The following is a 49,981-nucleotide window of genomic DNA, read 5'->3' on the forward strand; positions in this document are numbered from 1 at the left end:
AAAGTCTGCCCGTACGCCTCGAACCACAACATGAAGCCGCCGAGGAAGCCGACCATGAAGATCCAGTGTGCCCAGCCCACGGTGCGGAACTTGACCATTCGCGTGTGCGCGATGAACTCCACCAGCATGGTTCTGAAGCGGGGGAGGAAGGGTCGCCAACGATCAGGGGCCGACTGGCCGACCATGATGGTGCGAACGACTCGGGACACGCCGCCGAAGAACGACGCCCAGCACACAAGGCTGAGCACCGCTCCAATCGTGCCCAGTGTCACGGTCAGGGCATTCATGTTGCGACCTTTCTTTCGAGGCAACACGAGCGAAGGCGGCTATAGCACCGCCTGGGTTGGCTCGTATCCTAACCGACAGTAAGTTACTCGTCGGTAATAAGGCTGTCTATCGTCGGGCTCCCACTTTGCCTGGGCTGTTGTGCGCCGGAGGTCGACTCGACGTCTATTTGTGGTGAATATCACAACAGTGCGATGGGTGACCCGAACTCGGCCGACTACCACCGTAAACGCCGAGGTGTCCAACCCTATTGCTAAGGTTTGGCTTAGTTTCTGTGTTCAGTGGGGAATCTCGCCTATGTCGCGGCGTCCTATTACACTCACAGCGTTCTCTATAGCTGTGCTTGCCTCCGTATTGCTCGGGGAGGGTCCGTGGGTGACACCAGGATCTGATGCAGAAAGCTCTCGCGTTCTGGAGGTCGGCCGGTGGAGAAGGCATGACCACGGATTGGAAACTGAATGAAACTCCGCAGAATCGCCACGGCGTCCGCGATGGTCATCGGGGCGATGACCATCGGTCTCGGGACCGCGTATGCCGAGCCGGTCTCGTCGCCTGAGCAGGACATACGGTACTCGGTCAAACTGGTGGACAAGACCGTTGTGACGACGTTAGAGGGGGGTACGTTCGAACTGGCGAAATCCTCCGAGGACGTCGAGCAGAACGATATCTACCAGGTCAAGGACTCAGCAGGGGAGACGGTGATGTCGTTGCCGATCGCCTTCCAGCTCGGCGAGATCACCGTGCCAGTCAAAGCCGCGGTCAAGGATGACAAAGCGGTGCTGGAACTGACCCCAGAGCAGGGCATCGCGCCTACGGACGAATCGGTTCGATCGGTCAATGTCGTCGCGCAGCCGATCGCTTCGCCGATAGAGAACCAGCGCGCGCAGAACAACTTCTCCAGCCAGTTCGGACTGGCTACCACGATCGGTGGTTTCATCGGCACTGCTGTCGGCGCTGCGGTCGGCTGCATCGCCACTCTCCCCGCTTGCATTCCGGGTGTGGTGAGTGGCGCGGGTGTCGGTGGCATTCTGGGCACCGTGGCGGTCGGTGGCCCCACGCTGGTTGTGGCGGGACTCGACCTGCTCAATACGCTGCAGGCGCCCGCAGGCACCACACAGTGGGCGAAGTAATTCGTCCGGCGGGACGTCTCACATTCCATTCCTGGCCCCCGCGCTCTTCGTAGTGCGGGTGGCCAGGCGTTTACCGGGGTAGATCCAGCATCCCACGGACGGCGATCTCGCCCATCGCCTGGCCCAGTTCGCCGAAAGAGCGCTCGACCATGTCGAAGGTCCCGTTCTCGCGCACGAGCAGCACGGTGCAGGCTCTGGTTCCGTGTACCTTGTCCGCGATGAATCTGGCCGATCGCGCCCGCTCCAGATCCAGCGGCACCCCGGTGCGGGGCAACCACTCGTCCGGAGCCACGGCACGATCGGCGAGTACCGCGAAATAGCGATCGATCGCACTGGGATCGTTCTGCACCACTGCGCGCAGTTCAGCCACGCCTGCCCGCACTTTGGGCCAGACGGGCTGTGTCGTGCTCAGCTCCTGCTCCCCCTCGGTCATACCCCAGGAAGCGACAGATATACCGTTGGAGAGCCCGTGGAAACCAGGAGTCATTTCTTGTGGTTCCACGGTCGCGCGGTTGGAATGCCACCATAGCGTCCGCAGATCGGAAACCACCAGGTTGTAGCCGTTGTACTCGTCGGGGGCGGCGGCGAGGTCGCGCACGTATTTCTCCGGGCCGGGAATTTCATCTACCAGTTGGCGGCCTGCGATTCCGCGTAGGAAATCGATCAGCAGTGCCCCACGGGAACGGGCCTCTAGGCGCTGGTCGCTGAGATCGTGCACATTCGTGACCGCCGCGAAGCGATTGTTCCCCGAAGGTTGAGCGATGAGCCCTAGCCAGGTGCCGGGAAGTTCATGCGCGGCTCGGCCCGCGGCGCCGGTATCACGTCCGGCGATCAGGCTGGGCAATTCCGGCCACCATTTCATGGGCTCGGTCGGCCGGGTATAGAACTCGTCCCGGTTGGCGGCGACGATCAGCCGGTATTCCGGATGTGCGCGCCAGCCGATCAATATCAGACACATGTAGTTCAGAATGCCGGACTCGGCGGGCTGTCCACGCGGTGCTTTCACAGTTGGGCCACATAAGGGCGACGGAAAAGAGATGAGCCGACAGCGCACCGCTGCCGACTCATCCGCGTCCTAGGTCAGTTAGTGCGCACGCGGAGCCCTGGATTATCGGAGAGCACGACATGCACCGGCTGTGCGAACAGCTGGGGTACGTTACCGGTGAGGGCACCGAGCAGGTTCGGAATCGCGCACAGTGGATACTGTGCAACCGACGACGCACTGGAGATGCCGAGCGCCAGCTGGCCGGTCACGACCGGGCCACCGCTGTCGCCGGGCAGTGCGCAGATGTTGGCCGAGAAACTCTGGGTGAGCTTCCGCTCGCCTACCTGCACAACTTGGTCGACAGCGTTGATCACGCCGCAGCTGAAACCGGTGCGTGCGCCGGATTTGCACACCGGCGCTCCGATAACCGGAATCGCCACGCCTTTGATCGCGAGTGCGGACACGCCAGGAATCCGGACGGCGTTGTTGGCGAAGCGGTCCTCGGCCTGGTTGTCGATTCGTACGATCGAGTAGTCCTGTGCGCCGAGCACCGATTTCTGGAACACACCCAGCCGCGCGCCGAGATCGTTACCGTGCAGCTCGTAGATGGCCGCGGCCTCGGCACTGCCCGCCGATGGAATATCTGGGTTGCAGTGGCCCGCGGTGATATTCACCGTATTGCCGTTCCGGTCGATGCCATTGAAGCCGAGCGAGCAGCGCAGTGAGCTTCTTCCAGAGCTTGCCGCGTAGCCGTCGCCTCCGGCGAGGGCACCTCGCGTTCCGGCGATCTCGCCAACACGCAGAGTGGCCTTCTCGCCGGCCACCGGTGGGGCTGTCACCAGTACGCGCGCCGGATCGATGAAGCTCGGCATGGGCAGGCCCGCCTGGTCCACACGCACCGCTATGGTGTTGTTCACGGTATCGACCACCGCGCCGCGTATCTGTGATCGCACTGCCTCGGGCTGGCCCTCCAGCCAGCGTTCGAACGCGCTTTTCTCGCCACGCAGGACGGCCTCGCTCTTGCTGACGTTCCTGACCTCGAAGCCAGCCGATTTCGCGGCGTTCTCCGCATCGTCCGCGCGGGGACCCTTGGCTATCGCGATAACCGGCTTGCCAGCGTCGTCCAACCAGGAACCAGCGAATACGGCCGGATACCGTCGCTGTGCTGTGGTGGCGAACGACGCGACTTCCTGCGCGAGCTCGGCACGGCGCAGATACTCCGCAGGTGTGATATTCAAATCGCGGGCCAGCGCGGTGACCAGCTCAGCGGGCAGGGCGGAGGGCTGGTCAGGTGCGGCGGTCGCCACTGCCGTAGTCGGGCCGGAAAGCAGGATTGCCGCCGAGGCGGCAATCAGTGCTCTTCGGATCCCGATCTTTCGCACAGCTGATCGGGTCGGACCTATACGTGGCAGGAGCATGACCAGACTATATGGGGTTTGGCACAGTATGCCCACCCGTCTCATGCTTCTGCTTGTACGGTAGTCAATCGGCTGGCAACATGCCTGGTGCCACGTGCGGACAAACGTTCAGCTGGCGTTCGGCGCGGTACGTACCCGAATGCCGTGACCGATCCCACCACCGGAGTGGGCATCGATATCAGCCAGGATCGGTCGAATCGGAATGCCCAGTGATGCGGTGCCGCCATACTGCGCGAGAGCGACGTTGGCCTCATCGCAGTTCGGTGCGTCCGCGGAGTTGGACCCGCTGGTGATGCCGAGTGCCAGTGTGCCGGATACGATCGCACCACCGCTGTCTCCGCCGAGCGTGCACGCCGAGCTGGCGAACCCGCGAACAGTCTTCGCCTTACCCGTTGCGGTGTAGAGCTGGGTTTCCACCCGGTCGGCCAGGACGAAGCCACATGTGAAAGTGGACGACTGGCCCGACTTGCAGACCGGGGCGCCGATGATCGGGTCGGCGGTGCCTGTGATCGACAGTGTGGTGCCGCCCGAGCCACGTACCGAAGGTCGGTCCATACCTGCCCGTACCGCGCGCTCGTTCAGCTTGATTACCGAGTAATCCAGCGCCGACGTGCCGCCGAGCGAGGCCCGAACGAAGGTGCCCAGTTCCGGGCTGGCGGGAATGTCGTGGACATTGGGCAGGTAGACGCCGGCCTCCTGATTTGCTTTGTCCAGGTTCGGATTGCAGTGGCCGGCACTTATGTTCAGTGCGTTCCCCGCTGCGTCGACGCTGTTGAACCCGAACGAGCAGACATCGACGGCGCGTAGCGACTCGTCTTTCAGTGAGCCAGGGGCGCTGATGTAAGTGTCGCCGCCCATCGGCCTTTGCTCGACCGGACCTCCGCTGTCCTGCGACAGGATGACGGTGATGTTCGCAAGTAGGGTGGGCAGATTGAGCAGATGCCCTACGGGAGTGTTGGCTACGTTGAGTACCAGCCTGCTGTTGAGGAAATCGATGGCCACCGAGTTGATCGCCTGCGAAACCTCGCGTGGCAGGCTGGTGATCCACTGGTTGAGCTTTACCAGAGTGTTCTCCAGGCTGTCTGCCGATACCGGGGCCAGCTGGGTGTGATAACCGTCGGCCGCGGCGATTTTGGCGGCATCAAGCGAGGTGACCGCGATGACTGGCTTGCCATCGGGGCCGAGCCAAGCGCCTGCGTAGGAATCCGGTCGCTCCGCGCGGAACTCGCGCGAGTAGTCGCGCAGCCGTTGTGCGCGTGCGGCGCGGTCCAGGTATTCCGTGGGGGTCATCTTCAGATCGCGGGCGACCGCCTTCACCAGTTCCGGCGGTAGATTGTCCGCGCTGAGCTGTGCGGGGGTATCCGGTAATGCCGAAGCGGTCGTTGCGCCGAACAAAGGAACCAGGAGAACGGTCGAAGCGATAGCGGCAGCCTTGACCGCGGCGCGACGTGCCATCAACTTGCGCATGAAGTCCCTTCGTCGGCACACAGGTGCCAGCTAAATCCGTTGCTATGGGCAGGATCCATGAACCCATAGTCTTCGTCCAGCGACAGACCGCTGTGTAGAAGTTCATCCGACAATACGGTCAGCGCAACACTTTAAGCCAAAATCCCCGTAAGGACGCTACCAACTACTGGATCCTGGGTATTGCCAGCCCTGGGTCGGAATCGGCGGTAGTTGCGGGAAGGGGAAGGGAGCGGACGTGGTGCCCCTAGCTGTCGACCGATCAGTGGTGGTCGGCGGTATGGTCGTCGTGCTGGTTGTCGGCATGGTCGTGCTGGTTGTCGGCATGGTCGTTGTGCTGGTCGGCGGAACAGTCGTCGTGGTGGTCGTGGTGGTCGGCAGCACAGTAGTCGTGGTGGTCGTGGTGGTCGGCAGCACAGTAGTCGCTATGGGCGGCGGAGGTGATGTTCGCGGCATCGTACTCGCGAGGGGCGGCACTGGGTCATCGCTGGTGGGCTCAGTAGATGACGTGATCGAAGGCGGGGGTGTGCTTACCTGCGACATGTGTTCGGACTTGGCATCAGGCAGCGGCGGTACTGGTGTCTTTCCGTTGTCCTGGAACAACAGCGCCATGACCACGCCGCCGAGCATCAGACCGAATAGTGCGGCCGCGACGATGAGCAGCGGCGTGCGCTGTGGTTTTTTTCCGGGGACAGTGTGCGGCGTGCCAGTGTCAGTGGGAACTGGTGTGGTGGCCGCAATCGGCTCGGCGATCGGCAGGGCCGCCGAGTACGCCTGTGGTTGTGGGTCGGGGGCCGGCACAGCTGGGATGACGGTGGTGTCCAGCGCCGAGTTCTCCGCAGTCGTGGAGTCTGGCGGGGTGGCCCCGGCAGGGGTGGCCAGCACAGCTGTCAACGCCGCGCGAGCCGCCTCATAGGCGAACGAGTTGCCCTGCGCGCCGGTCTCGTTGCCTGGTAGCTCGCTCTCGCTGATCAGCACCACCGAACGCAGGCCGAGATAGTCCAGCGCTTCGCGCAAAGAACGTACCTGTTCGGCAGGCCAGTTCGATGGATGTGCCGCATAGAACTCGGCTGGACCGCGGAGATGTTCGGAGGCCAGGTCGATCAGGCAGAACAGTGCGGTCGCGACCAGGTCTTCGGCACGATATGCCTCGCCATCGTCGACCGAGATGCCCGCAGGGTCGCCGACGGCGGACACGAATCCGGTGATCGAATGGGAGTACCCGGCGGGTGCGGGGCCACCTAATTCGGCATCGCCGTCGTCGGACATATGCAGGACCGGTTCACGGACAATGTAACGCGGTTCCTCATCACCATCGGTGACAAGGACTGCTGTGCACTCGTCCTCGGCGACGAGCAGGCCGACCCCAGTGGCCATCCTCAGTACCTCGCTTCGACGTTCCGCTGACGGAATCGCGCCCCGGTTACACCAACAGCGAGTTGTGTCCCATAGCGCGGAGCATCGACAATAACTCCGAACGAGAGCGGGCACCGACTCGGCGTCGAATGCGGGCAACGTGATGTTCGACTGTCTTGGCGGAAATGTACAGGCGCGCGCCGATCTCCCGATAGGTGAGCCCGAGTAGGACGAGTTCGGCCACTTCGTGTTCGCGTTCGCTGAGGATCGTGGTCTGCGGCTTGGCAGGGTGTACCTGGGTGATTTGATCGCCGGTGCGCGCCGCTGGTCCGACCGGCTGGGGCGGGTGCTGGGGACAGGCGTCGGCGCGGAGCGTACGGGCCAGTTCGAGCAGCTCTTCGGCCACCGGGGTACCGGGCACAGTAAGCGCGGCGTCGGTGGCTACCCTGGCTCCGTCCCATGCCATGCCGATCCCGGCGAGTGCCGCGACGGTCCCCTTGACCGGTGCGGTGTCGACCTGACCGCGCAGTACGAGCATCCAGATGCGGCTGGCGTCGGCGAGTACGGTGGCGTGCCGGTCATCGGTTTCGGCCGCGATCCGCAGTGCTCGCGCGTGGGGCAGCAGCTCCTCAGGACTCCGATGTGCGATCGCGGCCTGTACGCCGTACCAGTGGAAGGTATTGGACCAGGTGGGCGGCTCTTTCATGCGTCGGAGCAGTGCGAGCCCGGCATCCACCAAGGGAGCGATCCGGCGTTCGTCACGCATCCGGATTCCCGCCAGCCACAGCTCGCCGATCGGCAGCAGCGTCAGCAGATCGGCCTGGACGCCATCGAACATCGGATACGCCGCTTGCCATGCGCGAGCCAGCGCGATGTGATCGCCACTGCGCCGGGCGAGGCCGACCGCGACGCCGTGTGCGAGCAGCCGGTCGCGTACATCCAGTTCGCTGTGGTTCAGCGCGGCCACCGTATCCGCGGCGGCGCTTTCGTCACCGCGGAGCATTGCTGTCCATGCGGTGAGCACCTCGAGGTGTGGGTAGTTCAGCCCGCTCGCGGTGGCCCGGCCGAGTACATCCGCAGCGTGCTGCGGCTCATTACTGCTGAGCGCGATCATCGTGGCGATCACTACTGCGATGCCAGGAAGGAAATGATCGGTGTCCGCCTCCGGATGCGCTGCTTGCATCAGTGCGGGCAGCGCCGTAGCAGCGTTATTACCGGACTTGATGGTGTCGGTCAGTGTGGTGGCGATCAGTCCAGCACGCGCGTTCGTGTCGGTGGGTGGCCACTGCGCAGCCGAGGCGGACAACTGCCTGGCGCCGTTCAGGTCACCGGCCAGGCACAGCACAGTGGCGCCGACTGCCCAATCCGAACCGACTCGATCCGCGCCGAGCCAGGTGTACAGCTGTGCAGCCCGACTGACCAAGCCACGGCGGGTCAGCACCGTAGCGCAGATCCGCACAGCGGCCGCGAGCTCCGTGTCGGTGCTGTCAGGACGTGCCAACATCGGCTCGGCCAGTCGCATAGCCGTATCGTCGTCGCCAGTGCGCGCGGCCGCTTCGGCCCAGCGCAGTGCGATCGGATCGAGCTCAGCGCCCGCGGCCGCAGCGGCAGCATAGTAGCCGCCTGCGTCGCCACCGGCTTTTTCCGCCGCGGTGATGAGGAACCTGGCCAGGCGTGGATCTCGGACGCCGGACTCGGCGAGTTGCAGGGCGGTGTGATCGCGCAGTAGGCCGGCCTCCAACCTGGCGTTGAGCAGCCTGCGTTCGATTGCGACGAATTTGCGTTCGCCCAGAAGCGTGCGCAGCGGAGTGACGGCGGGCGCGAGTAACAGGTCGGCGTCGGTCACCAGTGCACTGGCTCTGGCCTGGTCGGTGAGTTCTTGGGCAGTGGAGGAGTCCACGCCGAGAACCTCACTGAGCTCGCCTGGGTCCAGCCCAGTTCCGGTAGTAGCGACTACCAGGGTCGCCATCAGGTTGGGTTCCAAGTCTTCCAGTAGTCCCCGCGCCCATGCGGTGACGGCGGTGTCGACGGCGGCTACGCCCGCATTCAGACGTGCCGCACAGGCGGCGGACAGTGCGGTGACCACGCCTCCTCGGATTCCCGCGGTCTGCGCGTGGATATGCTGGGCGATCCGGCGCGGCACCATCAGGCCCATCTCCCTGGCGAACGGCGCCATATCGGAAACACCGAGCGGACGCAGATCGACGATGCGTCCGCGTCGGGCGATCGCTTCGGTGAGCCGTCGCAGCCGCAGGTCATGCGGGCGTGGCTGCATGGCGACGATCACAGCTCTGGCCTCCGCGGTGATAGCGGCGCAGAGATATTCGAGGTCGAACGGGCTGAGCAGGTGGGCGTTGTCGACGACAAGGACGGGACGTGCGGTGCTGGTCGCCACGTTTGCCCTACCCGCGTCGATCGCATTCGCGGCCCGCAGCATTGGATGTGCGCCGTTGTGCAGGCGCCGCATCATGGTGGTGTCGTCCTGTACCGGGACACTGCGAGCGTGTAGACGAGCCCGGATCTCCGCCAAGAGTGTCGATTTCCCGGTCTGGGAGCGGCCCCTGATCAGATAGATGACTGGTTGCTTGTCCATGGAATCCAGATCACGGAAGATATCCCGCGCACACGGGAGGGTGTCGAACGCGATTTCAGGCATCGGAGCTTCTCCTGATCTGCCCGGGCACGCCGATACCGCTGTTTGCGGTGTTCGCCGGATCGTCGAGATCGAGGCGCGGGCTATGGCGCGGGCCGGTTGTACTCAGCAGCGATCCGCGCGGCCGGTCTATCCACACGCCGCGCATAAGCCGCGCAGTGCCGACACTTCGATCCGTGTGATCGAGTAGTACCGGCACAACCATCGCAGTATTTATGGAAAGCTCCTCTTTCGCTTTTCTGTAGCATCCGAACAAAACTGCTGATTCGCGTTCCATCGCCGGGACGAATGGATCGGAATCCGAGATGAACAGTCTATTTGCCAGAACATAGCGCATGTTCGAAATATTCGAATTCCATGCTGGCGACACCGGTGTTTCGCGCCGGATGTGCCGAGTGGATCTGTGTGTTCGGTGGCTCAGGTGGAGAAGCTCTCCGGTGAGATGTCCGCGTAGGACATGGTCGACGCCGCTGACGCTGGGGCCGATCGAATGCGTCGCATCCTGTGACGGCCGTAACATGTTTGGATGTGTATATAAGACGACGTCGTTGGCGGTGTTGTAGTTGCCATTACTGTCCGTCGTCGCTGCGGTGGCTGGACTCGACGCGCGGACAGTACTGCCCAGCGTCAGACGCTGTTTCATTCGAGAACCCCGTTCGGAAAGCTGTCCGGTCCGGTCTTCTTGCGGTGTGAACCACTGTGGTGTGCGACGCTTCGCGGTTGCTTCGTTGCAATAGTTTTTTCGGTTGCTGGATGGCAGATGTTACTTCTCCGTAGGAAGTGAGAAAGATTTTTTTATTTGCCGGAACCCTTGCCGTGAACCTGATGGAGGAGTATGGAATAGACCTGTTTCAGTGGATGGCATGGCGTTCTGGCATGAAATGCATTCCTAGGACTGCAGATCGGTAACGGGTATCGCACACCGCACCGGGTCGCTGATGCGGACTGGCAGGAGCTGGTAGATGCGCTCGACCGGGCGAACTACCGCCGATATGACGAGAGTGCCGCGACGCGGTGTCTGCACGCCGTGGAACTCGCCGCGGCGTTGGTGTGGGTGACGCTGGACGAGAAGATCGCCGACGAGGTTCTGTCCGCTGTACCGTGACGCCCCGGATACTCAGGTCGGGGTTATGGTCGAGCTACGCGGGTCGACCAGGATCTTCGCGTGCCACTGCGGGTTACCGAGGATGGAGAAGGCGTTTGCCAAGCCGTCCAGCCCGACGGTTCCGGTGATCAACGGGGCCGGATCGATTTTTCCACTGGCGAGCATGTGCAAGGTGTCGCGAAACTCACCGGGGTCATAGCCCAGTGCGAACCGGAGTTCGATCTCCTTGTTGATTGCCATAGCGGGATGGAAGTGGTCGGTTTCCATACACACCCCGACCACGACCACACGCGATAGCGGCGGTGCCGCCGTGAGGATCTGGTCGATGATCCCGGGCACGCCGACACATTCGAAGATCACCGGCCCGGCCGGTCCCGCGTTCACCTCATATATCAGTCGGAAGAAATACCACCACGGCAGGTGCGGAAGCCGCCGCAAGCGTTCCATGGCGTCGAAACCCAGATCGAGGATATCGGTGACGCTGTGTAGCTGTCCCTTGCTCGGAGCGGCATCCCATGGCGACGCAATCGCCGGGTCGACCACGATGTCAGCACCGCATGCGGTCGCGAGCTCTCGCCGGTGCAGCGAGAAATCGCAGGCCACTATGGTATGCACACCGGTGGCTTTCAACATGCTGATCACTCCGAGGCCGATCGGTCCGCAACCGATGACGAAAGCGGGCCTTTTCTTGCCGACCCGGCCCATGCGCACGGCGTGCCAGGCCACTGCCATCGGCTCGGTCAGCGCGGCGTGTTCACCGGACAACCCGTTGGGCACCGGCATGGTCATCGATTCCTGCACCACCACGTGTTCGGCGTAGCCGCCGGGCGCTGCGCTGGACAGTCCGATCAAATGTGGCTGCCTCTGCTGCCGGACTATCGGCAGGGCTACCACCGGGGTGCCTGTTTTCCACCGTCTGTGGCAGCCCGGCCCGTAATCGACAACGGTGCCGCTGAATTCATGTCCGAGTACCACACTCTGGTCCTGGCGCATAAAGTGTTCGTAGCCGGTGCTCCGGGCCAGGTCGGCCATCTCGTCGGCATGTGCGCGCGCGTGCAAGTCCGAGCCGCAGATGCCGCAGCGGATCACTTCGATCAGCAGCTGACCGGAACCGGGACGCGGTGTAGGTAGCTCGGTGACCTCGAACTCGCCTGCGGTGACAACTGCGGCCCGCATGATGGCTCCTCGGGTTCGGTCGCGTACGGGTGACCCGGTCGACCTCACCCTACTCCTCGGCAATGTCCTCGACTCGGCTTTCGCACCATAGGCCGTAAAGCCCTGGCAGCATCCGACTGAGTGCCGGGCCGTACTCCTGTTCGATGTCATCGTGGTAGGACGGGCAGTAGCCGCGTCTCGGCGTTCGTCGACAAGAAGTTCGATGACGAGAACGACCGTCAGGCGGTATATGCGGCATATTCGCGGGCGTCGGGGAATTAATCGCCGGGGTCGTGCGTTGAGTCGGATAGCAATATTGAGTGTGTTTGACTCAAGTTTAGGTTGACTCTCGACGTTTATCGAGGCAGTATTGAGTCGACCACGCTCAGTGTTGCTTGGGCCGTGCTCCGTTAGGTGCTAGGGGCGAGGTCGTGCGACGCCCTGCCCGGGCGTCGAAGGGCGATTGTTCGCCCAGCACCGGACACATATCGGTACGTCAATCAGGAGGAACCACAATGGCTCGTGCGGTCGGAATCGACCTCGGGACCACGAACTCGGTCGTCGCCGTTCTCGAAGGTGGCGAGCCGGTCGTTGTCGCCAACTCGGAAGGATCGCGGACCACCCCGTCGATCGTCGCGTTCGCCAAGAACGGCGAGGTGCTGGTCGGCCAGCCGGCCAAGAATCAGGCTGTCACCAATGTCGACCGCACGATTCGCTCGGTCAAGCGGCACATCGGCACCGACTGGTCGGTGGACATCGACAGCAAGAAGTACACTCCGCAAGAGATCAGCGCGCGAGTGCTGATGAAGCTGAAGCGCGATGCGGAAGCTTACCTCGGCGAGGAGATCACCGACGCGGTCATTACCGTGCCCGCCTACTTCGAGGACGCGCAGCGGCAGGCCACCAAGGAAGCGGGCCAGATCGCGGGCATGAACGTGCTGCGCATCGTCAACGAGCCCACTGCGGCCGCGCTGGCCTACGGCCTGGACAAGGGTGACAAAGAGCAGACCATCCTGGTCTTCGACCTCGGTGGCGGCACCTTCGACGTCTCACTGCTGGAAATCGGCGAGGGCGTCGTCGAGGTCCGCGCCACTTCGGGTGATAATCACCTCGGCGGCGACGACTGGGACGAGCGGGTCGTGCAGTGGCTGGTCGACAAGTTCAAGGCCAGCTCGGGCATCGATCTGACCAAGGACAAGATGGCCATGCAGCGGCTGCGTGAGGCTGCTGAGAAGGCCAAGATCGAGCTGAGCTCCTCGCAGAGCACCTCGATCAACCTGCCCTACATCACAGTCGACGCAGACAAGAACCCGCTGTTCCTCGATGAGCAGCTGACCCGTGCCGAGTTCCAGAAGATCACCTCGGACCTGCTCGACCGCACCCGCGCGCCGTTCCAGTCCGTAATCAAGGACGCGGGGATCAAGGTCTCCGACATCGACCACGTCGTGCTCGTCGGCGGATCCACCCGCATGCCCGCGGTCGCCGAACTGGTGCGCGAGATGACCGGTGGCAAGGAGCCCAATAAGGGCGTGAACCCGGACGAGGTCGTCGCGGTCGGCGCCGCCCTGCAGGCAGGTGTGCTCAAAGGTGAGGTCAAGGACGTCCTGCTGCTCGATGTGACCCCGCTGTCGCTGGGGATCGAGACCAAGGGTGGGGTGATGACCAAGCTCATCGAGCGCAACACCACGATCCCGACCAAGCGCTCGGAGACCTTCACCACAGCCGACGACAATCAGCCGTCAGTGCAGATCCAGGTGTTCCAGGGCGAGCGTGAGATCGCCTCGCACAACAAGCTGCTCGGCTCTTTCGAGCTGACCGGTATCCCGCCTGCTCCGCGCGGCGTGCCGCAGATCGAGGTCACCTTCGATATCGACGCCAACGGCATCGTGCATGTGACCGCGAAGGATAAGGGCACCGGCAAGGAGAACACGATCAAGATCCAGGACGGCTCCGGCCTGTCCAAGGAAGAGATCGATCGGATGGTCAAGGATGCCGAGGCGCACGCTGCCGAGGACAAGGCTCGTCGTGAGGAGGCGGAGACCCGCAACCAGGCCGAGTCATTGGTGCATCAGACCGAGAAGTTCATCAAGGAGAACGAGGACAAAGTCTCCGCAGAGGTCAAGTCCAAGGTCGAGGCGGCCATCGCCGAAGCGAACGAGGCACTCAAGGGCAGTGACATCGCCGCGATCAAGGCGGCCGTCGAGAAGCTGGCGACCGAGTCCCAGGCGCTCGGCCAGGCCCTCTACGAGGCATCCGCCGCGGATGCCGCGGCTTCGGGCAACGGCGAACCCGGCACGACCTCGGATGACCAGGTCGTGGATGCTGAGGTTGTGGACGAGCCGGTCGACACGGAGAAGAAGTGACCGAGGGTAACAGCGAAAAGGAGCCGATCACCTTCGTCGACAACCGGAAGATCGACCCGGACAGCGGGGAGATTCGCCGGCAAGTCGAGGACAACGGCACTGTGGCCGAGTCGGTTCCGGAGTCGGGCAACGGTGTGGAGGCCGAAGCGCATCGGCCCGCCGACACTATCGGCGGCGAACTCGCCGAGCGTACTGCCGACTTACAGCGACTGACTGCGGAATACGCCAACTACCGGCGCCGGGTCGAGCGCGACCGTAAGGTTGCGATCGACTCGGCCAAGGCATCGGTGGTCACCGAATTACTCAGCGTGCTGGATGATCTCGACCGCGCGCGGGCACACGGTGATCTGGAGTCGGGTCCGCTGAAGTCGGTAGCCGACAAGTTGTCGGCCGCGCTGCACAAGCAGGGACTCACCGAGTTCGGCTCGGAGGGTGAGCCTTTCGACCCCACTCTGCACGAGGCTGTGCAGCACGAAGGCTCCGGACATGACCCAGTGATCGGTATCGTGATGCGTAAAGGCTATCGCTTCGGCGACAGGGTGCTCCGACACGCGCTCGTCGGGGTCACCGACGGCGTGTCCGACCTGGCGGAGACCGCCGATCGGGGCGAGCCTGACGGTCGGGTCGAGACTGCCGACCGTCCGATGGAAGAGGCATCGGATGTTGATGCCGGCACGAACGACCGATAAGGACGCGAGAGGAGGAGATACTCGGTGAGCCAACGGGAGTGGATCGAAAAGGACTTCTACAAGGAGCTGGGTGTTTCCTCCAGCGCTTCGTCCGACGACATCAAGAAGGCCTACCGCAAACTTGCTCGTGACCTGCATCCGGATGCCAATCCTGGTGACACCAAGGCAGAGGAGCGGTTCAAGTCGGTCAGCGAGGCGCATGCCGTGCTGTCCGATCCCGCCAAGCGCAAAGAGTATGACGAAACCCGCAGACTCTTCGCGGGCGGTGGTTACGGCCGAGGTGGATTCGGTACCTCAGGTGCGGGAGGTGGCTTCTCGCAGGAGTTCAATATTGGGGACATCTTCGGCGGCGCGACCGCGGGCGATGGTGGTCTCGGCGATCTGTTCGGCGGTCTGTTCAATCGGGGTGGTACCCGAACCACGAGCCGTCCCCGGCGCGGCGCTGATGTAGAGACCGAGACGACACTCGGTTTCCGGGAGGCGGCTCAGGGCGTCACGGTTCCGCTCCGGATGACAAGCCCGTCGCCGTGTACCACATGTCATGGCAGCGGTGCCAAGCCGGGAACCAGTCCACGAGTATGCCCCCTCTGTAACGGAACCGGTGTGGTCAGCCGCAACCAAGGTGCGTTCGGCTTCAGCGAGCCGTGCGACGAGTGCCGGGGCAGCGGCTCGATCATCGACGATCCCTGTGCCGACTGTCACGGCAGTGGCATCCAGAACCGCACGCGCACCATTACGGTGCGGATCCCCCCTGGAGTCGGTGACGGGCAACGGATCCGGCTGGCCGGTCAGGGTGAGGCGGGATTGCGCGGCGCCCCGTCGGGCGATCTGTACGTCACTGTGCATGTCAGCCAGGACAAGGTCTTCGGACGTAGCGGTGATGACCTGACTGTAGTGCTTCCGGTCAGCTACAGCGAACTGGTCTTGGGTACTACCGTTTCGGTACCGACTCTGGATGGCCGGGTCGGGGTCAAGGTGCCGCCGGGCACCGCCGACGGTCGTATTCTGCGGGTGCGTGGCCGTGGCGTCCCCAAGCGCGGCGGTGGCGCGGGCGATCTGCTGGTGACAGTAAAGGTCGTGATACCGCAGAAGCTGAACAGCGATGCCATCGAGGCGTTGGAGCGCTATCGGCAGGTAGAGCGGTCCAGCGGCTTCGATCCACGTGCGGGATGGGCAGGTGCGTGATGTCCTCTGAACCGAAGAAGGCCTCCGGCGGGTCGCGCGCCGAGTTCTTCATGATCTCGGTGGCGGCTGAGTTGGCAGGTATGCATGCGCAGACGTTGCGCACATATGACCGGCTGGGACTGGTTACCCCACAGCGTACTTCGGGCGGTGGACGGCGCTATTCGGCTCGGGATGTCGAGCTACTGCGCGAGGTGCAGCGACTGTCCCAGGACGAAGGCGTCAATCTGGCGGGCATCAAGCGGGTCATCGAACTGACCAATCAGGTGGAGGAACTGAGCCGACAGGTCGCCGAGTTGTCGGCCGAGCTGGAGCGGGTGCGAGCCGGCTACCGGCCCGATCTTTCGCCGCCACAGCGGAGTACCGCTCTGGTTGTCTGGCAGCCGCGTAACCGCCGCGATGACGGCATGCGTAGAAGATAATCGGCATTGCACCGGGCCCCGGCCGATCGCATCGCGCGGTCCGTCGGGGGCCTGGTATCGCTGCCCACATAGTCGAGCGCTTCGTGTGATTCGACAGCAATCGCACTGATTCCACACCAGGTCCACTGATCTTCAGTCGGTTTCCCTGGCGTGTCCCACTCCAGGTCCTCGGTTTGAGCAAATCGAATACGCGATGTTCAAGCGAAGAGCTTCGCTTCTGGCAAACCTCACCTACACTCCCTGTTATCGGCTGTTATCGAGCGGCCCGCAGCACCTGTCTCATCGGCACGATTCGTGTACGAGCGCGAAATGGGGTTGTGATAACAATGGATTCACGCACTGTCGCTTTGATAAGAACAACGTTCAAGGCGGTTGCCGCAGTGGATGGGGGGACGGAGGGACTGGCCAGATCGTTCTACGCGATCTTGTTCGCCGACTGCCCATGTGCCCGAGAGTTCTTTCCCGCCACAATGCACGCTCAGCGTGATGGCCTCATCGCCGCGATCACCTATGCGCTGGACCGCTTGGAGGAGCCGGACAAGCTGCTTCCATTCCTCGCTCAGTTGGGCAGGGAACACCGTAAATACGGTGTCCGGCCCGAGCATTATCTCGCTGGAGCTACCGCGCTGAAAACTGCCGTCGAACTGTTCGCGGATGCGGAGAACTGGACTGACGAGGTCGACAGCGCCTGGGATGAGGGCTTGCAGTTCATCACCGATGCCATGATCGACGCCGCGGAGAAGGAGACCACACCCGCGGTCTGGATGGGTACGGTCATCGAACGCCGCGAGGCCCTACACAACCTGATCATCGTCCGGCTGCAACTCGATCAACCGATGAGCTACGCGGCGGGGCAGTATCTGAGCGCGCAGATCCCGGCACGACCACGGATGTGGCGGAATCTTTCACCTGCTGTCCCCGCGAATGCCAGCGGAGAGATCGAATTCCACGTCCGGAGTGTGCACGGTGGCTGGGTCAGTCCGGCTATCGTCGGGCAGACCGCCATAGGAGACAAATGGTTGCTCGGTGCGCCGATGGGTAGCCTCGGCATCCCACGAAACACCAAACGCAAGATGCTCATGGTCGGTTGCGGTACTGGCATCGCGCCGTTACGCGCGCAACTCATGGTGATGGCGCAGCGGCGGACCAATCCGAAGGTTCACTTGTTCATCGGTGGCCATCATCCATGCGACCTCTACGACCTGGAAACATTGAGCAAACTCGCCATGGCGAACCGGTGGCTCACCGTCACGCCGGTGATCGAGAACGAGGAAGACCCATGGTGGCATGTCGAATTCGATAACCGCCGCCCCTCATGGCCTGGTCTGGAACCGCAGGTGACCGGCCAGATCGGCAAAGTCGCCGCGAGCTCGGGCACTTGGGCCGACCGCGACGTGCAGATCGCCGGGCCGCCGTCGATGATACAGACTACCAAGTTCCGTCTGCTGGCAGCAGGAACGCCCGAGAAGAACATCCGTCACGACCCGTTTGTATGAGCGCCGATATCCATCGCGGTGGAAATTGCGGGATCACCAATTCTGACTCGACGCTACGGATTCGGTCTCGCCCTCGTTCTGCCCCTTACGGTTCGGCCTGGGTGCTCCGGACCGATCGACGGGCTTGTCTCAGTCCGGGGCGATGTCGCGAGTGACCGGGATCCGCTAGTGCAGTGCCGGGTCGATTACTGGTGTGATTGCAGCGCTCGCGCAGCTTACCGGGGACTGCAAGGTGCCGGAGGACTCCGTTAGTTCCTGCTGGATGAGGTTGCGCCGCAGCGGAACTCCATCAGTTGTTTGGTCATGTGATAACCGGTTACAGTGATGCCTGGCGCACATGGGTGCGTCATTATTACTGCTAAAGGGGGGACCTGTGTCTCGCATACCTGTTCTCGGTACGCTGCTGGCCGCGCTGACAGCGGTGATAGTGTTCTCAGCACCGAATGCCGCAGCCTGGACGCCGGAAGACGCGCGGCTCGCGGCCTGTGATTTCGGCAGAGAGGTCGGGACCTACGACCATGCCGCGCTGGATGGCTACTTTCAACGGGACTTGGATCGCAGTACCGGCGATTTCGCAAACGAATTCTCCTCGGCAGCACCGGCTCTGAGGGAGGGCATGCAACAGGCGCGGGTGCGCGGATGGGTCGAATCCGTCGAATGCGGCGGGATTGGTGGCAACCTGTTACGCCAACAGGTATTGATCAACATTGTCCAGGTCCTGACCAATGCGACCAGATCGGAACCGCATCGTAGGGCGCTTACTTTGACAGTGACCATCGACAACGTCTGGGGCCGTTGGCTGGTCAGCGAACTCGACTCGAAGCAACGTCTCTGAAACCGGCCTCGGGTTCTCGGTCCGGGAAGGGGACGGGAGCATTCGGTGTCCTTTCGACAGCAGTGACACCCACCCCTGCCCGCACGGCGAATCAACACCGTATGAGTTCTGCGGGAGTTCCCGTTTCGATCAGGCGGTCCACGGTGGTATGCACCATGGCGGGTGAGCCGCAGACCAATACCTGCTGGTTGCGGAACGCGCCGTGTGCGGCGACGACGTCGGCGAGGGTGCCGTGTAACAGGTCGTCGGGAGGAAAGCCGATGTCCACGCGGGACTGTTCGTACCATTCGTCCACCCAGCCGGGGTCGTCCAGGTCTTCCACCACGGGAATCACGGTGAGCCACGGTAATTCGCCTGTCAGCAGGTACAGCATGTCCGCGGCGTACAGGTCGCGCGGAGACCGGCCGCCGACGAACAGATAGGTGCGTGGCGGATCCGGTCTGCGGGCCAGATCGAGGATTTGGGCGCGCATGGGCGCCAATCCGGTGCCGCCGGCGATCATCACCACCTCGTTGCCGTGCGGGTCGACGTGGAACCCTTCGAGCGGCGCGCTGATGCGCCATTCGTCACCTGGCCGGGTATCGGCCACGATGGAGCCGCTGCACCAGCCGCCGGGCACGGTGCGCACATGGAACTCCAGTTTGCCGTCGAGCGAGGGGGGCAGTGCGGGCGAAAACCTGCGTCGCACACCGGGATGTTGCGGCACCCGCACTTCGACGGACTGTCCTGCGGCGAATGGTACGAACTCACCGATCAATCGGATCACCGCGAGGTCGTGGCGTAGCCGATGATGGCCAACGACGGTCGAGGTCCATTCCGGTGCGTCATACGTTCCGGTATCGGACATGCTCGGCTCCCCCAACGGGGCCCCTCCTTCTTCTACACAGGGTCGCAGCTGATGATGTGCTCCGGCGTGCCGACCGCGATGAGTGCACGGCGGGTATCGGCGATCATTCGTGCCGATCCGGCGATTTGGATCTGCCGGTCCGCCCAGGCGCCGAAGCTGGCGACCACGGCGCCAAGGTTACCGGTCAGGCGTCGGTGCATGCCGTACGGCGCGTCTTGCACTGGATGCGGATACCACCACGGGTTGGTCTTCTGCTCGCACACCGGTATGACGGTCAGCCAGGGATTGCTCTGCGAGAGCTGCCACATGTTCTCTACGTCGTACAGGTCGCAGGGGTAGTGACCGCCGATGAAGAAGTGCACCCGTGGGTTGACGCCACGCTGGCCCATCTCGATCAGTTGGGCGCGCAATGGGGCGATGCCGGTGCCCGCGCCGATCATCAGTACGTCGCGTTCGCTGTCCCTGTCGACGTGCAGGCCGCCGAGCGGTGCCGCGATCCGCCACCGGTCGCCTATCTCGGTGTCATTGACGATCGCGGTGCTCACCCAGCCGCCGCGGATCTTGCGCACATGGAATTCGATCTCGCCGTAGGGGTTGGCAGGGATCGCCGGGGAGAGGTATCGCCACATTCTCGGGCGCTGTGGCACGCTCACCGGCACGTATTGTCCTGCCTGGTAGGGCACCGGCTCGTCGGATTGCAGGCGTATGACGGCCAGGTCATCCAGTACCCGGCGATGGCCGACCACAGTGGCTTCCCAGTACGGCTTGGACTTGTCGGAGTTGGCACCGATGGCCATGGCCGCGGAGATCAAGATGGTGATGTCGCGCCAGCCTTCCTCCAGCTCGCTGTGCCAGGCCGTGCCGTTGTAGTCACGGAATGCGGCGAGCAGGGCGCTGCCCGCTCGGTCGTAGTGTGTTGCTTCCACGCCATACTTGCGGTGGTCGCGGGCGAGCTGTTCCAAGAATTTCTGTGCTTGCCCCCAGTCCTCCAGGTGTTCGAGCACATACTGGATAGCCATGGCCATGCGCTTTGGTTGCATGTCCATGGTGGGGGGGAACAATTCGTATAGCCCAGGGTTCTCAGCGAACAGGTGACTGTAGAACGCACTGACCAACCGCTCGGGTCCCTGCGGTGACTCGAGCACCGAACGGAAGTTGGCGCGGACCAGCGCAGCCGAACGCGCATCCACGACGTCGAGCTTCCTTTCCCTTAGTTCTGCTCGTCCCTTAGTTCTGCTCGGAGACCTATCTGTTACCAGCGGTCTCTCACCGACAAGTATCCCCGAGAACGTTGTAGCCGTGTGGGCGCGGTCGGGAGGACCGACACAATGGTGAACGGCGGGCAAATCGAGAGTGGTGCCAATTCCACGAAGTGTGGCGGCGCGGGCGAGCTGCACCGGACCTTTCGTCACATCAAGTGTGCGGACACAGGGCTGATTTCGGCCGGGTGCAGACGTTTCGTTGTCGCTCAGATGGCGAGTACGGTTTTGCCGCGAGCTCCGGTCGCGCCGATGACTTCGGGGCCTGCTGCCAGCGGCACGGTCGCAGCGATCGGTACCACTACGTCGCCCGCGGCGACACGTTGGATGAGCCGAGCCAGTTCCGGAGCTTTCCCCTTGGATTCGATGTTGCCGCCCCTGAGGGATCGTGCCTGCAAGTCAGTCTCGTCGGCGGCGAAGACGGTGGAGTACACCGTTCCGCCCGCGCGGACCAGTGTGCTCAATTCGGTGAGTGTTTCGGGCTGGCTCACCAGATCGAACAGGACGTCGATGCCCTCCGGATGTGCCGCGGCAACCTGGTCGTGTACCGATCCCGCGGTGTAGTCGACGGTCTCGGCCGCGCCGAGCCTGGTCATCTGGTCGGCCGAGGTGCTGCGCGCGGTCGCGATGACATGCGCGCCCGCGACATTGGTCAGCTGGACCAGGAACGAGCCGACACCGCCGGTCGCGCCGACGATCAGCACGGTCTGACCTGGTTCGATATGAGTGGCGTCCACAAGGTCCTGAGCGGTGACCCCCGCAGTCGGTAGCGCCGCGGCCGCGACTGTCGGTACACCGGCCGGGATCGGCACCAGCGTGCCCCCTTCTGGCAGCACAGCATACTCGGCGAAGCTGCCGTGGCCCGCTGGTGGTGTGAGGAATTTGCCGACCACCCGTTCGCCGACCGTGAATCGGCTGACACCGGCACCGAGGGTGGCGACGGTGCCCGCGCCGTCCACCCCGAGGATCATCGGAAAATCGTGCGGCAGTCTGCCCTCCAGCACACCGGAGGCCATGCGCTGGTCGAAGGGGTTCACTCCGGCGGCTTCCAGTTGCACCTGCACGGTGCCGGGCCTTGGCTCGGGCAACGGCATCTCGGCTAGCTCTGGCGTCGCACCGAATTTTCGTACCACGATCGCGCGCATTCGTTCACTCCTCGTTTGGGCTGAAGTGGTTCGAAGTGCTGCCGCGCCTGGCGGCTGTGGTCATCGTAGGCATTCCAGAGGTGCTACCCGGTGGAACTGTCGTATTCGGTGGTGTCGGCATCGTCGCTTTCCGCAGCATGGTGGCGTAGCGTCCGGATCGGATTCGGCGCGGTATACGCGCGTCGGAAACTCGGCAGAAAATTTCAATCTTGAGCGGAACAGACTCAACCTTTCCAACGTTGGAAGCTGAAGAGCGGCGTCGAATCGAACATCTGTTGCGCGAGGCGAAGCTAGGGCTTCGATCGTGCTCGGCACCGCGCGAACGACTAGTAGGAAGGTGAATCGTGGACTCGTTCAACCCCACCACCAAGACCCAGGCTGCCTTGACCGCCGCGTTGCAAGCGGCCTCGGCCGCGGGCAATCCTGAGATTCGTCCAGCGCACCTGTTGGTAGCGCTGTTGGATCAAACCGATGGCATCGCCGCGCCCTTGTTGAAGGCCGTTGGCACGGATCCGGCGCCGGTGCGGCGCGAGGCCCAGGACATCGTGGATCGGTTGCCCCACGCGACCGGTGCTACCACTACGCCGCAGCTGGGTCGGGAGGCGCTCGCCGCGATCACCGCCGCACAACGTTCGGCTACCGAGCTGGGGGATGAATATGTCTCCACCGAGCACGTCATGGTCGGTCTCGCTGAGGGCGATTCCGATGTGACGATGCTGCTCACGAAGTATGGCGCCACTGCGGACGCGCTGCGTTCGGCGTTCACCGCCGTGCGTGGCAGCGCTAGGGTGACCAGCCCAGATCCGGAAGGTAGCTACCAGGCGCTGGAGAAATACTCCACCGACCTCACCGAGGCCGCTCGGTCCGGAAAGCTCGATCCGGTGATCGGGCGGGATACCGAAATCCGGCGCGTGGTTCAGGTGCTGAGCCGCCGCACCAAGAACAATCCGGTGCTGATCGGCGAGCCAGGCGTCGGCAAGACCGCGATCGTAGAGGGTCTGGCCCAGCGCATCGTGGCGGGTGACGTCCCGGAGTCGTTGCGCGGCAAGTCGGTTGTTTCGCTCGACCTTGGTGCGATGGTCGCTGGCGCGAAGTATCGCGGTGAGTTCGAGGAGCGGCTCAAAGCCGTGCTGGAGGACATCAAGAACAGCGCGGGGCAGATCATCACCTTCATCGATGAACTGCACACCATCGTCGGAGCCGGGGCTACCGGGGAATCGGCGATGGACGCGGGCAATATGATCAAGCCCATGCTGGCCCGTGGCGAGCTGCGCCTGGTCGGCGCGACCACTCTGGAGGAATACCGTCAGCACATCGAGAAGGACGCGGCCTTGGAGCGTCGTTTCCAGCAGGTGCTGGTCGGGGAGCCGTCGGTCGAAGACACCATCGGCATCCTGCGCGGTATCAAGGAGCGCTACGAGGTGCATCACGGAGTGCGCATCACCGACTCCGCCCTAGTAGCTGCGGCTGCGTTGTCGGACCGGTACATCACCTCCCGGTTCCTGCCGGACAAGGCGATCGATCTGGTCGACGAGTCGGCCTCGCGTCTGCGCATGGAGATCGACTCCCGTCCGGTGGAGATCGACGAAGTCGAGCGTGCGGTGCGCCGACTGGAGATCGAAGAGGTCGCACTGAGTAAGGAGACCGATGAGGCGACCAAGCAGCGGTTGGACAAGCTGCGCGCCGAACTCGCCGATTCCAGGGAAAAGCTCAACCAGCTGACGACTCGTTGGCAGAACGAGAAGAACGCGATCGACCAGGTCCGGGTGCTGAAGGAGGAGCTGGAATCGCTGCGCGGCGAGTCCGAACGCGCCGAGCGCGACGGCGACCTGGGCAAGGCAGCCGAGCTGCGTTACGGACGGATCCCCGCACTGGAGAAGCAACTGACCGAGGCCGAAAAGACCTCGGCCACAGCGGGTGATGGCGAGGTCATGCTCAAAGAAGAGGTCGGTCCTGACGATATCGCTGAGGTGGTATCCGCATGGACCGGTATTCCGGTAGGTCGGATGATGGAGGGTGAGACACAGAAGCTGTTGCGAATGGAGCAGGAGCTGGGGCGCCGCGTAGTCGGGCAGGCGGAGGCCGTGCAGGCCGTATCCGACGCGGTGCGCAGGTCGCGCGCTGGTGTCGCCGACCCGAACCGGCCGACCGGCTCGTTCATGTTCGTCGGCCCGACCGGTGTCGGCAAGACCGAGCTGGCGAAGGCGTTGGCGGACTTCTTGTTCGACGATGAGCGGGCCATGGTCCGGATCGATATGAGCGAATACAGCGAGAAGCACTCGGTCGCCCGGCTGGTCGGTGCTCCGCCCGGCTACGTCGGTTACGACCAAGGCGGCCAGCTCACCGAGGCGGTGCGGCGCAGGCCCTACACGGTGGTGCTGTTCGACGAGATCGAGAAAGCGCACCCGGATGTGTTCGACATCTTGTTGCAGGTACTCGACGAAGGCAGGCTCACCGATGGCCAGGGCCGGACTGTGGACTTCCGTAACGCGATTCTCATCCTCACCTCCAACTTGGGTGCCGGTGGTGACCAGGAGTTCGTGTTGAACGCGGTACGTTCGGCGTTCAAGCCGGAGTTCCTCAATCGCCTCGACGATGTGGTCATGTTCCACGCGTTGGAGCAAGAGCAGCTGGAAGACATCGTCGATATCCAGCTCGCTCAACTGCAGAAGCGGTTATCACAGCGCAGGCTGACCCTGGATGTCAGCGATTCGGCCCGGTTCTGGCTCGCTATCCGTGGCTACGACCCCGTCTACGGCGCTCGCCCACTGCGCAGGCTGATCCAGCAGGCAATCGGCGATGCCCTAGCCAAGGAGCTGCTCGCCGGAGAGATCGCCGATGGCGACAGCGTCAAGGTGACGGTCAGCCCCGACGGGGACTCTCTCCTGGTCGGTCGTTGACCGAGAGGAATCCCGGGGCCGGGTACGCCTGGAGCACGGGATTCCGCTGAGCTGATCGCTTGCGCGGCTGATTTCCGGTCGGCTCAGCCGCGTAGGCGCGGCTCGGTGTCTCAGCGAACATGTCGTGCCACAGGTGCGGGGAGTCGCGCCACAGGTGCGGGGAATCGAACACGGCCTACGCTGGATGCCATGACCAACCCGAATGATCCGTGGGGACAGCGGCCGGCTGACGCGTCGACCGAGCGCATGGGTCCAGCGGTCGATTCGGGGCACGAGGACCCGACCCGGTCCATAGGACACCCCGAGGCGTACGGCACTCCCTCGGAGTATCCCCCGGCGTATCTCCCGACCGAGCAGTACGGGGTATGGGCGCAGCCGGGGGCGAACGCCACGCGCGAGTTTCCGCCCTACGACACCCAGTGGGGTTCCTACCAGGACACTGGTGGTGGCCAGTGGGGGAATACGGCCGGGCTACCCGGTGATGCGACCTCGCCATCACCGCGGCGCAATACCGGCTTGTGGATCGTGCTCGGTGTAGCGGTTATCCTCCTCGTCGGAGCGGTCGGCGTAGCCGCGGGTGTGCTGCTCGGCGACAGTCGTTCCGGTTCGACCAGCACCATGGCCACTTCCTCGGCGCCTGCCGCGACCGAACCCATTCCGGGCGGTGGGTCCTTTCAGCCGACTCCGCCGAGTGGGCAGCCGAGCGTACCCGGGTTCGGCGGTGTCGACGGTTTCAACGCGGTCATGGGGACCATCACCGCCAACGACAACGGCACGTTGACCGTGAACACCGTGCTCGGGGATACCGTCACCGTGCGCACCGATGCGAATACTCGGGTGATCTCGATGTCGAGCGAAACAGTGGCCGACCTGCCCACCGGAGAGTTCGTGCTGTTGGAGGGAGACAAGGCGGCGGACGGATCGCTGCTGGCCAGGGTGATCATCGGCACCTCATTGCCCGGTGGCGGATGAGTGGCGACCGGATGTGCTCATGCGAATCAGTCGAAGACATTCCTCCGGTGTGCCGGAGCGGCGAAGTAGCGGCTGTCGCGCCGCGTCCGGCTCGGCATAGGGGCCAATGGCCGACTATGCCGGGCCGCGCCTATTAGGCTAGGCGGCGATGACGGCACTGTGGTTCGGATTAGCGGCGGTCGCGCTCACAGGCGCGATCGTGTTGCTGTATTTCGATCGGCTCCAGCGGCAGCGGACCGGTCATGCGCGACAGGTCTGGGCGAAAGCCCAGGGATATACCTACGTGTCGGTGGAGCCCGCGCTACCGTCCACATGGCGGCGTGGTGCGCTGGCCAAACTCGGTTACCTCTCCGCGGTCGATGTGGTCTCCGGCATGCGGAAGGGGGAGAAGTTCATACTGTTCGATCTGGAAGATGCCGCGACCTTGGTCGCGGTGCGCCGCCAGATCGGTTCGGACATCGATGTGGACATGCGGTTGAAAACCACCCCTCCGCCCAAGGACCATGATCTGGAACTGCTGGGCGCCATCGGTGACCGGGTCGTTTTCGCCACCAACCCCGAAATCGCCAGACACGCTGTCGACCAGCGCATGGTCGCCTTCATCGAGGCGCTGTCCGACACTGTGCAGATGCTCTGGAGCGAGGGCAATTGGACATTGGGCATGCTGCCGTGCGGCACCTCTGCCAAAGACTGGGAGAGCACGATCGACGCGGTGCTGCGCTTGTCCGGCCTGTTGCATGTACTACCACCGATCAGCGAGCCGCGTTTCGATGACAACGGACACGATCCCGCGCCCCGGAAGCAGGCCGAGTGCCAGGAAGCCGATACCGAGCGCCAGGAGGCCGGTACCGAGCGTCCGGCCGCAGCGGACTCCAAGGCGGGTGAGCGCGCGTCGCTGACAGCGGCGGACGAAAAAGAGCCCGAGCAGCCTCGTCGTCCCTCGTTAGCAGTGGTGCCGAATACACGGGTGCGGATGCGTGAGGACGCCGGTGCGGCCGAGCAGAGCGGACCGCAGGAGGAACAGGACGAGCATCAGGAGAGGCGGGAGCAACCCGGCGTGACACCTGAGTCGGGCGAGTCGACGAGGCAGCCTGCCCACCCGTCCGGCGGGCCGTTCCACCCCGGATTCCGGCCTTACCAGGGACCCGCACCGAAGTGAGCGGCCGAGCATTATCGATGCGGCCTGTGCGGCGGGGCTGATCCCGGACTCGGCTCGGCATGCTCGACGTTCGATGCTTACGTCGTATCCTTCACGGAAGGGTTGGCAGGCGGATCGGCCAGAACCGAAGTGCGGGTCCAGGCGCCGCACCCAGGATTCTTGTGCTCGGAATTTTGTGAGCGAGCAGGTATAGAGACGTCGGCGCCGTCGAAGCGTTGCGGCCGGGTGCCGATCAGGTCGTTGTGGGCTCACTACGTGATCTGGAAGAGGACCGGGTGTTCGGCGTGTCCGGGGCGCCGTATGAAACGCTCACTGTCGGCGTTGGAATGATCCCATGAACCCCGGCGGCCCGGCTGAATCGTGGGCCGTTCAATGCACGCGGAAGGAAATAGAGATGATCGACCAGGTGATCACCAACGACAGAGACAGACTGGCCGTGTTGGTGCGTGAACTTGCCGTGGTGCACGGCAGGGTCACTCTCTCCTCCGGCAAGGAAGCCGACTACTACGTCGATCTGCGCCGCGCGACGCTGCACCATGACGCAGGACCCCTGATCGGCAAACTACTGCGTGAGCTGGTCGCGGACTGGGATTTCGCCGCGGTCGGTGGCCTGACCATGGGCGCCGACCCAGTCGCTCTGGCCGTCATGCATGCGCCGGGTCGCCCGATCGATGCCTTTGTGGTGCGCAAGGCCGCGAAGTCGCACGGCATGCAGCGGCAGATCGAGGGTCCGGATATCAGGGGCAAACGGGTTCTGGTGGTCGAGGACACCACCACCACAGGGAATTCGCCGCTCACCGCGGTGCGCGCACTGCGCGCGGCGGGCGCTACCGTAGTGGGTGTCGCCACGGTCGTCGACCGGGAAACCGGAGCTGATCAGGTGATCGCAGCAGAGGGACTGGAGTACCGGTCGATTCTCGGATTGAAGGATCTCGCCTTGGGATAGCCTAGGCTGTGATCTGAGATTTATAGATGGTGAAGGGTCGTGTGAGCCACACGTGGTGAGCATTGCAGTTAATAGAAGTCGCGAGAACGTTGCGATGCTCGGAATCGGTGCTTACCGACCGAAGCATCTGGTCAGTAACGATGAAATATGCGAGGTGTTGGATTCCACCGATGAGTGGATTTATGAGCGTACCGGTATTCGCAACCGACGCTGGGTCAGCGGTGACGAGACCTTGCGGTCGATGGCCGTGGCAGCAGGTGAGCGCGCCCTTGTCAACAGCGGCATCGAACGGTCGCGGATCGATGCCCTGGTTCTGGCTACATCCAGCTGGCTGAAGTTCACCCCGCACGGGGCGCCGTCGGTGGCCTCCGATATCGGGATGAATGGAATCGCCGCGTTCGATCTGACTTCCGGCTGTGGTGGTTTCGGATACGGTCTCGGTGTGGCCGCCGACATGATCCGCGCAGGCTCGGCGGAATATGTACTGCTCATCGGCGCCGAGACGATGACAGTCGGGCTCGATCCCACCGACCGCAGCACCGCGATGATCTTCGGTGACGGCGCGGGCGCGGTGGTGGTCGGCCCGAGCGAGGAGAACGGTATCTCGCCGACGGTATGGGGTAGCGACGGCGAGCATGCCTCCGCGATCATGCAAGATATCGACTTCTTGGAGTTCATGCATCGGGCACAGGACATGCAGGGGCTCGACCCGGCGACCGACCCGGTCGGGCGGATGTCGCTGCGGATGGAGGGTCAGCAGGTGTTCCGTTGGGCTGCGGTCACTTTGCCTCGGGCGCTGTCCACCGCGCTCGAGTTGTCCAATGTTCCCAAGGAAGACATCGACGTCTTCATCCCGCATCAAGCCAATGCCCGCATCAGCGAACTGATGAAAAAGAACCTGGGACTGGCCGACGAGATCCCGATGGCCAACGATATCGAAAACGCGGGCAACACCTCGGCCGCCTCTATTCCGCTGGCGATGGAGGAAATGCTGGTGACCGGTAAGGCCAAAGGCGGGCAGACCGCGTTGTTGCTCGGTTTCGGCGCAGGTCTGAGCTACGCGGGACAGGTGGTCACGTTGCCGCCTGCTCCGGAAGAGCCGAGTTTTTAGCCGATGCGGCCGTTCCGCGCTGGTTTTCTCGCGGCTGCCGCGGTCACCGTCTATGGTGCGGTCAGCGGTCGGGACAAGGTGCAGTGGATCGCGAAACCGCTGTTGATGCCGCTGCTCGCGGCCGATGTGGCTACCGAGGGCGGTGAGTTGTCGCCCGCGCGGCGTTCCACATTGATCGGCTCGCTCAGCGCGGCGGCGATCGGCGATATTATGCTCATCGACCCCGATGACGACCGGCGGTTGATCGCGGGCGCGTCATCGTTCGCAGTGATGCAGACAGGCTACTCGGCACTGTGGTGGCGGATGGGCGGCAGGCCGACCCGCGACGCCACAGTGCCACGGGTGGTCGCGTGGTTGGGTATGGCCGGGCTGTTAAGGGCGAAGGCGCGGTCGGTGGCCGTGCCACTGACGGCCTACGGTCTCAGCTTGGGCGCCGCCGGTGTGCTGGCCTCGGATCCGAGGCTGGCACCTGCCTCGAAAAATATCGTGGGTATGAATGTTCCCGGTGCTGATCCGCATAGCCGTCTCGGGCTCGGCGCACTGTTGTTCACCGTCTCAGACGGGCTCATCGTGCTGCGCCGATTGTTCGCACACGGTGAGCGGGCTCGCAGGGGCGTCGAAGGCGTAATCCTGACTACTTACGCGGCCGCGCAGTATCTGCTCGCCGATCCGAAGGCGCACGAGAAAGCTGTGCTCACAACACCACAATGATGCGATCGCGGTTATCGGGATCGACGCGGATGGACAGCGTCCTGCCGACCTCCATCCGGGTTCGGTCAGCCGGGGTGACATCGAAAATGATCGTCCCCTGGTAGCTTTCCGAACCGGGTACAGTCAGTTCCAGATCCAGCTCGGTGAGTTCGGTGCAATGGTCGGTGCGTTCGAGTGGATGCACGCCCGCGATGGTCGCCCAGCCTTCCAGGCCGTGCCGCCACAACTGGCGGTCCGCTCTCGACGGTCGCGCCGCCCACATCATCCCCATTCCGACACATGAGCCGAACAATCCGGTCAACGCCACAATCTGATATGGAACAGTCTCTGACGGAGTACGCTGCACCACCCACCCCAGCCAGAGCCCGAGCAGCACCAGATACCCGGCCGTCACTCCGAGCACCGCACGCAGTGTCCGCTCGTGGTCCATGCCAGCCTCCGCCCCCGAATGCCCACCTTCCAGGATAGTCGCACAGCTTCCGGACGGGGCACATCCGTAGCATGATCGCCACAATATCGATCGGACTCGTACTACTGCCGATTGTGCTGCTCGCGGTGCTCGGCATAATCGGTGCGTTCGTTGGAACTTCCACGGGTTCCTGAGCCGGGCCGGCCGTCGACAGCATGGCGGCGGGATTAGCATCATCGGAGTGAGCCACCCAGTGCCGGATACAGCGGAACACGATCTACCCGGACCGACGGAGTGGGGTGCGCATCCGAATGGCGTCGGCCCGTGGGCCAGTGAGCACGCCGAGCCGCCGCCGGTGGATCCGCGCTTGGATCCCGAATTACTGGCCGAAGGCGACCGCCGCAATGTGGTCGACGCCTACCGGTATTGGACTCGTGAAGCGATTGTCGCCGATATCGATCGGCGCAGGCACCCGTTCCACGTCGCTATCGAGAATTTCGGGCACGACGCGAATATCGGCACAGTAGTCCGCACGGCCAACGCCTTTGCCGCCGCGGCTGTGCATATTGTCGGCAGGCGGCGTTGGAATCGTCGCGGGGCCATGGTGACCGATCGATACCAGCACATCGAGCATCACGCTGATATCGGTGAATTGCTGGCTTTCAGTCGATATCGAGGGCTCACGGTGGTCGCCGTGGACAATATTCCCGGCGCGGTCCCCCTGGAGACGGTCCGGCTGCCGCGTGCGTGCCTGCTGCTGTTCGGCCAGGAAGGACCCGGCGTCACTGAGCATGCCAAACAGGCCGCCACAATGACAGTGTCGATCGCGCAATTCGGTTCTACTCGCAGTATCAACGCCGGTGTGGCCGCGGGGATCGCGATGCACGCTTGGATTCGGCAGCATGCCGATCTCTCGACAGCCTGGTGAGCATTACTTCCATATGGGTCGTTCTGCTTGTATTGCGCGGACCGAGCTCACCTCGGTAAACGAGGTGCATGTCGCGGATAAGGAATTAAGAGGGCGCGAATCCGCCTCGCTCGCATAACAAAATCATCTGCGTGAATCCGTTCTTTCCTGGCACTATTGACCTATGACCTCGCGGAGCGACGATATCGAGATGCCGCGCGCGAAGCCGGCCGGTCCTGCTGCCCAACACTTGTCTGCCGGGTACGCGTGGGTGGGCAGGGAGCGCGCCGTATCGGCGAAGCTGTGGTCCGAACGAGCCGATATGGCCGAATCTGCGATCACCTCACGTCACCTCCGCCCGCTATGGGCTCTTCCGGGTACCGCACTCGGTGTAGTCGGCTGGCCGGCCACCAAGTGCGAACGACTCTTCGGTTCGTGGCACTACTGGTGGCAGGCACATCTGATCGATTGCGCGACCGATGCCGCCAACCGTGTGTCGACGCCGCTGCGCCGCAAGCGCATCACCGAGCTGGCGCGCGCACTCCGCATCCGTAATCTGACCGGCTGGACCAATCGCTATTTCGATGACATGGCCTGGCTGGCCATCGCACTGGAACGCGCCGAGCGCACTCAGGGTACAGAAGTGCGCAGTGCGTTGATCGAGTTGGAGCGAGCACTCTATGCGGGTTGGGAGCCCCAGACCGGAGGAGGTCTGCCTTGGCGTGTCGGCTCGGACTACTTCAATGCGCCCGCTAACGGTCCCGCCGCTATCGCGCTGTTGCGCCTCGGTCGGATTCAACGTGCGCAGGAGATGGCCGACTGGCTGGACGCGACGTTGCGCGACCCGGAAACCGGTTTGATCCTGGACGGTATCCATCTACCTTCCGGTGCGGTCGAGCAACCCGTTTTTACCTACTGCCAGGGCGTGGTGCTCGGTCTGGAGACCGAGCTGGCTGTGCGGACCGGCGAGGTCAAACATGTCGAACGTGTGCACCGGCTGCTTGCCGCTGTCGAGGAGCACTTGACCGCAGGCAGTGTCGTGACAGGCGGCGGTAGCGGCGACGGCGGTCTGTTCAACGGCATCTTGGCCCGCTATCTGGCGTTGGTAGCGGTGATGCTGCCCGGCGAAGACCGAGAACAGCTGGCCGATCGCCGCGCGGCGGCCGCGATCGTGCGCGCATCGGCCGCATCGGCATGGGAGAATCGGCTGGAAGTCGAGGGGGAGCCGCTGTTCGGACACGACTGGAACAGGCCGACGCGACTACCCGGCGGTGTCACCGGAGCCGGCTGTCGCATCTCAGCCAGGGCGGTGGCCGCCGCGCGGGTGCCTGAACGCGATCTTTCGGTGCAGTTGTCTGGTTGGCTGCTCATGGAGGCAGCGCACCGGGTCAGTGCCGCAGGACTGTGACCGCGGCTCAGTTCTCCGGTTTCAGGACCGCGATCGGTGCGGTTTCCACCGTGAAGTCCTCGGCCGGCTGGGACATTTCTTGTCGGTAGTGTCGCATGCCGAGTACGGTTCCGATGATCAGGCCCGCCACCAGAATGCCGACCACGAGTGGCATCAGCCAGGGCACCTGTTGCAGGAAACCCCCTGCGTAATAGCCGCCGAGCAGTAGCACTGGCGCCCAGACGATCGCGCCGATAGCACTGGCCACGGTGAACTTGACGTGGTCCATCCGTACCGCGCCCGCAACCGAAGGGCATAGAGTGCGTACCCACGGAATCCACCGGGCGATCAGTACCGCGATGAACCCGTGTCGGTGAAGCAATTCCGCCACCCGTTGCAGATTTTGTACGTTGATGTACTTGCCGCCCTTGCGAGCCACCAGATGGTGGCCCGCACGTTGCCCGATCACATATCCGACCTGGTTGCCCGCGATGGCCGCCACCATCGCGCCCAGCGACAGCGCCCACACGTGCTTCTCGCCGGAGGTGTTCGATGCCATAACGATGCCCGCTGTGATGAGCATGGAATCACCTGGCAAGAACAACCCCAGGATCACTGCGCACTCGAGGAAGACGAAGGTCAGTACTACCATCCAGACGAGTGCGGGACCCGCCGACATCAGAGGATCGAAACTGCCCACCGCTAGGGGCGAAGATGCTTTCGACACCGGCTCAGCGAGTCGACTCGCTGGTCGAAGCGGTCAGCTCGGATTCGGGTGCGTCGCGGCTGAGTAGTTTTCGCGCCACCGCGGTGATGCCCGGCAAGATCGATACGAACACAATGAGCAGGAATATCGCTTCGATGTGGTCCCGGATGAACGCGACATTGCCCAAGAAGTAGCCGAGCACCGTGACACCGCCGCCCCAGAGCAGCGCACCGACGATGTCGAATGCGACATACCGGCGATAATCCATCTTGGATACGCCGGCCAGCACGGGCATGAAAGTGCGCACGATCGGAACGAAGCGGGCCAAGATAATCGTCTTGGGACCGTGCTTCTCGAAAAATTCATGCGTCTGCGTCACATAGTGCTTCTTGAAGAACCGGGTGTCTTCCTTGTGGAACAGCGCGGGCCCGATCGCTCTGCCGATCCAGTACGCACACTGATCGCCCGCGAACGCGACCACGATGGTAGCGGGCACCAGCACCCAGATGGATACCGGTGGGTTCGGCTGTGCCGCCAGCAGACCACCTGTGAACAGCAGTGAGTCGCCGGGCAGGATCGGGAACAGTAGACCGGTCTCGATGAAGACGATCATCAGGATGGCCGGGAGCACCGCGTTCTTCAACCACGTATCCGTGAGCAGGTGCATCGGATCGAGTAACTCGGTAAGCGCGAGGTTACTCGTCACCGATTCTGTGGCTGCCTGCAGAATCACGTGGTCTCCTGTTCCGATCGACCGGCTTGCCCCGCGTGTCACGGTATCGGAAGCTGCCAGCGCGAATTATCGGCCCTACAGTACCGGTTCTCCGGGCAAATGCTCGTGCCGTACGGGAAAACCTTGTCGGCCAACTGCGTGCGCCGTCCCTGTGTACCAGGAGAAATGCCACTGCCTTAGGGTAAGGGCTGACAAAATAGGTCGACAGAATTAGGTTTTTGCCGCAACGCCGCCGCGCGACGACGTCCCGCTGCGACAACACCGCTGCGACAACGCCCTGCTGCAACAACACGGAGGTCCTACTGTGCCCATCGCGACTCCGGAGGTCTACGCCGAGATGCTCGGTCGGGCCAAAGCCAGCTCCTTCGCCTTCCCGGCCATCAACTGCACTTCGTCGGAGACGATCAATGCGGCCATCAAGGGTTTCGCGGATGCGGGCAGTGACGGCATCATTCAGTTCTCCACCGGTGGCGCGGAGTTCGGCTCCGGCCAGGGAGTGAAGGACATGGTCACCGGCGCGGTCGCGCTGGCCGAGTTCGCGCATGTAGTCGCGGCCAGATACGACGTGACCATCGCGCTGCACACCGACCACTGCCCCAAGGACAAGCTGGACAGCTTCGTTCGTCCGTTGATCGCGATCTCCCAGGAGCGGGTCGCAGCCGGTCGTAACCCATTGTTCCAGTCCCACATGTGGGATGGCTCCGCGATTCCGATCGACGAGAACCTCGAGATCGCCAAGGAGCTGCTGAAGGCCACGCACGCGGCCGACATCATCCTCGAAGTCGAGATCGGTGTGGTCGGCGGCGAAGAGGACGGTGTCGAGGCCGAGATCAACGAGAAGCTCTATACCTCGCCTGAGGACTTCGAGAAGACCATCGACGCGCTCGGCGCGGGCGAGAACGGCAAATACCTGCTCGCGGCTACCTTCGGTAACGTGCATGGGGTGTACAAGCCGGGCAATGTGGTGCTCAAGCCCGGGGTGCTCGCCGAGGGCCAGCGCGTTGCCGCGGCCAAATTAGGCCTGTCGGCCGAAGCTCAGCCGTTCGACTTCGTCTTCCATGGTGGCTCGGGGTCGCTGAAATCCGAGATCGAGGACTCGCTGCGCTACGGTGTGGTGAAGATGAACGTCGACACCGATACCCAGTACGCGTTCACCAGGCCAGTCGCCGGACATATGTTCGGCAACTATGACGGCGTGCTGAAGATCGATGGCGAGGTGGGTAACAAGAAGACCTACGATCCACGCAGCTATCTGAAGAAGGCCGAAGTAGCGATGGCGGCGCGTGTGCTCGAAGCGTGCAACGATCTGAAATCCGCCGGACGTTCGATAAGCGCCTGATGCGGTCTACCTGATGCACTCCGGCGTTCGGTGAGTGCATCAGGTAGCGGTCAGCGCAGCCTGACCTCGGCCAGAGCGCGTCCGAACAACTTGCGCCCTGCCGCAGTGCCGCCGAGCATGATGGTCGCGGTCCGCGTGTCCGGAGCCAGTGACTTGATTCGGCCGGTGAACTCCACAGTGCTCGCCGCGTCGGCGGCCACTGGAACGAAGCCGGAGAAGCGCACGCTGAATTTTCGGATGGCAGTTGGATCGCCCAGCCAGGAGGTGAGGTATCCACCCGCCAGTCCCATGGTCAGCATGCCGTGCGCGACCACGGTCGGCAGTCCGACCAGTTGTGCGGCGTAGTCACTGAAGTGGATCGGGTTGGCGTCGCCGGAGACGCCCGCGTAATTGGCCAGATCACCGCGGGTCAGCCGGAAGGTGCCGCCGGGTAGCTGGTCGCCTTGGGCCAGCTCATCGAACGTGGGTACGGTATGTACCGGGGTGTTGTCGTATTCGGTCGGCTCGATCGAAGGGCTGATGTCGAGCGGGACCAGAGTGTCGCTGCGCGGGAGCGTAGCCGCTGCCGTGCCGGTTTCGATCGGGTGGTCCTGCATCATGATGTTCTCGATGACGTTGGTCAGGTTGGCGTCGACTTCCGCGCCGCGCCGCGCCGCGATTGTGGTCGACCCTATGAGTGCGATCTCGCCGCGCTGGTTGCTCAGCGTGAATCGCACTACGAGAAAGTCATTGTCCCCAAAGCGGCGGATCGACTCGATCTCGACTTCGCTGCGGATCCGGTCACCGGCCAGGATAGGCCGGTAGCTTTCGAAGGTTTGATCGGTCTGCAAGAACTGCGACAGGTCGTAGTCGGTGAGTACCGAGTCGAGCAGGGCCCTGGTCCCGGTCACCCCGATCACCGAAGTGAAGGTCGGCGGCGCGATGATCGCGGGACGACCGAGCGCCTGTGCGCCGTCGTCCCGATGATGCGCCGCATGATGATTCTGTACCGCGCGCGCGAACTCGCGGACTTTTTCCCGGCCGACTTCGTAGTGATCGCGTATCCGGAATCGCTGCCCGGCCGGCGCTACGGGAATTTTGTCGTTATCCGGCTGCGCCATCGTTTGATGCCTGCTCATGATCCGGGTCATGCTACTTGGCGGCCTCGATCATTGACCAGTGTATGTGGCCTGTGCTGCTAGTGGGAAGGGTGTGTTCCGGCGCACGGTGCCATGGCTACCGCGTACTGGAGGGCGGGTCGCAGACCTTCCATCCGGCATCGGTGCGCCGCAGGTCGAAGGTGCGTGCGGACTGCTTCGCCGGGTCGGCTTCGGTGTGGATGGTGGCCTGGGCGATAGCGGTGTCGTTGGTGATGCGGATCGCATCGATGCTGTCGACCACCGGTATGTTCTTGTGCTCCGCTGACAGTTTGTGCACGCTCGCGAACTGATTGTCGGGGATTCCCTGATAGAAGTCGTGCAAAGGACCGCAGGTGGTTTCGCGCAGTCTGGCCAAGTCGCCGGCTTTCAATGCGTCGGTATAGCCGGTGATGACGGTTCGCACCTGTGCTTCGGGGGAGTTGCTATTGGTGCGCATGACGAGCACTACGACTATCGAGATCAGGACGGCCAGCAACACAGCTGCCGCGCTCACGGCCAGCAGCCACCGCGTGGGCTTGGCAGGGACGGTAGCCGCCGTCGCGTCCCAGGATTGTGGGGGGATGTGCTGTGGTTGCGCGATCGGCCTGGGCCGAGGTGGGTGGCGCGGACCGCTTAGTGACTGCGCTGGCATGGTGCGCTGGGTATCCGCGGGCGATACTGCCGTAGCGGCCTTGCGTGGCCTGTCCGCATCGGGGTGCGGCGGCTTCGTGACCGGCACCGAACCCGACGTCGGCGCGACCATACGATTGCTGCCGTCTCGGCCGTCCGAGGGGCGTTGGGCGGGTAGTGCGACGGTTTGCGCTTCCTGGCCCTCGGGCTCCTCCGGTGGGCGCTGCCGGTGTATCTCCACGGTCGCGGCGTCTCGGCCCGCTCGGTCGGGATCGTTCCGCGGGATCTCCGCTGTCTCGGCCTCGGCGGCATCGGCCTGCGGCCGCGCCGTTGCCGGTTCGGATGCGGCTTCGGCCGTGGGGTGGGTGGTCTCGGTGGTGTTCTTCCCCGGTGACGGTGTCGGCGAGCCGGTGGTGGCCGAGCCTCGTGCCTGGGGGTCGGTGCGCGCACCGGCCGCGGTCGCCTCGTGCGGTGTCGGTCTACTCGGCGTCTGCGCATCACCCGGCCGTCGCACGGTGCGGGCGATCGGCCGGGTAGGGGGCACTGCGGGCGGCGGAGTGTTCTTCCCTGCGGCGGGGGTGCCTTCGGTGATGGCGTCGGGACCTATCGCACTATCCGGTTCAGCGGTACCCCGCACCGGATTCTTTTTGTCGTTCGGGTCGGACACGCACACCCCTCACTCGGCCGGAACTGTTGAACTCGACGGCCAGCCTATCGAGCAAGTCGGCCTGCGGTGCACAATGAACCGCATGACCTCGTTCGGTGACCTGCTCGGCCCGCAACCGGTATTGCTACCGGCGATCTCCGATGCCGAAGACGCGCTCGGCAACTCGGCCGACCCGGTGCGGGTCGCGGCTGATCATCCCGCTGCCTCGATCGCCTGGGCTCAACTCGCCGAGGCGGCGCTGGCCCGTGGTGCGGCTCAGAACGAGCCGATCAACCACGACATCATCGCCGCGTACGCGTTCGCCCGCACGGGCTACCATCGCGGCCTCGACCTGTTGCGCCGTAACGGATGGAAGGGCTTCGGCCCGGTGCCGTGGAGTCACGAACCCAATCGAGGGTTTCTGCGCAGTGTCGGCGCGCTGGCCCGCGCGGCCAAGGCTATCGGTGAAAGTGACGAGTACGCGCGCTGCCTGGACCTGCTGGAAGACTGTGACCCCAGGGCGGCCGCCGAGCTCGGCCTCGACTGAACAACCGTGTAGTTGATCGACCCGAATTCCCGCGTCGGCACCGCCCGCGCGAGCGGTATGGCCAGGCTGCGTGCTTCTTGGGATCGGCTGCGTCGATCGGCGCTGCCGATCCTGCAGTGCGCGGTCGGTGCCGCGCTGGCTTGGTTTCTCGCCCGTCACGCGATAGGCCACAAGTTGCCGTTCTTCGCGCCGACCGCCGCTGTGGTGTCGATCGGCATATCTTTCGGCGCCCGGCTGCGGCGTTCGGTCGAACTAGTGGTGGGCGTCTCGGTCGGCATCGCTATCGGCGATGTGTTCATCTCTTACGCCGGTACAGGATCATGGCAGATCGCGCTGGTGGTCGCGGTCGCCATGGGTGCGGCGATATTCCTCGACGGTGGTTCTATCATCGCTATGCAGGCGGCTAGTTCCGCGGTGCTTGTCGCTACGCTGCTACCACCTTCGGTGGGTGGCGGCCTCGCTCGTGTGATCGACGCCTTGGTCGGTGGTCTGGTGGGTGTGGTGGTGGTTGCCGCGCTTCCGCTGCATCCTGTGCGCAGGGCCAGGGCTTTGGCTGTGGACATCCTCGAGGTGATGGGTACAGCGATCACCGATGGTGCTGAGGGGCTGCTCGAGCAGGACGCTGATAGAGTGCGCCGCGCGCTCACCTCGGTCCGTGCCACGCAGTCGCAGATCGATTCTTTGCGTGCCACCTTGGAAGGCGGTCGGGAGATCAGCCGGATCTCTCCGCTGTACTGGAATTCTCGCTCGCGCCTCGAACGCATCAGGTCCACGGCCGATCCGCTGGACAACGCCGTCCGTAACACCCGGGTTCTGTTGCGGCGCTCTTTGACTCTGGTTCGCGACGACGAAGTACTCAATCCAGGATTGATCGACGAGGTGAAGCGTTTGGGGCAGGCCGTCGACGTAGTGCGCCGGATGATGCTCGCCGATCCGGGGGAGCAGCCCGATCAGGCCGAGGCGACTCGCGTGCTTCGCTCGGTCGCGAAGAGAGCGCGTCCGGAACTGGTCACGGGGGCAGGCCTGTCGTCGCATGTCGTGTTCGCGCAGGTGCGTTCGACGTTGGTCGATCTGATGCAAGTATGCGGTATGCAGCGCATCTCGGCGATGGCTTTACTGCCGCCGACAGTCGAGAATCCCTACGTTCGACCCGAGGCCTGAGCCGCGGCAGCGGCTATCTTGTGCTTCACGTATCGATCGATGGTCTTATTGCGTGATGTCGGCAAGTTTTCAGGTCCAGAACCGGGTCAGATAGTTGCCGTAGCGCGACCAGTCCGACGGAACACCAGACAATTCGAACAATCCATACACCACATCGAAGAATATCTGGTTGACGGAGGGCGTGAACAACAGCGCGAACAAGATCAGCATGCCGAATGGCTTGAACTGGTCGAGTGAGCGCCTGGTGGAATAACTCAACGATGGTTCAACGATCCCGTAGCCGTCCAGTCCCGGTATCGGGAGCAGATTCAGCAATGTCGCCGTGATCTGTAGGAAAGCCAGGAAACTCACGCCGAACCAGAACGCGGGATGTGTCTCGGCGTTGCCCAGGGTCTGGACGACGACCAGCAGCACCACCGCGCACAGTGCGTTCACCGCAGGCCCGGCGCCGCTGATGATTCGCTGCGTGCGTGGCCCGACATGGTGTGTGTGCACGTAGACGGCGCCGCCGGGCAGGCCGATACCGCCCAATGCGATGAACACCATCGGCAATACGATCGACAGCAGCGGATGGCTGTATTTCAACGGGTTCAGCGTCAGATAACCGCGCAGCTCGACTTCATGGTCGCCCGCGCGCCATGCGGTGAACGCGTGCGCGAACTCGTGCAGGCACAGTGTGACGACCCAGCCGAACACCACGAAGACGAAGACACCTGCTTTTGCCTCGACCGAGTCGAGCGGGGCGGTCCAGGCCAGCGCGCCGCCTGCCACCGTGAGGGCGATCACGAGCAGGAACACCGGGCTCGGCCGGATGGCGCGCCGCTTGCGGCCGGCCGGGAACAACGCACTCATCGCACCAGCAGCCAGGGCTCGTGGTGGCGGTAGAAGCTCGAGCGCGGCACGGGACGCTCAGCTTGGATCCCGTCCCTGGTCACCAGGGCCGCGGGGGTGCCGAGCTGAGCCGCTCGTCCCCCCAGCCATCGATGTTTGCGTATGCCCTTCTGCACGGTCGCCCGCACACCGGGTAGTTCGAGAGATGGGGAGACGAGCATGGCCGTCACCTTTCCGGAGAACAGCCTTGCGTCGTCGACGTAGGCTTCGCCTTGCAGTTTCTCCGCACCGACACCGGTGATCACCGCGCGACCGACGAGTACTTTGCCGAGATCGTCCCGGATCAGCGGTGTCTCGGCGGCACGTCCTTCGATGGCTCGTCTTGCGGCGCTGTTGCCGGTGTCGGTCTGGTAGGCGCGCGAGGCATAGGTTTTCTCGACCGGGACATAGCCGATCTCCACGTGTAGCCGGTCGGTGCGCATCAGATGGGTGAGCACTGCGGCCAATGCTTCGTCTGCACCGAGCACGATCAACCGTGGCAGGCTGTCGGCGGACAGGACGGGAAGCAACTCGTCGATCTCGGCAGGTTCGGGGATGGCGGCCGTCTGGGTAGTCGGCAGTGCCGCGAGAGCGATAGGTACGAGTGCGCCGTCGCAGCGGAGAACGTGGGTACTCAAGCTGCCGTACACCCTCCTTGATTCGAACCGATACTGTCGGCCCTTGCCACTACAGGGCGACCCGCCGAGGCTCGCCCGCGCACGCTGTATTGCTGCCCGGCGTGCCGTGCAACCATAGCCCTGCTCGGGCGGTGACCACTGCCCTGCCCAGGCGGTGGCCATACGGTTGTTGAGCCTACGACGAGATCCGATGCGCCGCCGCCTCGGGCGGATCGGCTAGAATGTGCTTCCGGCCGCCGCCTCAGTACGGCAGGTAGCTGCAACACGCCAATGTTGCCTGTCGAATCGTAGGAGACACGACCATGCCGGCAATCGTCCTGATCGGCGCTCAATGGGGCGACGAGGGAAAGGGCAAAGCAACTGATCTGCTCGGTGGCCGGGTGCAGTGGGTGGTCCGCTACCAAGGCGGGAACAACGCGGGACATACCGTGGTGCTGCCCAGCGGCGACAACTTCGCGCTACACCTGATTCCATCGGGAATTCTCACCCCTGGGGTGACGAACGTCATCGGCAACGGCGTCGTCATCGACCCTGGTGTGCTCCTCGCGGAGCTGGCAGGCCTCGAAGATCGAGGCGTGGACACCTCGAGCCTGCTGCTTTCGGCTGACGCGCACCTGATCATGCCGTACCACGTGGCCATAGACAAGGTCACCGAACGCTTCTTGGGGAGCAAGAAGATCGGCACCACCGGCCGGGGTATCGGCCCGTGCTACCAGGACAAGGTCGCCCGCGTCGGAGTGCGTGTGGCGGATGTGCTCGATGAGAAGATCCTCACCCAGAAGGTCGAGGCCGCGCTCGAGTTCAAGAATCAGGTGCTGGTCAAGATCTACAACCGCCGTGCCCTGGACCCGCAGCAGGTGGTCGACGAGGTCCTCACCCAGGCTGACGGCTTCGCCCACCGCATCGCCGACACTCGGCTGCAACTGAATCTGGCGCTGGAACGTGGTGAGACAGTACTGCTGGAGGGCTCGCAGGGCACCCTGCTGGATGTGGATCACGGCACCTATCCGTACGTCACCTCGTCGAACCCGACCTCGGGTGGCGCAGCGGTCGGCGCGGGGATCGGGCCTACCAAGATCAATGCTGTGCTCGGCATCCTGAAGTGCTACACCACCAGAGTCGGCTCTGGCCCATTCCCGACCGAACTGTTCGACGAGTCAGGTGCTTACCTGGCCAAGGCCGGTGGCGAGGTAGGCGTCACCACCGGTCGCGCTCGGCGTTGCGGCTGGTTCGACGCGGTGATCGCCCGTTACGCCACCAGGGTCAACGGCATCACCGATTACTTCCTCACAAAACTGGATGTGCTCTCCGGCCTGGACTTGGTGCCGATCTGCGTCGCTTATGAGATCGATGGAAAGCGGGTCGAGCAGATGCCGACTACGCAGACCGAGTTCCACCACGCGAAGCCGATCTACGAACATATGTCCGGGTGGTGGGAGGATATCTCCGGCGCGCGGACCTACGAAGAACTGCCGCCCAATGCCCGGGCATACGTGGAACGTCTGGAAGAGCTCTCCGGCGCTCGTATCTCCTGCGTCGGCGTCGGCCCAGGCCGAGACCAGACGATCGTCCGGAACGACGTTCTCGCCTAGCACGATTCTAATTCTCTTCGACGCCGCGGAAATACGTTGTGAATGCCGGTTATTCGCGGCATCACCGAGCCCGCTCGGCTTCGATCATGATCGGTGAAGCTCTACAGTAAGGATATGGCTCGGAACTGGCCGATGATCGAGCGCGGCAGCGAATTCGAGGCGATCCGTGCGACATTGACCGATTCGGACCACGCCGGTGTGGTGATCGCAGGGGATGCCGGAGTGGGTAAGACCACGCTGGCCCGGCAGGTCACGGCCGCGATCGGCGGCAATGTCCGGTGGGTATCCGGCACCGAGTCGGCGCGCAGTATCCCGCTCGGAGTGTTTGCGCACCTGGTCGGTGGCTATCCGGCACACGATCCGGTCACGATCATGTCGGTGGCCCGTGCGGCGCTGCTCGCCGATGGCGACATGGTGATCGGTGTGGACGACGCTCACCTGCTCGATCAGCTCTCCGCCACCTTATTGTTGCAGCTGGCCATCGATAGGGCTGCGCGCATCGTGGTCACCATCCGCAGTGGAGTCCCGGTACCAGACGCGGTCACCTCGCTGTGGAAAGACAGGCATCTGCTACGCATCGACCTGCGGCCGTTCACCCAGCGGCAAAGTGTGCAGTTGGTGGAATCGATGCTCGAGGGACAGCTCGAGGGTTTCACCGCGAATCTGATGTGGGAATCGTCCGCCGGAAACGCTCTGTTCCTCCGGCATTTGATCGAGGGAGCTTTGGAGGCGGGCACCCTACGACAGGTCAATGACGTATGGCAGCTACGTGGCCGTGCGCCAGTGACCTCGGAACTGGCAGCCTTGCTGGAGAACAGGGTCGAGCAACTGCCCGAATCGGTTCTGTGCGTGCTGGAGCTGCTGACTTTCTGTGAGCCGTTAGATCTCGATATCCTCGCCGAGCTGGTGGGCGATGACGCGGTCGAGGTCGCCGAAACCCACGGTGTGATCCGGGTCGTAGAGAATTCGCGAGAGTTGTCGGTGCGCTACACCCACCCGCTTTTCGGTGAGGTGATCCGACGTAGGCTCGGCATCGCTTCGGCACGGCGCTTGCGCGGTCGCTTGTACTCCGCATTGCGGCGACGTCCTATCGAAACCGCCGCCGATCGTATCCGATTGGCCGAGTTGGCATTGGACAGCGATAGATCCGCGGATCTGGAACTATTCGTCGCCGCTGCCTCGGATGCGATCGGTTTGGCGAATCTGCCACTGGGCGAACGGTTCGCCCGCGTCGCGGTGGAACGGGGCGGTGGCGTGGAAGCCGCTGATTTACTGGCTCGCGCCTTGCTGTGGCAGGGGCAGCGGATCGAGGCCGAGCGCACGCTGGTCAGTTTCGATCCCGATGGGCTCGATGAAGTGCAACTCGCCCGTTGGGGTAGTACGCGGGTGGCGAATCTGTTGTGGGCTATGGGCGATGCCGATCGCGCCGATGAAGTGCTGGCGTTGGTGCGTGGGAAGACACGGGACCCGAAGATCTCGGCTATCTTCACCGGGCTCGCTTCGGCGACCGCGGTCAACGAGAATCGGATCGATGAGGCGTGTGCCGCGGCGGAGAAGGTCATGTCCAGCAAGGACGCGCCGCCGTGGGCGGTGTGGTGGGCTTCGTTCGGCGGTGGCCTCGCCTCGGCGTTGCTGGGTAGAGCCGAACAGGCCGAGCAGTACGCGGTCCGTGGCCGTGCGGTGGAGCAGCATATCGACGGGCTCAACCGCTTTATGTCCACCCATGCTGAGGTTCTCGCGCTGACCTTTACCGGAGATCTGGCAGCCGCGCGGCAACGTGCCGGTGCGTATTTCGGGTATTCCGCGCCCGGCCAGTACCTGGCCTGGGGGATGTCGAAGATCTTGCAGGGCACGGTCGACGTGGCGCAGGGGCGGTTTACCGATGGCATCGAGAATTTGGAGCAGGCGCTGGCGGCACTGGTTGCTGAGGGGGCTGCCGCCTGGATGTTCCCAGCGAGAATCCGTCTGGCGGAAGCATATTCGGCACTCGGACGTGCGGAGGACGCCGCCGAGTCGATCGCCCTCGCCACGGCCAGAGGCGGCAGACACAGCGCGGTATACGAGCCGCAGCTGGAGATCGCCCGCGCCTGGCTCGCGGCAGCCGAAGGCACGGGTACCTCGGCCATCCGGCTGGCGATAGGCGCCGCCGACTCGGCGGCTGGTGCGCATCAGTACGCGATCGAAGCCACAGCGTTGCACACCGCGGCTCGTTTCGGCGAACGTTCCGTGGCCAGGCGGCTGGCCGACCTGGCCACTCGGGTGGACGGGACATTGGTGCGGGCGCAGGCGCGGCACGCGGCAGCGCTCGCCGCCTCCGATGGTCAAGGACTCGACACCGCCGCAACGGAATTCGAGCGAATCGGTGCGATGCTTTCGGCCGCCGAAGCCGCGGCGCAGGCCGCGGCGGCACATGAGCGGACCGGAGATCGACGCAGGATGCTGGAGTCCGCCGCGATGGCCGATCGTCTGGCCGCAGCGTGCGGCGGAGCGAGCACCCCGGCGCTACGACAGGGGGCGCGGCCGTTGCCGCTGACCGTACGGGAACGCGAGATCGCGAATTTGGTCGCCGCGGGACTGTCCAATCGGCAGATCGCCGACCGTCTGACAGTCTCGGTGCGGACCGTGGAGGGACATCTCTACCGCGCTTGTACCAAGATGGACATCACCGATCGCGAATCTCTCGGGGCACTGATCCGCGGCGAATCCGGAGAGTAGTTGCGCGGCCATGCGAACGGGCGTTGCGATATGGGCGGTATCGGCCGGTGTGGCTCTGGCCGTCGGGTGATCGAGCTGCGGTGGCTGTCCGCCGTATCCAGCGGCGTGCCACGGTGCCGGGGTTCAGAATAGCGTGGGCTCGCCGAATCCAGGTGTGCGCTCGATGGTCAAAAGTCTCTGCTTGGCACCGATTCCGCCGGCGGCGGAGAAGCCGTGCAGCGTGTGATCGGCCGCGAGCACTCGGTGGCAGGGGATGATGAGCGGAATCGGGTTGCGGCCGAGCGCTTGTCCAACCGCCTGTGCAGCGCCTGGCGCGTGCACGAGGTCAGCGACCTGGCTGTAACTGAGGGTACGACCGGGATCGATGGCACGGGTCACGGCGTAGACCGCGCGGTGGAACGCCGGAATACTACTGGTATCCACGGGTATCCAGCGGAGATCGTCGAGCTTTCCGGTGAGGTGGGCACGGATGCCCGCGACAGTCTCGGCGAGGACATCGGGGAGTGCCGCATCGTAGAGCTCGTCGTCGGGATCCCCGGTACTGCGGATGAGCTGTGCGCGAGTCGCGGCCGGGCCGGCCTCCGGAAGCTGGAACCGGATCACCGCGGCATCCCGCCAAGCAATCGCACAGTAGCCGATCGCGGTATCGAACAGTGTCACAACGAGCCGGCTGAGTGTTGCGGTATGGCTGACGATTGTCGGTGCCGGGGCGGAACCGGTGGCATCGACGGCCGAAGAACGAGTAGCCGCGGCGGTGTAACGAGTGGCGTCACGCACAGCACAAGTGTGCACTGCGGGACCTGCCTGTTCTATATACAGTCCAGTTATGACACGCTGGCCTCTGATTTTGCTGCGCTATTGATGCGGCTGTGCTGATCGCGCGCGTGCTCGCGCACCATGGCGACTGTGCGCTCGCGCGCACCATGGCGACTGTGCGCTCGCGCGCACCATGGCAGTGAGAAACACCGCGGTCCAGCGCCTGCTGCCATGGTTTTCTGCCACGGATATCGGGCCTCGGCGCTGGTCAGGCTTCCGCGGGGATGGGGTCGGCACCGTGCCCGCGGGTATAAGCTGTTCCGCACTGGGCGCATCCGGAGCCGGAGCGCCTGCTCTCGCGTGAATCGCGGCGAGATCGGCGTACTGGCGTCGGTGTTCGTAGTACGAGGGGGACTGATCGGATAACGGGGCGTCCGGGGGAAAGCGTTCGATCCGGAAGGCGCATGTGCTGCGTTTCGTCTTCCTGCGATGGACCGGATAGCCGATCAGGATGAGCGGGAACAGAGCGGCGAGGGCAGTCACTCGGTCAGCGTGCGTCGTACTGGTCTTGCTTATAAATATCCAATTATTTGATACTGGCCTTTATGGCGATGAGGGTAATCGGTGCGGGCAGTCTGGCTCGCGATTTGGGCCAGTGGCGCCACTACGACGGCGAATCGGACTCCGCTGGTCGACGGTCCGCCCGTCCGGCATATCAGGCACTCGCCGAAGGCGTCCGGCTGCTGATCCACGACGGTCGGGCGCCGTTGGGCGTCGCCTTGCCGAGCGAACGCGATCTCGCCGCCGTGCTCGGCGTCAGTCGTACCACCATTACGTCCGCTTATGCGCTATTGCGGGAACACGGCTACCTGATCAGCCGGCAGGGCTCGCGCAGCACCGTGGCGCTACCGCGCGACGTGCAGCACGACGGTATCAAGTCGGCCAGAAGCATTCTGGCCGTCATGTCCCCCCCCGAGCTGCCTACCGTGGACATGACCTACGCCGCCATGGATGCTCCTCCCGAGATGCGTGAATCGTATTCTGCCGCACTGGAAGGAATTCCAGCCTACCTAGGCACGCACGGCATGGACCCGGTCGGTGTGCTCGCTTTGCGCCGGGCGATCGCGCACCGGTACACCGCACGTGGTCTGCCGACGGAACCGGACCAGATCCTGGTGACCCTCGGCGCCCAGCACGGCCTACGCTTGCTGCTGAACGTGCTCACCGCGCCCACCGCCAGGGTGCTCATCGAGCATCCGACCTATCCGAATGCCATCGAGGCGATCCGTGACGTTGGTGCTCGTCCGGTGCCGGTGCCGCTGCGCCCGGAAGACCGGGTATGCGGCTGGGACCTCGACGGGATCCGCAGCGCCGCAAGGCAAACCGCGGCGACTCTGGCTTACCTTGTGCCCGATTACAACAACCCGACCGGCCTGCTGCTCGACGCCGAAGGCCGCGCTGAGCTGGCCGCCATCGCCAGAGAGACCAGGATGACTGTGCTGGTCGACGAGTCCATGGCAGATCTCGGGCTCGGCGTGGACGATCCGCCGCCTCCGGTAGCGGCCTTTGCCAAGGGCGCCGAGATCGTCTCGATCGGCTCGGTCTCGAAATCGTTCTGGGGTGGTCTGCGTGTCGGTTGGATCCGTACCAACCAGGCACTGATCGCCAAGCTGCTCGGTATCCGTTCCACAGTCGACCTCGGCACGCCGGTGATGGACCAGTTGGCCACCGTGTACCTGCTCGAGCATGCGGAGGACATCCTCGGGCCCCGCCGTGACCAATTGCGTTCGCAGCGGTTCATACTGCTGGATGCGCTCACCGAGGAACTGCCGGATTGGCGTGTCACCCCCGGAGCGGGCGGCATGTCGTTGTGGGCGCAGCTACCTGCTCCGGTCTCAACCGCCTTGGCCGCCACCGCTCCTAACCACGGCGTACTGCTCGCCGCAGGACCGAGATTCGGCGTGCAGGGCTCGTTCGAACGCTTCCTGCGTTTGCCGTTTTCCCACCGGGAACCCGAATTGCGATTGGCGGTCAAGGCCATCGCGTCCGCCTATGCGACGCTGACGCCGCGTGCTGTCGATCCACTGACGCCGCTGACCTGCTACTGAACGGATCTCGCCGGGGCAGCGCAATGGCGAAGAGTAATGCGGAGGCCTGCGTCGGCACTTCTTTCCTGGCATCACCGAGCACGAACAACCGGCCACCCCTCACGGCCGGTTGTCATCGGGTGCTTGGCGAGTATTCGGAAGAGCACGCGTCGTCGAGGCCTCCGCCTCGAGCGGCGGTCGATTCGCGGACCGGATGTTCGCCGGTGATATGGGCTGTGCGTGCAGCCGCCTGCTCGCGGACAGTATGACAGGCGAAGTGTGAAACTGTCGAACCGGTTGGTTTGTTGTTGCTGGGATTGCCGTGGCGACAGCGGATTGTCCTACCAGCGCTGTGACAGCCGAGCGAGTGCTCAATCGGCCCAGACCGATTCGATGGGGGTGGCGGTGGTCGGCGGTGCGGTGGGGATCCCATTGGGTGTACGGGAAAATCGTGGTGCCGGGGCGTGCTGAGTGACGTTCTCCAGCTCCACCAGCGAACCTCGGGCCGCGATGTGCTCATCACGCGTCGCTTCAGCGAAGGTGAGCACTGGCGAGACACAGGCATCGGTGCCCGCGAAGATGTGGGTCCACTCCTCGCGTGTTTTGGACCGGAAGCGCTCGGCGAACAACTTTTTCAGGGTGTCCTGTCCGGCGGAGTCGAGTTGGTGGGGCAGCCCCTCCGGATCGATCTCCAGGCCGGCGAGCAGTTGCGCATAGAACTGTGACTCGATCGCGCCGACCGCCATGTACTTGCCGTCAGCGGTTTCGTAGGTGTCGTAGAACGCCATCCCGGTGTCGAGCAGGTTCACGCCGCGCTCGTCGGACCAGGCGCCGGAACCGCGCATGCCCCAGATCATGTGCGAAAGAGCGAGGGCGCCATCGACCATAGCCGCGTCGATCACCTGACCTTCGCCGGAGTTCTGTCGCTCGACCAGCGCGGCGAGGATACCGAATACCAGGAACATCGAACCCCCGCCGAAATCGCCGACCATATTCAACGGCGGGACCGGCCGCTCGCCTTTGCGGCCGATGGCGTGCAGCACACCGGTGAGCGAGATGTAGTTGATGTCATGTCCGGCGCGATCCGCCAGCGGCCCCTCCTGCCCCCAACCGGTCATCCGGCCGTAGACCAGGCGTGGATTGCGGGCGAGCACGTCGTCCGGTCCGAGGCCCATCCGTTCGGTGACACCTGGGCGAAAACCTTCGATGAGCACGTCCGCCCGTTCGACCAGCCGTAGCACCTTCACAATGTCGGCCGGGTCCTTGAGGTCGGCCTCGATGATGGTCCGACCCCGCAGCTGCGGTCGACTGAACCCGCCGGGCAGCTGCCCCGCGCGTTGTACCCGCACCACATCGGCGCCCAGATCGGCGAGCAGCAGCGCGGCGTGCGGGCCGGGGCCGATACCGGCCAGCTCGATGACCTTGATGCCAGCGAGCGGGCCCTGTGCGGCGGTAGATGGAGTGCTCACGCCTTACCTCGGTTCGTCGTTGATCCCACGCACCGGAGGGCGGTGCGGTCCCCGGCCGTGACCGGGGCTGTATTGACAGTATGGCGATAACGCGAGAGCGAGCCGATAGTTGTGGCTGAAAACAGGCTCGTCCATGCCGAACGAAAGACGTTTCACGAGCTTGCTGATATGAAACTGACCGAACATCCGTCCCTTTACCAGCTTGCGGTCGAATGGTGTTTCGAACTTCCTGATCGACGAGCAAGACGAGGCCACCGACCCCGTGAAGCGGTCATGGCAGCGGGTGATCGTTCGAGTGGTAGGGGTGTTCGCGTCGTTCCAGAACTTCCATGGCGACCAGTGGTCGACTTCTTGTATCCACGTCAGCGCCTAGACGTTCGTGAAGCCCGTCCAGGTATCCGGCTGACCATCAGCGGGACTCGTGTCCCCTCTGGACTTCTGACGAAGTAGAATTCATAGTCGAGCTGGATATGCCGCTCTTCGTCGAACTGAAAAGACGAGCACTTGATGCGATAACCATCCGCGACAAAAAGCAGTTTGCTGGCCTCGATGGGAAGAAAACGCTCCGGACCGGCAGATCACACCGAATTGAGCACAAAGATCCGAACACTGAGAGAATTGATATCGTAATCGTCACTATGAGACACTCGGAAATCTCGACCGCGCAACAAATTCGGCAACTC

General features: G+C 63.8%; 43 protein-coding genes (1 of these 43 running past the window's edge). 23 read left to right on the top strand and 20 right to left on the bottom strand.

Going from position 1 to position 49,981, the window contains the following annotated elements; genetic code table 11:
• On the bottom strand, positions 1–287 hold the beginning of the coding sequence (locus tag ACX4ZE_RS12620; RefSeq protein WP_480273576.1) for a (Fe-S)-binding protein. Its footprint begins 2,680 nt before the window's first position; only the first 287 of its 2,967 coding nucleotides appear in the window; the start codon lies at positions 285–287; its stop codon lies off the left edge, out of view.
• A gap of 456 nt (positions 288–743) precedes the next feature.
• Between ACX4ZE_RS12620 and ACX4ZE_RS12625 the strand changes: the two genes are divergently transcribed.
• Entirely contained in the window at positions 744–1,415 is a 672-nt protein-coding gene (locus ACX4ZE_RS12625; RefSeq protein ID WP_480273577.1) for a DUF8020 domain-containing protein, read from the top strand.
• A gap of 70 nt (positions 1,416–1,485) precedes the next feature.
• On the opposite strand, the gene ACX4ZE_RS12630 is transcribed toward ACX4ZE_RS12625, so the two are convergent.
• The 7 genes from ACX4ZE_RS12630 to ACX4ZE_RS12660 form a co-directional block, all read right to left on the bottom strand.
• Positions 1,486–2,421 (bottom strand): NRDE family protein, encoded by a 936-nt coding sequence (locus ACX4ZE_RS12630; RefSeq protein WP_480273578.1) that lies wholly within the window; start codon positions 2,419–2,421, stop codon positions 1,486–1,488.
• Between the two features lie 74 nt (positions 2,422–2,495).
• The gene (locus ACX4ZE_RS12635) at positions 2,496–3,818 is read right to left on the bottom strand and encodes a S1 family peptidase (RefSeq protein ID WP_480273579.1); all 1,323 of its coding nucleotides are present in this window, start codon (positions 3,816–3,818) and stop codon (positions 2,496–2,498) included.
• 108 nt (positions 3,819–3,926) lie between these two features.
• The gene (locus tag ACX4ZE_RS12640) at positions 3,927–5,285 is read right to left on the bottom strand and encodes a S1 family peptidase (protein ID WP_480273580.1); all 1,359 of its coding nucleotides are present in this window, start codon (positions 5,283–5,285) and stop codon (positions 3,927–3,929) included.
• Positions 5,286–5,441: 156 nt separating this feature from the next.
• Positions 5,442–6,659: a hypothetical protein gene (locus ACX4ZE_RS12645; RefSeq protein ID WP_480273581.1), complete on the bottom strand. Its 1,218-nt coding sequence runs from the start codon at positions 6,657–6,659 to the stop codon at positions 5,442–5,444.
• A gap of 46 nt (positions 6,660–6,705) precedes the next feature.
• Positions 6,706–9,294, bottom strand: a complete 2,589-nt coding sequence (locus tag ACX4ZE_RS12650) for a LuxR C-terminal-related transcriptional regulator (RefSeq protein ID WP_480273582.1) — start codon at positions 9,292–9,294, stop codon at positions 6,706–6,708.
• Positions 9,287–9,934 carry a hypothetical protein gene (locus ACX4ZE_RS12655; protein ID WP_480273583.1) on the bottom strand — a complete coding sequence of 216 codons (648 nt, stop codon included), beginning with the start codon at positions 9,932–9,934 and terminating at the stop codon, positions 9,287–9,289. Before ACX4ZE_RS12655 ends, ACX4ZE_RS12650 begins: the two co-directional genes overlap by 8 nt.
• 474 nt (positions 9,935–10,408) lie before the next feature.
• Positions 10,409–11,572 (bottom strand): zinc-binding dehydrogenase, encoded by a 1,164-nt coding sequence (locus ACX4ZE_RS12660; protein WP_480273584.1) that lies wholly within the window; start codon positions 11,570–11,572, stop codon positions 10,409–10,411.
• Between the two features lie 494 nt (positions 11,573–12,066).
• Between ACX4ZE_RS12660 and dnaK the strand changes: the two genes are divergently transcribed.
• The 6 genes from dnaK to ACX4ZE_RS12690 all read left to right on the top strand — a co-directional run bounded on the left by dnaK (position 12,067) and on the right by ACX4ZE_RS12690 (position 18,538).
• Entirely contained in the window at positions 12,067–13,914 is a 1,848-nt protein-coding gene (dnaK, locus tag ACX4ZE_RS12665) for a molecular chaperone DnaK (protein ID WP_480273585.1), read from the top strand.
• Positions 13,911–14,603: a nucleotide exchange factor GrpE gene (gene grpE, locus ACX4ZE_RS12670; protein ID WP_480273586.1), complete on the top strand. Its 693-nt coding sequence runs from the start codon at positions 13,911–13,913 to the stop codon at positions 14,601–14,603. The genes dnaK and grpE overlap by 4 nt, the downstream gene beginning before the upstream one ends.
• Positions 14,604–14,627: 24 nt before the next feature.
• Positions 14,628–15,788, top strand: coding sequence for a molecular chaperone DnaJ (gene dnaJ / locus ACX4ZE_RS12675; RefSeq protein ID WP_480273587.1), 1,161 nt, complete (start codon positions 14,628–14,630; stop codon positions 15,786–15,788).
• A complete protein-coding gene (locus tag ACX4ZE_RS12680) occupies positions 15,788–16,207 on the top strand; it encodes a heat shock protein transcriptional repressor HspR (RefSeq protein WP_480273588.1) in 420 nt (139 codons plus the stop codon). Before dnaJ ends, ACX4ZE_RS12680 begins: the two co-directional genes overlap by 1 nt.
• Before the next feature lie 326 nt (positions 16,208–16,533).
• Positions 16,534–17,703: an FAD-binding oxidoreductase gene (locus ACX4ZE_RS12685; protein WP_480273589.1), complete on the top strand. Its 1,170-nt coding sequence runs from the start codon at positions 16,534–16,536 to the stop codon at positions 17,701–17,703.
• A gap of 373 nt (positions 17,704–18,076) precedes the next feature.
• Positions 18,077–18,538 carry a hypothetical protein gene (locus ACX4ZE_RS12690; RefSeq protein WP_480273590.1) on the top strand — a complete coding sequence of 154 codons (462 nt, stop codon included), beginning with the start codon at positions 18,077–18,079 and terminating at the stop codon, positions 18,536–18,538.
• Positions 18,539–18,629: 91 nt separating this feature from the next.
• On the opposite strand, the gene ACX4ZE_RS12695 is transcribed toward ACX4ZE_RS12690, so the two are convergent.
• The 3 genes from ACX4ZE_RS12695 to ACX4ZE_RS12705 all read right to left on the bottom strand — a co-directional run bounded on the left by ACX4ZE_RS12695 (position 18,630) and on the right by ACX4ZE_RS12705 (position 21,789).
• Complete coding sequence (locus ACX4ZE_RS12695) at positions 18,630–19,385, bottom strand: FAD-binding oxidoreductase (protein ID WP_480273591.1); 756 nt, start codon at positions 19,383–19,385, stop codon at positions 18,630–18,632.
• 32 nt (positions 19,386–19,417) lie between these two features.
• The gene (locus tag ACX4ZE_RS12700; RefSeq protein WP_480273592.1) at positions 19,418–20,575 is read right to left on the bottom strand and encodes an FAD-binding oxidoreductase; all 1,158 of its coding nucleotides are present in this window, start codon (positions 20,573–20,575) and stop codon (positions 19,418–19,420) included.
• A gap of 278 nt (positions 20,576–20,853) precedes the next feature.
• Complete coding sequence (locus tag ACX4ZE_RS12705) at positions 20,854–21,789, bottom strand: NADP-dependent oxidoreductase (RefSeq protein ID WP_480273593.1); 936 nt, start codon at positions 21,787–21,789, stop codon at positions 20,854–20,856.
• Between the two features lie 344 nt (positions 21,790–22,133).
• Here ACX4ZE_RS12705 and clpB point away from each other — a divergent pair, with 344 nt between their 5' ends.
• The 6 genes from clpB (at position 22,134) to ACX4ZE_RS12735 (ending at position 29,588) form a co-directional block, all read left to right on the top strand.
• Positions 22,134–24,689: an ATP-dependent chaperone ClpB gene (gene clpB, locus ACX4ZE_RS12710; RefSeq protein WP_480273594.1), complete on the top strand. Its 2,556-nt coding sequence runs from the start codon at positions 22,134–22,136 to the stop codon at positions 24,687–24,689.
• Positions 24,690–24,878: 189 nt separating this feature from the next.
• Complete coding sequence (locus ACX4ZE_RS12715) at positions 24,879–25,661, top strand: DUF5666 domain-containing protein (RefSeq protein WP_480273595.1); 783 nt, start codon at positions 24,879–24,881, stop codon at positions 25,659–25,661.
• A gap of 148 nt (positions 25,662–25,809) precedes the next feature.
• Positions 25,810–26,820: a hypothetical protein gene (locus tag ACX4ZE_RS12720; protein ID WP_480273596.1), complete on the top strand. Its 1,011-nt coding sequence runs from the start codon at positions 25,810–25,812 to the stop codon at positions 26,818–26,820.
• A 394-nt stretch (positions 26,821–27,214) separates the two neighbouring features.
• Complete coding sequence (gene pyrE, locus ACX4ZE_RS12725) at positions 27,215–27,766, top strand: orotate phosphoribosyltransferase (protein WP_480273597.1); 552 nt, start codon at positions 27,215–27,217, stop codon at positions 27,764–27,766.
• A 52-nt stretch (positions 27,767–27,818) separates the two neighbouring features.
• Positions 27,819–28,877: a beta-ketoacyl-ACP synthase 3 gene (locus ACX4ZE_RS12730; RefSeq protein ID WP_480273598.1), complete on the top strand. Its 1,059-nt coding sequence runs from the start codon at positions 27,819–27,821 to the stop codon at positions 28,875–28,877.
• A 3-nt stretch (positions 28,878–28,880) separates the two neighbouring features.
• Entirely contained in the window at positions 28,881–29,588 is a 708-nt protein-coding gene (locus ACX4ZE_RS12735; RefSeq protein WP_480273599.1) for a lysoplasmalogenase, read from the top strand.
• Here the strand turns inward: ACX4ZE_RS12735 and ACX4ZE_RS12740 are convergent.
• Positions 29,572–30,018 (bottom strand): hypothetical protein, encoded by a 447-nt coding sequence (locus ACX4ZE_RS12740; RefSeq protein ID WP_480273600.1) that lies wholly within the window; start codon positions 30,016–30,018, stop codon positions 29,572–29,574. The two genes, ACX4ZE_RS12735 and ACX4ZE_RS12740, sit on opposite strands and share 17 nt — an antisense overlap.
• 220 nt (positions 30,019–30,238) lie before the next feature.
• On the opposite strand from ACX4ZE_RS12740, the gene ACX4ZE_RS12745 reads away from it, so the two are divergent.
• Together ACX4ZE_RS12745 and ACX4ZE_RS12750 are read left to right on the top strand one after the other, a co-directional pair.
• On the top strand, positions 30,239–30,925 hold the full coding sequence (locus tag ACX4ZE_RS12745) for a TrmH family RNA methyltransferase (RefSeq protein ID WP_480273601.1): 687 nt from the start codon (positions 30,239–30,241) through the stop codon (positions 30,923–30,925).
• 301 nt (positions 30,926–31,226) lie between these two features.
• Positions 31,227–32,312 (top strand): glycoside hydrolase family 76 protein, encoded by a 1,086-nt coding sequence (locus ACX4ZE_RS12750; protein ID WP_480273617.1) that lies wholly within the window; start codon positions 31,227–31,229, stop codon positions 32,310–32,312.
• A 7-nt stretch (positions 32,313–32,319) separates the two neighbouring features.
• Here the strand turns inward: ACX4ZE_RS12750 and ACX4ZE_RS12755 are convergent, their stop codons facing one another.
• Together ACX4ZE_RS12755 and ACX4ZE_RS12760 are read right to left on the bottom strand one after the other, a co-directional pair.
• Complete coding sequence (locus tag ACX4ZE_RS12755; RefSeq protein ID WP_480273602.1) at positions 32,320–32,970, bottom strand: DedA family protein; 651 nt, start codon at positions 32,968–32,970, stop codon at positions 32,320–32,322.
• Positions 32,971–33,022: 52 nt separating this feature from the next.
• Complete coding sequence (locus tag ACX4ZE_RS12760) at positions 33,023–33,664, bottom strand: DedA family protein (RefSeq protein ID WP_480273618.1); 642 nt, start codon at positions 33,662–33,664, stop codon at positions 33,023–33,025.
• Between the two features lie 370 nt (positions 33,665–34,034).
• On the opposite strand from ACX4ZE_RS12760, the gene fbaA reads away from it, so the two are divergent.
• A complete protein-coding gene (gene fbaA, locus ACX4ZE_RS12765) occupies positions 34,035–35,069 on the top strand; it encodes a class II fructose-bisphosphate aldolase (RefSeq protein WP_480273603.1) in 1,035 nt (344 codons plus the stop codon).
• 50 nt (positions 35,070–35,119) lie between these two features.
• Here the strand turns inward: fbaA and ACX4ZE_RS12770 are convergent, their stop codons facing one another.
• Entirely contained in the window at positions 35,120–36,187 is a 1,068-nt protein-coding gene (locus ACX4ZE_RS12770; protein ID WP_480273604.1) for a fused (3R)-hydroxyacyl-ACP dehydratase subunits HadA/HadB, read from the bottom strand.
• Between the two features lie 97 nt (positions 36,188–36,284).
• Positions 36,285–37,484 carry an Rv0361 family membrane protein gene (locus ACX4ZE_RS12775; RefSeq protein ID WP_480273605.1) on the bottom strand — a complete coding sequence of 400 codons (1,200 nt, stop codon included), beginning with the start codon at positions 37,482–37,484 and terminating at the stop codon, positions 36,285–36,287.
• An 82-nt stretch (positions 37,485–37,566) separates the two neighbouring features.
• Here ACX4ZE_RS12775 and ACX4ZE_RS12780 point away from each other — a divergent pair, with 82 nt between their 5' ends.
• Together ACX4ZE_RS12780 and ACX4ZE_RS12785 are read left to right on the top strand one after the other, a co-directional pair.
• A complete protein-coding gene (locus ACX4ZE_RS12780) occupies positions 37,567–38,010 on the top strand; it encodes a DUF3151 domain-containing protein (RefSeq protein ID WP_480273606.1) in 444 nt (147 codons plus the stop codon).
• 57 nt (positions 38,011–38,067) lie between these two features.
• Entirely contained in the window at positions 38,068–39,171 is a 1,104-nt protein-coding gene (locus ACX4ZE_RS12785; protein WP_480273619.1) for an FUSC family protein, read from the top strand.
• Positions 39,172–39,240: 69 nt separating this feature from the next.
• Here ACX4ZE_RS12785 and ACX4ZE_RS12790 read toward each other — a convergent pair whose 3' ends face one another.
• Both ACX4ZE_RS12790 and ACX4ZE_RS12795 read right to left on the bottom strand, forming a co-directional pair.
• A complete protein-coding gene (locus ACX4ZE_RS12790; protein WP_480273607.1) occupies positions 39,241–40,023 on the bottom strand; it encodes a site-2 protease family protein in 783 nt (260 codons plus the stop codon).
• Positions 40,020–40,679 carry a hypothetical protein gene (locus ACX4ZE_RS12795; RefSeq protein ID WP_480273608.1) on the bottom strand — a complete coding sequence of 220 codons (660 nt, stop codon included), beginning with the start codon at positions 40,677–40,679 and terminating at the stop codon, positions 40,020–40,022. The genes ACX4ZE_RS12790 and ACX4ZE_RS12795 overlap by 4 nt, the downstream gene beginning before the upstream one ends.
• 302 nt (positions 40,680–40,981) lie before the next feature.
• On the opposite strand from ACX4ZE_RS12795, the gene ACX4ZE_RS12800 reads away from it, so the two are divergent.
• Both ACX4ZE_RS12800 and ACX4ZE_RS12805 read left to right on the top strand, forming a co-directional pair.
• Positions 40,982–42,271: an adenylosuccinate synthase gene (locus ACX4ZE_RS12800; protein ID WP_480273609.1), complete on the top strand. Its 1,290-nt coding sequence runs from the start codon at positions 40,982–40,984 to the stop codon at positions 42,269–42,271.
• A gap of 114 nt (positions 42,272–42,385) precedes the next feature.
• Positions 42,386–44,986, top strand: a complete 2,601-nt coding sequence (locus tag ACX4ZE_RS12805) for a helix-turn-helix transcriptional regulator (RefSeq protein ID WP_480273610.1) — start codon at positions 42,386–42,388, stop codon at positions 44,984–44,986.
• 123 nt (positions 44,987–45,109) lie between these two features.
• Here the strand turns inward: ACX4ZE_RS12805 and ACX4ZE_RS12810 are convergent, their stop codons facing one another.
• Positions 45,110–45,682, bottom strand: coding sequence for a methylated-DNA--[protein]-cysteine S-methyltransferase (locus ACX4ZE_RS12810; protein ID WP_480273620.1), 573 nt, complete (start codon positions 45,680–45,682; stop codon positions 45,110–45,112).
• Between the two features lie 665 nt (positions 45,683–46,347).
• Here ACX4ZE_RS12810 and yczR point away from each other — a divergent pair.
• Positions 46,348–47,850 carry a MocR-like transcription factor YczR gene (yczR, locus tag ACX4ZE_RS12815; protein ID WP_480273611.1) on the top strand — a complete coding sequence of 501 codons (1,503 nt, stop codon included), beginning with the start codon at positions 46,348–46,350 and terminating at the stop codon, positions 47,848–47,850.
• 350 nt (positions 47,851–48,200) lie between these two features.
• Here yczR and ACX4ZE_RS12820 read toward each other — a convergent pair whose 3' ends face one another.
• Positions 48,201–49,298, bottom strand: coding sequence for a CaiB/BaiF CoA transferase family protein (locus ACX4ZE_RS12820; RefSeq protein ID WP_480273612.1), 1,098 nt, complete (start codon positions 49,296–49,298; stop codon positions 48,201–48,203).
• Positions 49,299–49,500: 202 nt separating this feature from the next.
• Between ACX4ZE_RS12820 and ACX4ZE_RS12825 the strand changes: the two genes are divergently transcribed.
• Entirely contained in the window at positions 49,501–49,671 is a 171-nt protein-coding gene (locus ACX4ZE_RS12825) for a hypothetical protein (protein ID WP_480273613.1), read from the top strand.
• Between the two features lie 97 nt (positions 49,672–49,768).
• Positions 49,769–49,981 (top strand): hypothetical protein (locus tag ACX4ZE_RS12830; RefSeq protein WP_480273614.1); only part of this gene is annotated, 213 nt, incomplete at its 3' end.

It is taken from the genome of Nocardia sp. TBRC8007, assembly GCF_056629435.1.

Excerpts from the sequence above, each read along its gene's own strand:
- ACX4ZE_RS12625 (WP_480273577.1), top strand. The coding sequence starts at position 744 with ATGAAACTCCGCAGAATCGCCACGGCGTCCGCGATGGTCATCGGGGCG.
- ACX4ZE_RS12635 (WP_480273579.1), bottom strand. The coding sequence starts at position 3,818 with ATGCTCCTGCCACGTATAGGTCCGACCCGATCAGCTGTGCGAAAGATC.
- ACX4ZE_RS12640 (WP_480273580.1), bottom strand. The coding sequence starts at position 5,285 with ATGCGCAAGTTGATGGCACGTCGCGCCGCGGTCAAGGCTGCCGCTATC.
- ACX4ZE_RS12645 (WP_480273581.1), bottom strand. The coding sequence starts at position 6,659 with ATGGCCACTGGGGTCGGCCTGCTCGTCGCCGAGGACGAGTGCACAGCA.
- ACX4ZE_RS12650 (WP_480273582.1), bottom strand. The coding sequence starts at position 9,294 with ATGCCTGAAATCGCGTTCGACACCCTCCCGTGTGCGCGGGATATCTTC.
- ACX4ZE_RS12655 (WP_480273583.1), bottom strand. The coding sequence starts at position 9,934 with ATGAAACAGCGTCTGACGCTGGGCAGTACTGTCCGCGCGTCGAGTCCA.
- ACX4ZE_RS12660 (WP_480273584.1), bottom strand. The coding sequence starts at position 11,572 with ATGCGGGCCGCAGTTGTCACCGCAGGCGAGTTCGAGGTCACCGAGCTA.
- dnaK (WP_480273585.1), top strand. The coding sequence starts at position 12,067 with ATGGCTCGTGCGGTCGGAATCGACCTCGGGACCACGAACTCGGTCGTC.
- ACX4ZE_RS12680 (WP_480273588.1), top strand. The coding sequence starts at position 15,788 with ATGTCCTCTGAACCGAAGAAGGCCTCCGGCGGGTCGCGCGCCGAGTTC.
- ACX4ZE_RS12685 (WP_480273589.1), top strand. The coding sequence starts at position 16,534 with ATGGATTCACGCACTGTCGCTTTGATAAGAACAACGTTCAAGGCGGTT.
- ACX4ZE_RS12695 (WP_480273591.1), bottom strand. The coding sequence starts at position 19,385 with ATGTCCGATACCGGAACGTATGACGCACCGGAATGGACCTCGACCGTC.
- ACX4ZE_RS12705 (WP_480273593.1), bottom strand. The coding sequence starts at position 21,789 with ATGCGCGCGATCGTGGTACGAAAATTCGGTGCGACGCCAGAGCTAGCC.
- ACX4ZE_RS12715 (WP_480273595.1), top strand. The coding sequence starts at position 24,879 with ATGACCAACCCGAATGATCCGTGGGGACAGCGGCCGGCTGACGCGTCG.
- ACX4ZE_RS12720 (WP_480273596.1), top strand. The coding sequence starts at position 25,810 with ATGACGGCACTGTGGTTCGGATTAGCGGCGGTCGCGCTCACAGGCGCG.
- pyrE (WP_480273597.1), top strand. The coding sequence starts at position 27,215 with ATGATCGACCAGGTGATCACCAACGACAGAGACAGACTGGCCGTGTTG.
- ACX4ZE_RS12735 (WP_480273599.1), top strand. The coding sequence starts at position 28,881 with ATGCGGCCGTTCCGCGCTGGTTTTCTCGCGGCTGCCGCGGTCACCGTC.
- ACX4ZE_RS12740 (WP_480273600.1), bottom strand. The coding sequence starts at position 30,018 with ATGGACCACGAGCGGACACTGCGTGCGGTGCTCGGAGTGACGGCCGGG.
- ACX4ZE_RS12750 (WP_480273617.1), top strand. The coding sequence starts at position 31,227 with ATGGCCGAATCTGCGATCACCTCACGTCACCTCCGCCCGCTATGGGCT.
- ACX4ZE_RS12755 (WP_480273602.1), bottom strand. The coding sequence starts at position 32,970 with ATGTCGGCGGGTCCCGCACTCGTCTGGATGGTAGTACTGACCTTCGTC.
- ACX4ZE_RS12760 (WP_480273618.1), bottom strand. The coding sequence starts at position 33,664 with ATGCACCTGCTCACGGATACGTGGTTGAAGAACGCGGTGCTCCCGGCC.
- ACX4ZE_RS12770 (WP_480273604.1), bottom strand. The coding sequence starts at position 36,187 with ATGAGCAGGCATCAAACGATGGCGCAGCCGGATAACGACAAAATTCCC.
- ACX4ZE_RS12780 (WP_480273606.1), top strand. The coding sequence starts at position 37,567 with ATGACCTCGTTCGGTGACCTGCTCGGCCCGCAACCGGTATTGCTACCG.
- ACX4ZE_RS12785 (WP_480273619.1), top strand. The coding sequence starts at position 38,068 with ATGGCCAGGCTGCGTGCTTCTTGGGATCGGCTGCGTCGATCGGCGCTG.
- ACX4ZE_RS12790 (WP_480273607.1), bottom strand. The coding sequence starts at position 40,023 with ATGAGTGCGTTGTTCCCGGCCGGCCGCAAGCGGCGCGCCATCCGGCCG.
- ACX4ZE_RS12800 (WP_480273609.1), top strand. The coding sequence starts at position 40,982 with ATGCCGGCAATCGTCCTGATCGGCGCTCAATGGGGCGACGAGGGAAAG.
- ACX4ZE_RS12805 (WP_480273610.1), top strand. The coding sequence starts at position 42,386 with ATGGCTCGGAACTGGCCGATGATCGAGCGCGGCAGCGAATTCGAGGCG.
- yczR (WP_480273611.1), top strand. The coding sequence starts at position 46,348 with ATGGCGATGAGGGTAATCGGTGCGGGCAGTCTGGCTCGCGATTTGGGC.